We start from the raw sequence: 54885 nt of genomic DNA, 5'->3' as shown, positions 1-54885 counted from the left end.
CAAGTTATTGGCGAGGATCTTGACCTCGTCCGCCTCGGTGGCATCCAGTTCGATGATGGCGCCGCGGGAAAGTCGCATCACCTGGTGGATGGGCATGGTCGTGGTGCCGAGCACCACCATGAGATCGACGCTGACTTTATCGAGGGTGGCCACTTCTGAACCGCCAAAAGGGACTAAATTGGTGTGGTTCCCACCTGAACACGTTATGGTTAGCCAATGGTTAATGACCGCCAAAGCCTTGATTTGACGACCTTCGCCCAGGGCGGCGGCGGGGTCGAATGGCGGATTTCGGCGGAACCGGTCCCCTATCCCGAGGCCGTGGCTGCAATGGAGGCCCGCGCGGCCGAGATCGCCGAGCGAAAGGCGACCGAACTGGTCTGGCTCCTGGAGCACCCCCCGCTTTATACCTCCGGCACCAGCGGCAGGCAGGACGACCTGCTCGAGCCGCGCTTCCCGTTGTTTACCACCGGCCGCGGCGGACAGCTCACCTATCACGGTCCCGGCCAGCGGGTGGCCTATGTGATGCTCAACCTGAAGCGGCGGCGGCCGGACGTGCGTGCCTATGTTGCCGGCCTCGAAGAATGGATCATCCGCACGCTGGATGCCTTCAACGTGCGCGGCGAGCGCCGCGAGGATCGTGTCGGGGTCTGGGTCAGGCGGCCGGACAAGGGTGTCGGCCACGAAGACAAGATCGCTGCAATCGGCGTGCGGTTGCGGCGTTGGGTGTCGTTCCACGGCATCGCCATCAATGTCGAGCCGGAGCTTTCGCATTTTTCCGCGATCGTCCCCTGCGGCGTTGCCGATCCGCGTTACGGGGTAACCTCACTGGTCGACCTCGGCCTGCCCGTCACGATGGAAGACGTCGACATCGCGCTCCGGCGGGCGTTTACGGACGTGTTCGGCGCAACGAGTGCACAGCTGCCGGAAGCGACGGTCTAACTACGGTCTCGCAGCGCAGGGCTTGGTTCTGGAGACGGACGGCATCACGAACCGATGATCTCTACCGAAGCCTGTAGTGTAGCCGATATCAGCACTCACCCTGGCCGATCCAACCCTAGAAATTCCCGAATGTGGCGATTCACGATCGTTGGATGCTCGTCAAGTATCCAATGACTTCCGCCAACGATTTCGCGAAGCGTAAGGTCAGGAACATAAGTCTCCAGGCCGTCATAGTTTTCGTTCACGAGAAACTTGTCCTCATTGCCGAATATCACAAGGGTCGGAACGGCGATGGTAAGCGGAGATATCTCGTGAACATAGTTTCCGTATGCGGGCGATGATCCTTCCGCCGGTCCCCAGCCCTCCGCCTGATACCAAGCGACCATTCCCTCAATCGCGCCGGGCTGACGCCAGGCAGTGAGATATGCCTCCAGATCTTCCTTGCTAAAGAAGTCGTGCTCTTCAAACGTTCGTTTCAGCGCGGCGAAATCATTTTCGGCAAGTTTCTTTGCACTATCGGGCCGCCGAAGGCGCAGCCAATGCTTGCCGCCCCTGATTTGCTTCTCGTTGTAGTGAAGCTCACGGTCAAATGTCGCCGGATGCGAGCCGGATAGAATTACCAACCGATCAAGCATTTCGCGATGATGGAGCGCAAATGAGTAGCCAACTGCGGCGCCCCAGTCATGACCGACCATCGTGCATTTGGAGAAGCCCAGTTGCTGGATCAAGGATTTCATGTCGTCCGCCGCAACCCAGACGCCATTATCTCTCAGCTTTGCTGGCCTCGAGGACAGATTTACTCCGCGCAGATCGACCGCCACCACGGTATGATCTACAGAAAATTCCTTGAGCTGATGCCGGAATGCGTACCAGTGTTGGGGAAATCCGTGGACAAACAGCATAAGCGGTCCTGAACCGGCTATTACGTAATGCAGGTGCGCTCCACCCACGTCGGCATATTCGTGCCGAAGCTCGGCCGCATTCGGTGCACTCATTTCATGATCCTCAATTCTCCAGGGAAATCTGCGTCTGCGCTATTGGATGACAAAACCGCCGTCGATGACCAAGGAATGACCCGAGACGTATGACGCACCATCCCCTGAAAGAAACAGCACCGCTTTCGCGACTTCCTCAGGCTCTGCGATTCGTCCCGCCGGCATCGCGCCCGTCACGCGCTCCTCTACTCCGGGCATTGCAAACCAGCGCTTGACCATTTCCGTGCGCGTCGCGGCGGGACAGATTGCGTTCACGCGAATGCCCTGCTTGGCGTATTCGAGTGCCGCTGCTTTCGTTAAACCCAGGAGACCATGCTTGCTCGCGATATAGGCCGATTGCCCCGGGCTGGCGACTAAGCCGCTGACTGACGCAGTATTGACGATCGCGCCGCCACCATTGGCGAGCATCGCCGGGATCTCGTGCTTCATCGAGAGGAACGCACCAAGCAGATTGGTGGCCAACACGCTGACAAAGCCGGCCTCGTCCTCATCGGCAATCAGTTTGCCCGCACGTCCGACCCCGGCGTTGTTGAGCGCGATGTCAAGCCGGCCGTACAGCTCGACCGTGCGGGCGACCATCGTCCGGCAATCATCCTCCTTGGAAACATCCGCCTTCACGAACGCGGCCACGCCGCCGGCCTTCTCGATCGAATCGACCGTCGCTTCGCCTTCCTTTTCGCGCCGTCCGACAATCATCACCTTCGCACCCTCACGCGCGAACAGCAGCGCGGTTGCCTGGCCTATGCCAGTGTTGCCGCCCGTGATGAGCGCTACTTTGCCTTCGAATTTCATTTTGTCTCTCCGAGTTGAGGCGGTGACATCGCAGGTACCCGGGATATTTGCTCGCAGAATTCGGACCTCATCCTCGAAGATCCCAAATCGAGGCTAAAGGAATGGTGGAGTCCGAAAAGCGCCAGACAAAAGCAGCGCAATATGGGAGGCTGACCCGATGGATCTTGACCACGACGCTTGCTATCGCGCGATCTCGACGCGGGACGCCCGTTTTGACGGCCGGCTCTTCGTCGCCGTAAAGACGACAGGGATTTATTGTCGCCCGGTTTGCCCTGCTCGAATTCCAAAGCGGGAGAACGTCACGTTTCATCCGACAGCGGCATCGGCACACGAGGCGGGATTCCGGCCTTGCCTGCGATGCCGTCCTGAGGCGGCGCCCGATCTTGCCGCGTGGCGCGGGACCTCGAATACAGTATCCAGGGCACTCTCCCTTATTGAAATGGGTGTCATGGACGGCGGTGACGTCACCGGTCTCGCCGACCGGCTGGGCGTGGGCGAACGTCAACTGCGCCGTCTGTTTCGTCGGCACCTTGGCGCATCTCCGATAACGGTCGCTCAAACCCGCCGAGTGCTGCTCGCAAAGCAGCTCATTCACGAGACCAAGCTGCCAATGACCGAGGTGGCGCTTGCCGCCGGCTTTGGCAGCGCGCGCCGGTTTAACCAGATATTCCAGCAACTGTATGGGCGCCCGCCGAGCGCTCTGCGTCGAAGTGCGGCGGAGGATGTCTCGTCCGAATCAACCGGCGGCGTAAGGATCCTTCTCCCGTATCGGCCTCCCTATGACTGGGACGCGATGCTCGATTTCCTAAGATTTCGCGCGATCCCTAGTGTGGAGACGATTAGCGGAGATGCATATGCGCGCGCGATCGAAATCGAGGGAGCCCAGGGGATCGTGGTGGTCCGCCCCACGAATAGCCACGCGCTTGAGGCCACCATCAGATTTCCGAAGCTGTCTTCGCTTCCGGCCATCATAGCTCGGTTGCGGCGAGTGTTCGACCTGGCCGCGGATCCAGGCGCGATCGGCGCCCACCTCGCCAGGGATTCCGCGCTTGCCGCATTTGTAAAAGCGCGGCCTGGGCTAAGGGTGCCCGGAGCGTGGGACGGCTTCGAGCTCGCGGTCCGAGCCCTGTTGGGCCAGCAGATCACGGTCACTGCCGGGATCGCTCTCGCAGGAAAGCTTGTGGCCGCCCATGGAAAGGCGCTGAGGACCCGCCATCCCGACTTTCCGGCTCTGACGCACGTCTTTCCACAGCCAAGTCGGATTGCCAATGCGGATATTTCCAAGCTTGGAATGCCGAGGAGACGTGCTGCCGCACTGTCGTCGTTGGCCGCCGCGGTAGTGGCCGATCCACATATCTTCGGGGCGCGTCGAAGCCTCGACGAGGCCATCGTTCAGCTTCGGTCCCTCGCCGGGGTCGGCGAATGGACGGCGCAATACATCGCGATGCGCGAACTTCGAGAGCCCGACGCCTTTCCCGCAGCCGACATCGGACTCATGCGCGCGATGCAGGATTCCGCAGGCCGGCGTCCAAGTCCGAACGAATTGCTGGCACGCGCGGAGCGATGGCGTCCGTGGAGAGCGTATGCCGCGCAATATCTTTGGTCGGCAAAAGCGCCCGCTACGGTCACAAAGCTGCGCTCCGAGCCTGGCGATAGGCACAGGAATCGACGGAAGGCCGAGGCAGAGTGGGCGGTAGATGCGTGATTACCGGCATGACTGACGCGAAACGGGCCAATTCGAAGCAATTGCGCGCGAAGCCTTGCCGCGCCGGTATCGATCGTTTGCAGGTCGAATAGCCCGGGGGTTCCGATGGGATTGTCCACGATAGGTCGACCGTTCGTCGAGTCCAGCACGGCCAGTCATGCTTCATGCTGCGATCCTTGGCGGCGTGACCACAAGTTGCGCGCCTGCCCCGAGGCTTCGCCCTGAGATCGTCTGATCGAGCACCTGCGGCATCGCCGCGCTTCCTTGAGATCTTCCGCCGCGGCAAGCGGCGCCACATATCCACAGACAGGCGGTGTACAGGTGCACAGAGGAGGTCGCGATGAAATCGCACAGGCTTCCCTTCGAAAACCGATGGACCAACAATACCCACGCCTGGCAATGGAATTGTGAACTTGACCGTCTGGGCGTCGCGAACGTGCGAGCCATGTTCGCAGATCACGAAGCGCATCACGCCAGCCAGCGTACTGTCATATTCGATATCCCGGCCGGATTTGTCAGGGATTGGCTTGCGTTCCACGATCGGCGCGCGGCGCGCCAACAACTTCTTTGGCGCGCTTCCGTGATTGCTCTCACCCTGATCGCGGCCACTGCGGCGGTACTGGGCGCCCTAAGGGCGTGATACATGCACCCTGAAGTTCACGCCGCAGGCTTCCGCGGCGAGACCTCAAGCTGGCCGGCGATGTAGCGGCGCTCCTGGGTGAGGCCGCCGAAGCCGTAAGCATCGCCCTTCACTTCGTCGACATGGGCGTAGCTCTCCTCGTGCAGCGGCCCGAGCAGTTCGCCCATGCGCTGGAATAGCGCGGCGAGATAGGCCGCCTTCTCGTCCTTGGTGTTGGTGCCGTCGCTGACGTGAACGTCGAGCCAGAAACTGGCGAGGCTCTGCTCGGCGAGCGACTTGCCGCCGGCGAACCAGTCGGCGGCATCGATCGACTTCACGATGACGGCAGTAACCTTCGGATCCTTGCGCAGGATTCGCGCAGTGAGATCGCTGACAGCGGACGCAATCTCGGCCTGCAGCGACGGGGCCGTGTGAACGCTGGAATAGGTGACGGTGATGAGCGGCATGGTCGTTCTCCGTGAGCGGGCGCGCTGGCATTGCGCTTCCCTTTAGCTAGACCCGCGGCCATCATTTTGGTATCTTATCTTTATTCATAACAATGATAAGTCATGTTGATGATGCCGTGAGCACGCTGGATATCGATACGGTGCAGGCGTTCCTGCTGGTCGCCGAGCTGCAAGGTTTTACCCGCGCCGCCGAAGCGCTTGGCACGACCCAGGCCGCCGTCAGTATGAAGCTGCAGCGGCTGGAGAGCGTGATGGGCCGGCGGCTGGTCGAGCGCTCGCCGCGGGCGGTCGCGCTGACCGCCGAGGGCGCTGCGTTCCTACCCCACGCCCGCGCTTTGATCGAGGCGCATGACCGTGCGCTGTCGGGCGACAAGCCCACGCGCCCGCAATTGTCGCTCGGGATCTCCGATCACGCCGCAGGACCCGAACTGGTGCCGCTGCTCGAACGGCTGCATGCGGTGTCGTCACAACTGGCGCTGTCCGTGACCATCGGCTTCTCGCGCCAGATGCTCGACGCCTATGATGCCGGCGAATTCGATGCCGTGGTGGTCCGTCAGGAAGGCAGCCGCCGCGGCGGCGAGAAGCTGACTGAAGACGGCTTCGGCTGGTTTGCCGCCAAAAGCCTCGCCTGGCGCCGCGGCTCGACGCTGCCACTGGCGATGCTGGCGCCGCCCTGCGGCGTACGCGCGCTCGCCGTCCGTGCCCTCGACAAGGCCGGCATCGCCTGGAGCGAGAGCTTTGTCGGCGGCGGCGTCACCGCCGTGGCCGCCGCGGCATTGGCCGGCCTCGCGGTAGCGCCACTTGCCCACCGGATCGCGCCACCGGGCCTGGTCGATATCGGACCGGCCGAAAGACTGCCGCGGCTCGCTTCCTCGAAGGTGATGCTGCACTCGAAGGTCAGCGACCCAGCCAAGCTCGCGGCGCTGCGGACGCTGGCGGCGACATTCAAAAGCGTGGCCGCAGCGCGATAACCCACCATTTCGTTAAAAAGCCAGTAATGTTGGAACCAATCGGCAGGACAAGCGTTTGCGCCAGTTAAATGGGCAGGTCGGATGTCGAAAAAAGATCAGCAACAGCAAAGGGATCTATTCGAAAGCGAACGTAATTTCCGACTCCTGGTCGAAGGCGTTACCGACTACGCGCTTTACATGCTGGATCCGGCCGGAATCATCACGAGCTGGAACATCGGCGGCCAGCGGATCAAGGGTTACGCGCCCGCCGAAATCATCGGACAGCATTTTTCCTGCTTTTATACCGAAGTCGACCGCGCGAACGGCAAGCCGCTTCGCGCCTTGCGCATTGCCCGGGAACACGGCCGCTACGAGGAGGATGGCTGGCGCGTTCGCAAGGACGGCACGTTCTTCTGGGCCAGCGTTGTCATCGATCCCATTTACGAGAACGGCGAGCTCGTCGGCTTCGCCAAGATCACCCGGGACATGACCGAACGCCGCGAAGCCCAGCTCAAGCTCGAACGGATGCGTCAGCAGCTCGCGGAATCGCAAAAGCTCGATGCGCTCGGCCAACTGACCGGCGGCGTGGCGCACGATTTCAATAATCTTCTCATGATCGTCAGCGGCAGTCTTCACACGTTGAAGAAAGCGGTGGGCAACGATCCCAGGTGCCTGCGAGCGCTATCGGCGATCGAAGGAGCGACCAAACGCGGCGCTTCCCTCACCAGCCAGTTGCTGACATTCGCGCGGCGGCAGAGCGTCAATCCGCAGGTCGTCGACGTCGCCGAACGGATCGATGCGATGCGCGAGGTGCTCGACACCGGCGTCGGCAGCGCGGTGAGCTTGCAGCTCGACGTCGACCCGGGCGTCTGGCCGGTGATGGTCGACGTCACCGAGTTCGAGACGGCGCTGGTCAACCTCGTCATCAACGCCCGCGACGCCATGATCGGCGGCGGCGTCATCACGATATCGGCGCACAACGACACGCCAGGCGAGGCCGATACAGAATATGTCGCGATCTCGGTGAAAGATACCGGCACCGGCATCGCGCCCGATGTGCTCGGCAAGGTCTTCGATCCCTTCTTCACCACCAAGCCGATCGGCAAGGGCACGGGTCTCGGACTATCGCAGGTTCACGGCTTCGCCCACCAGGCCGGCGGAACGGTCAAGGTGGCGAGCGAGCTCGGCAAGGGCACGAAGATCACGATCCTGCTGCCGCGAAAGGAACCCGCTGACGCTACCGGGGATGTCGATGCGGTCGAAACCGGCGGAAGCGGCACCGTGCTGCTGGTGGAGGACAATCCTGATGTCGCAGCCGTTAGCACCGGGCTGCTCGAACAGCTCGGCTACATCGTGCGCAGGGTAGCGAGCGCCGAAGCTGCGTTGCGCGAAATCGAGCTCGACGGAATAGACCTCGTCTTCTCCGACATCGTGATGCCCGGCAAAATGGACGGCCTCGGTCTGGCGCGCCACTTGAAGGCGGTCAGACCCGGACTGCCGATCCTCCTGACCAGCGGCTATAGCGATTCCGCGCGGAACGTACGCGGCGACTTTCCGATTCTGCGCAAGCCCTACGAAATCCACGAACTCAGCCAGGCGATCGCGAAACTGCCGCGGTGACGGCTGGCTGGCGGGGTCTCACCTTCTCACAAAATCGCCTCGAAGGCGCTGCGCAGCGTTTCGTGCCGGAACACAAAACCGTTGCTGAGCGCCTTGTTCGGCAACACGCGCTGGCCGCCCAGCAGCAATTCATTGGCGAAATCGCCGCCGACACGGCGCAACAGCCCACCGGAAATGCGGAACACCGCGGGCCGGCGCAGACGTCGGCCAAGCTCTTCGGTGAAGTTCAGATTGGTGACCGGGATCGGCGCCGTCGCGTTGACCGGTCCCGAGATTTCCTGACGCGCGATGACATGGGCGATCAGGCGGATCAGGTCGTCGCGCTCGATCCACGACATCCACTGCCGACCCGAACCGAGCGGCCCGCCGAGGCCGAACTCGAACGGCGTCAGCATCCGCGTAATGAAGCCGCCGTCGGTGCCGATCACGAGGCCGATCCGCAAGTAGACCACCCGCACGCCGTGCTCTTCCGCCGGACGCGCTGCCTTCTCCCAGGCGTCGCAGAGTTCATGGCTGAAGCAGGCGTGCGATTTGGCTGATTCCGTCAGCACCTGGTCCTGCCAGAGCCCGTACCAGCCGATCGCCGAACCCGAGACCAGCACCGCCGGCTTGCGCTCGAGCCGCGCGATCAGGCGGACGATGTCGCCGGTCATGTTGATGCGGGAATCCAGGATCTTGCGGCGCTTGGCTTCGGTCCACAGCCCGTTGCCGATTGGCTCGCCCGCGAGATTGACGATCGCGTCGATACGGGTGTCGGCCGGAAGCTGATCGAGGCTCGTGATCAGCGTGATCGGCGGCGGCAGCATCTCGATCTTGGCGGGACTGCGCACCAGCGCGATCACCTGATGCCCTGCCCCGCTCAGGCCTGCCACCAGGCGGCTGCCGATGAATCCGGTAGCGCCGGTGACCAGCACCGTCTGCCGGTCGGGCAGTTTTTCGACCAGGCTTGCCGTCGGCGCACTCGTCATTCGCGAAAGGCGCTTTGACGCGGTGAAATCGCGCAGCCCGCACAGGGCGGCGCCGACGGCGGCAGCCGCCGCGATCAGGCTGAGCCATCCTGTGTAAGCCGATTTGACGCCGGTCGGCTGCGCCGCCCAACCAATCAGGACCGGCAGCAGCAGCACCAGAATGGCGCCGTAATTGATCGCGAGCAGCGTGTGATTGATGCGTTCGCTGGCCGGCAATTTCCGACTCATGTCCTCCTCGACGAAATCCATCAGCGTGATGACGATTTCCGCAACCAGCACCACGATGATCAGCATGGCGAACACGCCGTGCACTTCCAGCCAGCCGAGCACCAGGAACAACAGCGCGTAGAGCATGTTGCGCAACGCATGAAGCTGCAGCTCATAGCGCTGCGATGGTCGCCATGCGAGCCGCTCGGTCAGCTCATGGTGGTAGAACGTGTCGAACACGCCCATCACGACCTGAATGGCGATCAGGGTCCAGAGCAACGACGTCATGATGCGGCCTCCATGAACACGGCGGACTGACGAATGAGCCTGCCAAGGCGGGGGTGAACGATCTCGAGCGTGAAGCGGAACGTGCCGCCGCCGAGGTCGGAATGGGTCACGGTGAGATCGCCGGGCGTGAGCCGGGGCGGCAGGGGCAACCGCAACGGCCCGATCTGCAAGGAATAGCCGACGCTGCGAAACACCAGGGCTTCGTGCTCGACGGCAATGCGCAACGCCATGCTGACGCCGTAGCCGACATATTCTTCCAGCCCGGTCGGCCCAGCGAACCGTTTCGCCGAGTGAATAACCTGCGGAAAGCCGTTGCTGCGTGCGCAGATCCGGGTCCAGATCTGGCCGCCGCTCGCCGCATCTTCGGTCACCATCACGGCCATCGAGACGCCGGTCTCAGTGCACAGCGGAAACGGCCCGCCGATCACGCGCGCGAGCTGCGCCAGCCACCAGCCGGCGCGGCTGAAACGCGCCTCCTCCACCGTGCCGACATAGACGACGGTTTCGCCATCGGCAAAACGCTTTGAAAATCGCCGCCAGATCGCCAACGGCAGTCGGCCCCACTCCTCGTCGGGCAACAGATCGTGGAAGCGGTGGTCGTCGAGCAGGATGGTGTTCGAGGCAGGCGTTGCGGGAAACCTAGGTACTCTTGTGGACACCATCACACGCTCCTGCTCTGCCCCTCTGCCCTATTTGGACTTCCCCGCCGGCAAGAAGCTGACGATCTTCTCGCCAAGCTTGATCAGCGCAGCCAGCCTCGGCCGCGGTACGTTCAGCATCTGCGTGTACCAGCGGTCGACCAGCTCGGTGAAAGCCAGCATTTCCTTCAGCCGCTTGGCAGCGACCGGGCTGATGGTCGGATCGTCAGCGGCGTCGGAAACGCAGGCACGCAGCGCATCGATGGCCGGATCGATCTCGCGCTCCTTGCGGCGGGCGGCGATCCGCGCCGCCACTTCCCAGATGTCGGTTTCCGCCTCGAAATGATCGCGCCGGTCGCCGAGGATCGGCACCCGCCGGATCAAATTCCAGGCCAGCAGCTCCTTGATGGAATTGGACACGTTGGACCGCGCCATGCCGAGCGTCTCGGCGATATCCTCCGCGGTCATCGGCGCCTCGGCGAGATACAGCAGACCGTGGATCTGGCTGACCGAGCGGTTGACGCCCCACTCGTCCCCCATATCACCCCAGTGCAGGATGAACCGCTCGACCACGGCAGGGAGTTTCTTTTTGTCTGTCTTTTCTGTCATGACAGAAATATCTGACGTTACTGTGCGGCTGTCAAGGCCTCTTGCGGTTTGGAGGACCTGATCCGCGCGTCGAGCTTCCCAAGAGTCGGTCTTGGTTCCCGAAATGGAACTTGGGTTCTTAGTTCCGTGTTTTCCCGGTCAGCTCGTTAACCGCCCAGTACCAGTCGCGTCTTAGACTCCGCTCGCACGCTGCCAGCAACGAGGTCTGGCGCGGCAATCAAGGCACGGAATGCCCCATCGAAATCCCCCAGACCCCGGCGGTCCGCTGCGGCGGGTGACATCGACGGCCGTGGTCATCGTCTTTGCGCTGGTCATGACCGCCTGCATCCTCGGCGTCATGGCCTGGAAGGTGCTCGACGCCAAGAAGGCGGCGCTGGCGAGCGGCAGCTCCGAGATCCAGAACCTCGCGCATTCGCTTTCCGAGCATGCCTCGCACACCATCCAGGCGGTCGATATCGCGATGGGCGGGATGGTCGACTTGCTGAAATACAGGGATCCAGATCCGGACCGGTTCAACAGATACCTCGCTGAAACGGCGAAAACGCTGCCCCAATTGCGGAGCATCGGCGTCGCAGATGCCAAGGGCAACTGGACTTATTCGTCATTGGCGGAGACACCGCGCCATACCATCTCGGATCGCAGCTATTTCGCCTACCATCGTGACAAACCGGACAACACGCTTCGGATCAGCGAACTGATGCAATCTCGTGTGGACGAGCGATCCTCCATGATCGTTCTTTCGAAACGCATCACCAAGCTCGACGGCAGCTTTGGCGGGGTCGTCGCCGCGGCGATCGACAAGGATTACTTCAATAACTTTTACCGGACATTCCAGCTCGGCCCCGACGGCGGCATCAGCCTGATACGGAATGATGGTGCGCTCCTGATGCGCTGGCCGCAGTCGGACAAGAGCACGGACCTCTCCAAGACCGACCTGTTCAGGAAGCATCTCAAGCAAAGCTCTGTCGGATACTACAAGATCATCTCGCCGTTCGACGGCATCGTGAAGCACCTCGGCTATGAGGTGACGCCGCATTACCCGATGGTGGTCACCGTGGCCATATCGGAAGACTGGCTGCTTTCCGAATGGTGGAAGGGCTTGCGGACCGACGCCATCGTCGCCGGCGTTCTGCTATGCATGATCCTGATGCTGGCGGCGTTGGTTGCCCTGCAGTTCCGCTTCCGCAGCAAGACGGAGCGCGCGCTGCGCGAGCGCGAGGCGCATTATCGCCTGCTGGCCAACAACATCGCCGATATCATCATCCTCATCGATGCCAACAGCCTGCTCCGCTATGTTTCCCGATCGGCCGAGCCGGTGCTGGGATTGCGTCCAAAAGACCTGCTCAGCAAGTCATGCTTAGACCTGGTCCATCCGGACGACAGGGAGAGCGTCAAAGCGGCGACCACCCGGATCGACGGCGCCGATAGCGTCAGCACGGTCGTGTTTCGGCACTATCGGGGCGACGGGACGCTGGCGTGGGTGGAAAGCAAGTTCAAGATGGCCTCCGCAACCAGCGACCCGGCGCGAGCGGAATTCCTCTGCGTCATCCGCGATGTCACCGAACGCAAGCGGATGGAGGATGAGCTGACCCAGCTCAACCGCCGCCTCACCCAGCTCGCCGCGACCGACGGGCTGACTGGACTCACCAACCGCCGCACCTTCGATGGCTTCCTGCGGCGCGAATACGAAGCCTGCGAAGAGATTTCGGTGCTGCTGTTCGATATCGACAATTTCAAGGGCTACAACGACACCTACGGGCATCAGGCCGGCGACCGTTGCCTGCAGGCGGTTGCAAAAGTCATCGGCCATGCGACCGACAACACGTCAGGCCTGTCCGCGCGCTATGGCGGCGAGGAATTCGCCGTCGTGCTGCCGAACAGCTCGGAAGACGACTCAATGAAGGTGGCCGAAGCCATCCGGCTGACGGTTCGGGCGCTCGGCATTCCGAACACGGCCTCGAGCCGCGGCTACATCACCATCAGCGCAGGCGTTGCCGCAAAAACCCGTTCGACGATAGACGAGGCCGCGCTGGTGGGTGAAGCCGACACCGCCCTCTACGAGGCAAAGCGCCTCGGCCGCAATCGCAGCATTGTGTCTTCCTCAGTCGACTTGCAATATGTCGCCAGCGCCTCCCTCCAGCACGATGGCGAATTCGCGCCGGACGAACGGACGCATTAGCTAGGGCGCGTACCTGCTATCCAATTGCGCAAGAAGCGGCTCGATATCCGGCTTTGCTAGACGCGAAAAGCCAGCCAACACCGGACCTACTCCACGATTTTCCAATAGGAGTCCTTGCGGATCACCTTCCCGTTGCGAAACGTGTAGAAGTCACAACCTCGGACCTCCTTTCTCGTGCCCTCGCGTGTGGTGCCTGTGAGGGTCCATTTTGAGATGCCGGTCTCGGCAGTCGGATCCACAAAATGCTCATCGTTGCCGTAGTGGACGTCAGGCAGGCCTTCGAAGCGTGTTGCCAGCGCTTCCCGTACGTTCCGTTTGCCCTCGAAACGAGTCCCCCAAGGCTCACTTCCCCGCGGCACCTCCAGGACGCAATCGTCAGAAAAGAACGCCATGATGAGATCAAGATCGTGCGCGTTGAAGGCATCACATAGGTCCGTCAGCGTCGATCGAATGTCCATCGCCCGTCTCCGCCCAGTCAGACAGTTGATATTTGCTCTGCGCGTTCGATCTCCGAATAGGCCATTGGCGACTGGGTCGGTCAAGGTCGGAGGCCCCGCGAACGGGCCCTGGTTCAAACAGGCACCGACGTTATATCGTCGGCAGCACCGAGAACCGCTCGCCTGCCCGCCGCAGCTTCAGCATCTCGGGATTGCCGGCGTCGTCGTGTACCGCCTCGACCCGGGCCGATGACGGCCCTCGCCGGCAGGCCGAGATCATCGCGGTCACCGGCTCCGCGGGACCTGCGAACACCGCCTCGACACGGCCGTCCCTTCGGTTGCGCACCCAGCCTTCGAGATCGCGCGCCCGCGCGGTGTCGTCGACCCAGGCGCGATAGCCGACGCCCTGCACCCGGCCGCTTATCGTGACATGACGAATTGCATCGCTCATTTATTCTTCAACCCGAGAAATGCGCCGGCACGCGCCTTTACTTCGGCATCGCGCATGGCCCGGCTGGTCAACTCGGCAGACGCAAGGCCGTTCAAATTTTTCGGCGAGGTTCCCACACGCAACGCCTTCAGCGTCTGGTAGACGGCCTGCGTTGCGGCGGCGAATGGCGCGTGGCCCTGCAGCGCGATCCGCACGCGCTGACCGGCGAGATAATCCAGCGCCGTCATGTCTTCGGACGCACCACCGAGCACGATCGGCAATCTCGTCGCGGCGGAAATCGTTTCCAGCTCGCCCCGGCTCTTGATGCCCGTGAAGAACAGCGCATCGACGCCGGTGGCCTCATACGCCCTCGCACGTTCAATGGCGTCGTCAAGGCCGGTGACGGACACGGCGCCGGTGCGGCCCATGATGACCAGCGAGGGATCGCTGCGGCCATCAAGCGCGGCCTTCATCTTGCCGACGCCCTCCTCCAGCGGAATCAATTGCGTTCCGGCCTGCCCGAACGCTTGCGGCAAGAGCGTATCCTCGACCGTGAGGCCGGCGGCGCCGGCGGCCTCGAGTTCCTGCACGGTACGCCGGACATTGAGCGCGTTGCCATAGCCGTGGTCGGCGTCGACCAATACCGGCAGTGTCGAGGCGCGCGACATCCGCCGCATCTGCTCGGCCAGCTCCGTCAGTGTGATCAGCGCAATATCGGGATCGCCGAGAACGGCAAGCGAGGCCACCGACCCGCCGAACATGCCGAGCTCGAAGCCGAGGTCTTCGGCAATGCGGATCGAGGTCGCATCATAGACCGACCCCGGCCGGGTGCAGGCGGGGCCGGCGAGGATGGAGCGGAGGGCTTCGCGGCGTTTGCGGAAAGACATCAGGAGGCTCCTCATTCGTCATTGCGAGGAGCGCAGCGACGAAGCAATCCATACTTTCCTTTGCCGCACGATGGATTGCTTCGCTGCGCTCGCAATGACGGGGGTTGCGTCTACGCAAACTCCAAAATCAACGCGTCCACCGCCAGTGTGGCGCCGGCGGCGGCATGGATCTTCTTCACGGTGCCGTCGCGCTCAGCGCGCAGCACGTTCTGCATCTTCATCGCCTCGACCACGGCCAATGTCTCGCCGGACTTGACCTCCTGCCCTTCGGCGACCGCAATCGACACCACGAGCCCTGGCATCGGGCACAGCAGCTTCTTGCCGGTGTCGGCGGCTGACGTCACCGGCATCAGCCGCGCGGCGGCAGCCTCGCTTTCAGTGAAGACGTTGACTGCAACTTCAAAGCCCTGATGCGCGAGGCGGAAGCCGTTCGGGATCGCGCGCGCCTGCATCGCCACAAAATGGCCGTCGATCGTGCCCTGCCAGACCGGCTCGCCCGGCGTCCAGGTCGAGATCAGATTGTGCGGATTGCCGGGCAGACCATCGGCGCCGATGAAACGCACCGCGATGCCGTCGGCCTCGCGTGCCACATCGAGCGCAATCTCCTCGCGCTCGAGCCACACCGCGCGGCGGCGTTCACGCTGCACCAGGCGGTCGGTCAACTGACCGGAAATCCGGCGCTTGCGCTCGCCGAGCACGTGATCGATCGCCGCACCCACGGCGGCCAGCCGCCGCGCGATCTCGCCTTCCGGCGGACGCGCCGAAAACCCTTTTGGAAATTCCTCTGATATGAAGCCGGTGGAAAGCTTGCCTTCCCGCCAGCGCGGATGGTTCATCAGCGCCGACAGAAACGGAATGTTGTGCCTGATGCCGTCGACGTAGAATGCGTCGAGCGCAGTGGCCTGTGCCTCGATGGCTGCCGCCCGTGACGGCGCATGCGTCACGAGCTTGGCAATCATCGGATCGTAATGGATCGAGATCTCGCCGCCCTCCTGCACGCCGGTGTCGTTGCGGATGGTGACGCCGTCCTGGCTCGCTTCCGCCGGCGGCCGGTATTTCACCAGCCGGCCGATCGACGGCAGGAAGTTGCGGAACGGATCCTCGGCATAGACGCGCGATTCCACGGCCCAGCCGGTCAACGTGACGTCCTTCTGAACGATGGAAAGCTTCTCGCCGGCCGCGACCCTGATCATCTGCTCGACCAGGTCGATGCCCGTGACCAGTTCGGTGACGGGATGCTCGACCTGCAGACGGGTGTTCATCTCCAGGAAGTAAAAGCTCTTGTCCTGGCCGGCGACGAATTCGACGGTGCCGGCGGAATCGTAATTCACCGCCTTCGCCAGTGCCACCGCCTGCTCACCCATCTTGCGGCGGGTGGTCTCATCGAGCAGCGGCGACGGCGCTTCCTCGATGACCTTCTGGTTACGGCGCTGGATCGAACATTCGCGCTCGCCGAGATGGATCACATTGCCATGCTTGTCGCCTAGCACCTGTATCTCGATGTGGCGGGGATCGACGATGAACTTTTCGATGAAGACGCGGTCGTCGCCAAACGAGGATTTGGCCTCCGCCTTGGCGAGGTTGAAGCCCTCGGCGACTTCCTTCTTCGAATGTGCGATCCGCATGCCCTTGCCGCCGCCGCCGGCGGAGGCCTTGATCATCACGGGATAGCCGATCTCGTCGGCGATCTTCACCGCGTGCTTTTCGTCGTCGATGACGCCGAGATGTCCCGGCACGGTCGAGACTTTTGCCTTCGCGGCGGCCTTCTTGGATTCGATCTTGTCGCCCATCGCGGCAATGGCGCTCGCGTTGGGGCCGATGAAGACGATACCCGCCTTGGCGAGCTCGCGCGGAAACGCCTCGCGCTCGGAAAGAAAGCCATAACCGGGATGCACCGCCTCCGCGCCGGTCTTGCGGCAGGCCTCGATAATCCGGTCGATCAACAGATAGCTCTCGGCCGCCGCCGGCGGGCCGATCAGCACGGCCTTATCCGCCATTTCGACATGGAGCGCATCGCGGTCCGCTTCGGAATACACCGCGACCGTCTCGATCCCCATTCGGCGTGCAGTCTTGATGACCCGGCAGGCGATCTCGCCGCGATTTGCGATCAGAATTCTCTTGAACATGTTCTTCTTGCTTGAGCTTTGGGCGGGATCCTCCCCCGCAATGAGACATGCGGGACGCGGGTAACACACCCGTCGTACAGCAAAAATCGATGGAGGCAACGGTCTCGTACCGGCTTCGCGGTGCCGCCCGGCGGTAATTCAGCCGGAATAGGAGTTGAAGCGACCCCGCGCATAGGCGTGGGATACCGCTTTCATCAGCTCGCCGACCTCGGATTCCAGATATTCGTTGGCCACGATCAACGCGCGGATCGTCGCCCTCATATCCCCATCACAGGCAGAAATCGCCTGATCTACAGCGGCTTCCAGCTCGTCGTTCTCTTCGGACTTCGGCTGTGAAGAGGACGACATGGCAATATTCCGTGTTGAGCGAGCTGGTCTATGTTCTTCTTTTGTTCTTGTGAAGTCAATGGGCCGCCGCCGTCTGGTCGCAACAGCGCTCACGGCTTTCCCCAACCTGTTTTGCTTGCACCATTAGCGCGGGCATCTTGGTTCAATCACGTCAGCTTATGCTAGAAGGCGCTCGCGGGTGTGGAATTGATTTGAAATGAATCAGATGCAGTTACGAATTTTTCTGGTTGCGGCGTTCCTGTCGATCGTCCTTCCAGCCAGCCAGAGTTTTGCTGCCACTGCCGCCATCCGCGATGGCAGCACGCTTCAGCTTGGCAATGTCACCTACCGCCTCGACGGCATCGATGTCCCGGCCGCCGATCAGCTCTGCATCGACGAACACGCCGATAGCTGGACCTGCGGGATAGAGGCGCGCGATCAACTGACCAAGTTGATCGGCGGCAAACAGGTTCGCTGCGACGATCTGGGTCCCGATCCTACTTACAAGAAACGGCGCATCGGCGTGTGCAAGATCGAGGGCGACACCACAAGTCTCAGCCAATTGCTGGTCCGCAAGGGACTTGCCCTGAATGTCGAAGCCTCCGCCAGCGGGCGCTTCACGGTGGACGAAGCCCGCGCCAAGGATGACCGCCAGGGACTCTGGAAAGGCTGCTTCGTCGCGCCGCGCGAGTTCCGCGCTGGGAAGAAAGATAGCCCCCTGCTCGGCGCCGCGTGCCGCGCCGATCGCGACCGTGAAATCCGTGAGGCGCTGTTCCCCGAGGATCTCGTGATGCCGGCGAGTTGCAACATCAAGGGCAAGTACGCAGTGCGCGCGCGCGTCACCGGGAACCTTGGCATCTACCATCTGCAGGCATGCCGCTCCTATCCGGGACTGACCAAGCCGGATCGCTGGTTCTGTTCCGAGGAAGATGCGCAGGCCGCCGGGTTCCGCAGGGCCTATAACTGCCGGTCAACCACCAAGAGCAAATGAGGCTGGCTAACGCGCCGGCTCTTGTGTGAAAGTGCCGCCAGAGGTTGCCGGCACGCATGACACCTTCCGACACGACGAACCTCCTGCCTGAAGCTGCCGCCGCCGAGCGCTTGCGGCAATATCTGCAGGAAATCGCAAGCGAGCGCGACAGTGCCCATCGTGCTTTGCAGGAGCGCGAAGCGGAGCTGGCGCGGATCCAGCGCATCGCCGGCGTCGGCGGCCTCGAAATCGATTTCCGTGACGGCGTCAAGAACCGCCGCTCCCCCGAATATCTTCTCGTTCACGGGTTGCCGCCCGAGGCAGCCAACGAGACCTACGAGGAATGGGTCAGTCGAATCCATCCCGAGGATCGCGAGCGAACGGTCCAGCACCTGTTCGGCGTATTGAAAAGCCAGAGCGAGGACTATTCGGCCGAATACCGCATCGTGCGGCCGAACGACGGTGCGGTCCGCTGGATCCGCGTCGTCGGCAAGATCGAGCGCGAGGCCGACGGCCGCGCGCTGCGCCTCGTCGGCGCCGACTGCGACGTCACCGCCCAAATGCTGGCGCAGGCCACCTTGCGCGAAAGCGAGGAGCGCTTCCGCCTGATCGCCAACAGCGCGCCGGTGCCGATCTGGGTCACCAAGCTCGACCGCACGCGTTCCTTCGCCAACCAGGCCTATGTCGATTTCCTTGGACTGCCGTTCGAGGAAGCCATCGTGTTCGACTGGCGCAAAAGGCTGCATCCGGACGACGCAGCGCGCGTCGTCCAGGAATCCGTCGCAGGCGAAGCATCGCTCAAGCCGTTCGTGCTGGAGGCCCGCTACCAGCGCGCCGACGGCGAATGGCGGTGGCTGCGCTCGGAATCCCAGCCGCGCTGGGGTCCGACCGGCAAGCACATCGGCTTCATCGGCGTTGCCCACGACGTCACCTCGGCCAAGCAGGCCGAGCACGATCTGCGCCGGCTGAACGAAATTCTCGAACTGCGGATCACGGAGCGGACGGCGCAGCTCGAATCCAGCGAAGCCCAGATGCGGGCGATCTTCGAGACCAGCCATCAATATCAGGCGTTGCTCAACCAGCATGGCGACGTGCTCTATGCCAACAAGACGGCGTTGGCCGGCATCCTCGCCGACGCCGGCGCGGTGGCAGGCCAGCCGTTCTGGGAAACGCCATGGTTTGCCGCGACCCCCGGCATGCGCGACGCCGTCCGCGATGCCTTCATCACGGTCATGCAGGGCGAAGAGGTCAGGATTGAAATGCTGCTGCACCTGCCGATCGGCGACCGCTATTTCGATTTCGCGATGCGCCCGCTGCACGACCGGCACGGCACCGTCATCGGCGCGGTGCCGGAGGCCATCGACGTCACCGAGCGCCGCCAGGGCGAGGAAGCGCTGCGCCAGTCGCAGAAGATGGAAGCGGTCGGACAGTTGACCGGCGGCGTGGCGCACGATTTCAACAACCTGTTGACCATCATCCGCTCCGCGACCGATTTCCTGCGCCGCCGCGAGTTGCCGGAAGAGCGGCGCCGGCGCTACATCGACGCTATCGCCGAGACCGTGGAGCGCGCCTCCAAGCTGACCGGACAATTGCTGGCGTTCGCCCGCAGGCAGCCGCTCAAGCCGCAGGTGTTCAACGTCGGCACCCAGGTCGAGTCCGTCGCGCAATTGATCCGTCCCCTCGTCGGCGCCCGGATCAGGATCGACGTCGAAATCGCCGATCTCAATTGTTTTGCAATCGCCGACGTCGCGCAATTCGAAACCGCGCTGATGAATCTCGCCGTCAACAGCCGCGATGCCATGGACAGCGAGGGCCAGCTGACCATTCAGGTCCGCAAGGTGGATGCGATTCCGCCGCTGCGTGCCCAGCCCGCCCGCAGCGGCGACTTCGTCGCCATCACCGTGACCGACACCGGCTGCGGCATTGCCCCTGCCCTGCTCGAGACGATCTTCGAGCCGTTCTTCACCACCAAGGAAGTCGGCAAGGGCACCGGCCTCGGGCTGAGCCAGGCATTCGGTTTTGCCAAGCAATCCGACGGCGATATCGCAGTTGCAAGCGAGCCCGGCCAGGGCGCGACGTTCACGATCTACCTGCCGCAGGCCGCAGTGCCGGCCGATACGAGCGAAGCCGCCGCAACCGCCAGCGAGCCCGCAGCCCGCGGCCGCGGCTACCGCGTCCTCGTCGTTGAGGACAATGACGACGTCGGCCAGTTCTCCACCGAATTGTTGGAAGATCTCGGCTACACCGTGCGCCGTGTCGCCAGCGCGGACGCCGCGCTCGCAATCCTGGCCGAGGACGAGTTTTCCGCCGACCTGGTGTTTTCCGACGTCATCATGCCCGGGATGAACGGCGTCGAGCTCGCCGGCATCGTGCGCGAACGCTATCCCGGCCTGCCTGTGGTCCTGACCAGCGGCTACAGCAACGTGCTGGCGGAAAGCGCCCACCGCGGCTTCGAGCTGATCCAGAAACCCTATTCGGTGGAACTGCTGTCGCGAATTCTCAGGAAGGCGATTTCCGAGGCGCGCCGCTAGCGAAGCTCACGCCGCGGCCTCGACGCCGGCCTCCCCCGATACCAGGAGCGCGCGGATTTCCTGCGCAGGGCGCGCGGCGCTGAACAGATAGCCCTGCATCTGCGTGCATCCGAGACTCTGCACGGTCTCGCGCTGCTGCAACGTCTCGACGCCTTCGGCCGTCGTGATCATGTTGCGGTCGGCGGCGATGCTGACCACCGCGCGGATGATCGAGGCCGACGAGGAGTTGCGCGTCACTTCCTTGACGAAGGAGCGGTCGATCTTGATCTTGTCGAACGGGAAGCGCTGCAGATATTGCAGCGAGGAATAGCCGGTGCCGAAATCGTCGAGCGCGATGTGAATGCCGAGCGCGCGGAGCTGGTTCAGCGCCGCGAGCGCGGCGTCGTCGTCCGCCATCAGAACAGCTTCCGTGATCTCCAGCTCCAGCCGGCGCGGATCGAGACCCGTCTCGGCAAGGACAGCGGCAACTTTCACGGACAGCGTTTCAGACCGGAACTGGATCGGCGAGACGTTGACGGCGATGCGGATATGGGCCGGCCAGGTTGCGGCTTCGGCACAGGCGGTACGCAACACCCACTGCCCGATCTCCTCGATCAGGCCGGTCTCCTCGGCGACCGGCACGAAATCGGCGGGCGAGATCATGCCGCGCACCGGATGCCGCCAGCGCAATAACGCCTCGCAGCCGGTGACGCAATCGCCGCGCAGATCGACCTGCGGCTGATAGTGCAGTTCGAACCCGCCCTGCACCAGCGCCTCGCGCAAATCCGCCTCCAGCTCGCGGCGGTGATTGGCCTGCTGCTCCATCTCCGGATCGAAGAAGCGATAGGTCCTGCGGCCGGCGGCTTTCGCCGCATACATGGCGAGATCGGCGTTCTTCAGCAGATCGAGCAGGTCCGAGCCGTCGCGCGGGGCAATCGCGATGCCGATGCTGGCATCGCTGGAAAGCTGATGGCCATGGCAGTCGAACGGGGTACGCAGCGCCTGATAGATCCGCGCGACCAGCGCGTGAACGTCCTCGGCGCTCTCGATGCCGTGCTGAAGGATAGCGAATTCGTCCCCGCCGAGGCGGGCGATGAAATCCTCAGCGCCGACCGACTGGCGCAACCGCTCCGCCACGCCCTTCAGGAACTCGTCGCCGATCAGATGTCCCAGCGTGTCATTGATGCGCTTGAACTCGTCGATGTCGATATAGAGGATCGCGAACTCGCGTCCCTCGGTTTCCAGCAGCAGTCCCTCCGCGTGACGCTGGAACAGGGTCCGGTTCGGCAGATTGGTCAGCGCGTCGTAGTGGGCGAGATGTTCGATCCTGGCCTGGTCGCGCCGCCCTTCGGTGACGTCTTCCAGCGTCGCGGCCCAGCCGCCGTCCGCCGACCGCTTGAAGATCAGCCGGATCGTGCGCCCGTCCGGTGTCGAGGTCACGGTGTCCTGAACCAGGCTGCCGTTGGGATCGAGGAAGCGGTCGCAATAGGCGTCGCCGTCGCCGAGAAAGGAGCCGCGTTCCTGGCGGTGCCGGATCAGGTCGCGCAGATGACAGCCGGGTTTGACGACTTCCGGCGAGAGCCCGAACATATCGATATAGCGCCTGTTGCAGATCACGAGACGGCCCGAGGAATCGAACAGCAGCAGGCCCTGCGTCATGTTGTTGATGGCGGTGTCGAGATGCTGGCTCTTCTCCGAAAGCTTGCGCTGCGCGGCGGCATGCTGGCGGCCGAGCTGACGCACGATCAGGAAGACCATGCCGATCACGACGATGATCGCCAGCGCCGCCGCGAAAAATTGCAGCCTCGTCTGCGCCCGCCAGTCGGCCAACGCAGCCTCCGTTCGGGTAGTCGCCACGATCAGGATCGGGAAGTGCATGAGCGACTTGACCGCGCCGACCTTGTCCTCCGCCAGCCTTGCGCTGGTGAAGCGCCCGGATATGTTGCCATCGACGGCCAGCGCGCGTCGAAAGGCTTCGCTTCCGGCGACATTGAAGCCGATCAAGCTGTCGTCCTTCGGATAGCGGGCTATGATGGTTCCGTTGCGGTGAATCATCGAGATCGCGGTATCTCTGTTGAGCTCCAGCGATCCGACAAAGGCCTCGAAATGCGAAGGTTCGACGCCGCGGCTGGCAAATCCGATGATCTCGCCATTGCGGCCGACGATCTTGCGCGCAAATAGCGTAGTCCAGTTTCTCGTCACCTTGCTGACGACCGGCTCGACGATCACATCGGCGGTCGGTTTTCCCGACGTGAACTCCTTGAAGTACTGACGGTCCGCGATGCTGAGATCGGGAACCGGCCACATCTCGGAGGAATTGATCAGCCATCCCTTGACGTTCCACAGGTTCAGCGCGCCGACATGGGGCAGCGCCGAAAGCTTTGTGCGCAGCATTTCGTGCGCACTTAAGGTCGACATCCTCTGTTCGAATTTTTCCGACGTATCGACCCCGTCGGCCCGCATGCCGGATACGACGTCCTCATGCACGTGCTGGAGATCGTTCAGTTGCTGGTCGAAATGCCGTGACAGCAAGAGCGCGCTGTTGTTGAGTTCGCGCTCGGCGACTTCCAGCGCCCGCTCGCGGTACTGCATGGCGAAATAGCCGGTGCCGAGCATGATCGCGATGACGAGCCCTGCGGCACTCAGGATCAGCCACTGAATCGCGCCCAGCCTGATCCGCCACGGCATGCCGCGACCGAACAGCGGCTGGCTCTCCGCGATGACGTCGTCCGATGGATCATTCAGCATTTTCGCTGCCCCCAACAGGCGCGTGTTGTAGGGACCACAAGCCAAGGGGGCGTTAGCAAAATGAGTTATCGGGAGGTTAAAGCGACCGCAGAATCAGGCGGATTCCGCCATCTCGTCTTCCTTGAGACTGCACTCGATCAGCGCGCCGTCGATCGTGAATTTCGAAAACAGCGAGCCCGGCGTCGACGCCTGCAGCGCCGCAAAAAACTGCGAGTCTCCGGGACTGCGCAGGAAAAACCGGATGTGGTTCGCCGACATCGTATCCCTCGACAGCCATACGATGCCCGAGAACAGCGCCACCATCGTCTGGGCGTACTGCCCGGCATCGGCGATGCCGAGCTCGTAAACCGGCGACACCAGGATAAAGCGCGCACGGAGGATGGGATCCGGAAATTTGCTCATCATCAAGCGGCTGACCTGGCAGGCCGCATGGATGCGCTCGCCGTCGGACAGGCAGTACAGGCTGGGGTGATCGCCTTCCTTGGTCAACCCGTCATAGGCCGCATAGCTTCCCGTCGAAAAGGTCGAAAAGTCCTCGCCGACGCTTTCGGCGTCCTTCTTCCACTGGCCCTTGATCGACCGCCAGGACCTGTCCGGCTCTTTCATCGGCAGAAGGCGCATGACTAACCAGAGGTTACTGCAGAAGTTGATGCCGGCATTTTACGGGCTACGGCTAAACGTTTGCTTACGCCGGCGCCCGGCGCACAAAAAATTTGTTTGACCCGCGAAACTACTACGAAACTACTACCTCGGCGATCGTTTTGCTGCCGTGTCTCCTTACGGTCTCGAACTCCGGCGGGAGCTATGAGGCTCCGGTCCGGAAGTCGAGACAGATTGCCAAGGTGCTAACCTGGGCGCCGACGGCTCTATGCCGCGGCCTCGTAATTGACTTCGGTCTCCGCGATCTTGGTCAGGGTTTCGTCGGTCTTCTTCTCTTCGGCGAGCGTCTGATCGATCAGCTTCACGGCTTGCGGATTGTTGAGCTTTTGTGCCCAGGCTTTCAGGGTGCCGTAACGAGAAATCTCGTAATGCTCGACCGACTGAGCGGCGGCCAACAGGCCGGCATCGAGCGCGGGCGTGTCGGCATACTGCTCCATAATGTCCTTGCCTTCGTCGATGATGCCCTCGATCGCTTCGCACTTCTTGCCGCGCGCTGGCTTGCCGAGAAGCTCAAATATCTCTTCCAGCCTTTCGACCTGCTCCTCGGTCTCTTCGTGGTGCTTTTCGAAGGCGGCCCGCAGCTTGTCCGAGGTGGCAGCCTTCGCCATTTTCGGCAGCGCCTTCAGGATCTGCTTCTCGGCGTAGTATATGTCCTTCAGCGTATCCAGGAACAATTCATTCAGGTCTTTGTCAGGCATGGCTTCCTCCATTGATGGGTGCGCTGACAACATGGGACCGAATGAATTGGTTCCTAAAGGCGTTCGTCGGAGGCGCTACCCGCTCCCGGCCGCAAGATCGATCAGGGCAATGCCGAGGTCGGGCCTCTTCTTGCGTCGAAGCGCTGCCGGCGCTTCGGTCAAGATCACTTCGAGCGTCGGCCTGACGGTTGCTGCCAACAGATGACCGCCGCGCGTCGAGCCGTCGGCAAGGCCGAGCACGACGTGAACGTGCAGGCTGGGCTTGCCGTCATCGCCGGCGGCCACGTCGCCGATCGCGCTGAGGACTTCGCACTGCTCGTCGACCTCGATCTTCCGGTAGTTCTTCGCGGCGACGTCGAACCAGCCGACCGTCGCCCGTTCGAAGGCACCGATCGCAGTCAGCGAGGCCGCGAAAATCCCGGATTCGGCTGCGAACCGGGTGAGCGCGGTAAACGCCTCCTCGCCGGTGTCCAGAATGACGACGTGAACCCGCGCCTCATCATCGGCGCCGATACGTTTGCTCTTCATGACGACCTCGGCCTGAGAGTGAGCTTCCCCCGGTCAATCGGCTCTACGGGGCATCGTTCCCGAAGAGCCGAATCTGGAACTGAAACCTCACATCCGTTTGAAGCGTATCGATCACGATATCGGAACGGTCGCAGGCGCCCCCGGTTGGCCCTCTGTTGGTACAACGGAGGCAACTCATGAACTTGAAGCTCCTAGCCGCAGCGGCGGTTTTTTCGACTGCGGTCGCAGCGCCTGCACTGGCGCAGGATGCTCACGGACGGTCGGATGCGATCCGTAAGCCGCAGACCCAGGACCGGGTTTATCATGGACACAGCGGATTCTGGCCGGGCGAAGTAGCCGCCGGCGTGGTTGGCGGCGCGATCGGAACGGCCGGCGCGATTGCGACGGCGCCGTTCCGAAACGACGTCTACGCCTACAATTATGGCTACGGGCCGCGCTACTACAATAGCGGCTTCGTCTGTCAACCCGGCACGACATTCATCGGTGCGGACGGCCGGCGCCATATCTGTCAGTAGCGAACAACGAGCATTGAAGAAGAGGCGGTCCAACACCGCCTCTTCTCTTGTTTGGCGATTGCCTTGTTTAGCGATCGCCTGAAGTCTTCTTGCCGGGCGGATCGCCGCCGCGATCGACCCGGCTCACGCGCTGGGCGCGTTCCTTGTCCTTGGGTTGCTCCTGTCCCCGTTGATCACGGATGATGCCCTGATCATCGCTGCCATTGGATGATCCGGGATCAGTCGGTTCGGGCTCTGTCGCCTGCCGATGTTGCTCCTTGCCTTCCCGAACCAGCAGTTCGTCGCCGAGCATTTGCCCGATGATCTGTTTGGTCTGGGCCTCGACCTTCTCATGAAACTTGCTCATGGCGGGCCTCCTTCCATCGGAGAACGACATCAGGCTGCAATGTTTCCATGTGTTTCCAAGCAGGTTTTTGCCAGGCTCGCCGGTGCTTCCTGCCCTTGAGACCGGTTCCGCGCAAAGTAACAATCCTGTCGCAGAGCAAAACCAAACGGGAGGCGACGGCGGATCGTTCAGCCGGGCGATAGCTTGAATTTCATGGCGGGGATCGGGCCCGACTTCAAATCAGGCTATGTCGACCCCCTCCCCGTCAGCAACGCCGACGTCGGCGCCACGGCGGCCAAGCGGGTTTTCCCGGCCGTACGTTTGGGCTGGAAGTGAACGGCGGAAAACAGAAAACGGCGGGGAAATAACCCTGCCGCATTCATCTGACTATCCGATGAGCCATAGCCCCTTGTGGATGTCGAATTTCACCAGACCTTCGTCGCGCATCTTCAGAAGCAGGGATTGGCAGGCCTCCTCATTCGGAAGATTGGCACGCCTCATGAGTTGGTAGGCCTTGAGCGGCTTCTCGCGAAGCGCATTGAGGATATTCTCGCGATCTTTCAGCATGACTGCTCCTGCAATCCAAAATTGGCGTTGATAGTGAGCTGCTCAGGCCGCCATGACGAGTTTGATCTGGCCGTCTTCAAGACTTCCGGCCGCGAGCGCGTCGCGCGCCATCTTTTCGATAACAGGCCAATTTGCGAGAAGAAATTTTTGGGCCAGAGCCTTGGTCGGCAGCCCGGTTTGCAGAACGCAGCGCTGCCGCGCGTTCCCGTTCGCGATCTGAAAGGATACCGATTGCGGCCCCTCGGTGATCTCTTGTTCGGTGGGCTTGGCAGCTATCCGCATCCGCTATCCTTTGTGAACGTCTGATTGGACCAAGCTGTCGGGATCGGCATCAACCGCCGCGCCTTGGTTCGTTTCTTAAAGCTTGCGAATGAGCGGCGAGCCGCTGGCGGCCAGCTAGGGCTGATCGTCGTCGGCCTTTGGGGAGCCTTTCGGCCCGTGATCCGCAATCGGCTGCGTGTTGCGGACCGCCTCGGCCAGCATCAGGCGCAACTCATCCTTCGTCATCGGTGGTTGCCGGGTGGTCGATGATTTCCATTGTGCCATGAGAGGCTATATGGGGATGCCGGGGTGAGATTTAACCCCCTGACTCGCCCTATCAGTGTCCCAGCACCCCTTTTAGTCACCTCGGGCGCAATGCGTGGCGAGATCGCGAACGCATACTCACCTGTCATCGCCCGGCTTGACCGGGCGACCAGTATCCCAGCGACGCTAATGATTGAACCGAGAAGCAGCAGCGTACTGGATAGCCGAGATATGACCTACAGCAGCCCCATATCCAGCATGCCCGGCAGTTGTGCGAGCGGCAGCGCGGCGGCGCCGACCAGGGTGGCGACCAGCGCGGCAAGGCGATGATTGCTGTGGCGCTTGCCGCGCATCTCGCTGGCGATCCATTCCAGCACCTTCGTGTCGATGTTGGCGGCCTTCACCGGCGCCCAGCTCTCGATCGGCGTATCCGGCGACAGCGCCACCGTGCGCGGCGGCACCGGCAGGCCGGACTCGGAGGCGGCATGGTGGGCGACCGCCTTGGCCAGCAAATCGTCGAAACGTCCGTCGTCGGTGCGTTCCGCAGCCGCATCGCTGATTTCGAACAACGCTTCGATTTCGGCGCGGCTCACCGGCTCATGATCAACCGCGCTTACGGTGAGGATGCGCGCGCACCACGCGGCGTCATCGGCATCAAGCGCGCGGGAGAAATGGATGCGACCCCTGGTCGTGGGACCTTCGCCGGTGATGACGCCATCGCGAACGATGGTGAGCGCATCAGCGGCGGTCTTGCGGCAGGATGGTTGGAGAGATATTTCAGCGGGCACGGCAGTCGCGGCAGACATAGTTGCACTTCTCGATTTCAATTCCAGTTCAGCATTTCCATACGGGCCATGAACGAGCGGTTAACGATTCGAAACCCGCATTCCCTGATTTTTACATGGTTGCCAATTGGTCGCTGTGAGGTCGGTCACGGTTCAGACCAATGCATTCCCGGGTGCAAAAAGCGGCCCGGCGTGATGCGGGCGATAAAAGGCAATATCGGGGCAGCGACGGCAAAAGAGTGGAACGGTTGTGAAAACAAAAGGATGGCTCCCAAATCTGGCTTCCGCCATCGAATGCAGGCCCGCCGGTTCTTTTCGTCGCAGAGGCGCGGACCAAAAGAAGATGCTAGGAGTTCCGGGCTCGCGGAGAAGGATCTCACCTTTTGCGCTAACCGGTTCACTTAACCGCTTCAGAATCGTATAATGTTAAAGGCAAATTTCCCTGTAACTTTAATAACATGAGGTAAAACCATGGCACTCCAGATTGGCGCAACCGCCCCCGATTTCGAAGCTGAGACCACGGAAGGGAAAATCAAATTCCACGACTGGATCGGCAACAACTGGGCGCTTTTGTTCTCGCACCCGAAGGATTTCACGCCGGTTTGCACCACCGAACTCGGCGCTCTCGCGAAGTTGAAGCCGGAATTCGACAAGCGCGGCGTCAAGCTGATGGGCTTGAGCGTCGATCCCGTCGACCGGCATTCGAAATGGTCCGAGGACATCAAGGAGACGCAGGGCGCGGCGCCGAATTATCCGATGATCGGCGACATCGATTTCAACGTCTCCAAGCTCTACGACATGCTGCCGGCCTCAACGTCGGGCGATCCGCTCACGCGCACGCCCGCCGACAACCAGACCGTCCGCAACGTCTTCATCATCGGTCCCGACAAGAAGATCAAGCTGGTGCTGGTGTATCCGATGACCACGGGCCGCAATTTCGCGGAAATCCTGCGCGCCATCGATTCCCTGCAGATGACGGCCAAGCATCGCGTCGCGACGCCGGCCGACTGGAAACAGGGCGAGGACGTCATCATCGCGGGCTCCGTCAGCGACGACGAGGCGAAGACGATCTATCCGGCCGGCTGGAAGGCGCCGAAGCCCTATATCCGGATCGTGCCGCAACCGAAGTGACGGTGGCGATTGCGAAGCAATCGAAACCGTCATCCCGGGATGGTGCGCAAGCACCAGACCTCAGATGCGCAATTGCGCATCGGGGGATCTCGAGATTCCGGGTCTGGTCCTTCGGACCATCCCGGAATGACGGTGATCCGCCGTGACGCTTCCGTCAGGCGGCGCGGACGCGGTCGAGGAATCTTTCCACCTCGGCCTTCAGGTGCAGGCTTTCGCTCGACAGATTCTGCGCAGAGGCAAACATCCGGCTCGAGGTCTCGCCGGTCTCGTCGGCGCCCTGCGCGGCGTTGCGGATGTTGGCCGCAACATCGGCCGTGCCGCTCGCCGCCGCGCGCACGCTCTGCGCAATGTTCTGGGTCGCGCTGCGCTGCTGCTCGACCGCCGCCGAGATCGAGGTGGCGATATCGCTGATGCGCTCGATGGTCTGGCCGATCGCCTTGATCGCGCTGACCGACTCTTCGGTCGCAAGCTGCATGCTGCCGATCTGGCTGGATATCTCTTCCGTCGCCTTGGCCGTCTGACCGGCGAGGCTCTTGACCTCCTGCGCCACCACGGCAAAGCCGCGGCCGGCATCGCCTGCCCGCGCCGCCTCGATGGTGGCGTTAAGCGCCAAGAGGTTGGTCTGCTCGGCGATCGAGGTGATCAGCTTCACCACGTCGCCGATCCGGGCGCCGGCTTCCGACAATTCGTTGATGCGCTGGTCGGTGGCGGCGGCCTGCTTGACGGCGTCTGCTGCGATGCCGTTCGATTCCTGGACGCGGCGGGTGATTTCGGCGATCGAGCTGGAGAGCTCGTCGGAGGCGGCCGCCGCGGTGCGGACATGCTCGGAGGCGGTTTCGGAAGCGCCGGCCGACTTGCCGGACAGGCTTGCAGTAGTCCGCGCGGTGTCGGTGAGCTGCCGCGCGACACGCTCGAATTCACCGGAGGAGCTCAGCACCTTGTCGAGGATGCCGCCAACGCCGGTCTGGAACTCGTCGACGAAGCCGCGCAATTCCGACTTGCGCTGCTCGGCAGCGGCAGCGGCAGCCGCGGTCTGCTCGTCGCGCAAGCGCCGGCGTTCGACCGAATTGTTCTTGAACACCGCAAGCGTACGCGCAATCTCGCCGATCTCGTCCGTCCGGTCGTCGCAGTCGATTTCGACTTCGGCGTTGCCGTTGGCAATGGCAGTAAGCGAGGCCGTGACCGACGTCAGCGGCTTGGTCACCTGGCGCACGAGCAGCAAGGTCAGCAACATCACCAGCAGCGCGGCAATGCCGGCTGCGATAGCCATGTTCTGAATGGCATGCGACAGCATGCTCTCGTAGTGAGCCATGGGAATGCCGACATACAGCAGACCGATCACCTTGCCGGCCGAATTCACGATCGGGTAGTAGGCGGTCATGAACGTCTTGCCGAACAGCGTTGCCGGGCCGCGGTAGGCTTCTCCGCGGCGCACCACTGCCTGCCCGGGGTGATCGGCCGCGAGCTGAGTGCCGACGGCGCGGTCGCCGTTCTCCTTCTTCACATTGGTGGTGCGGCGGACGAACTGGTTGCTGGCGTCGTCATAGACGAAAAGCGTCGCGTTGCCGCCGGCATAGCCCACCGCGCGATCGACGATCGCGTGGTCCTTGAACTCGGGCATCTTCGGAATTTCGGCCCGGGCGACCGCCCCGTCCTTGAGTGTGATCTTGGCGTCGCTATAGGTCTCGGCAAAAGCCAGACCCAGCGTGCGCAGGTTGACCTCGATGTCCCGCAGCGCCCGGTCACCGAATTCGGAAGTCAGCGACCAATGGGCCGCCCCGACCACCAGCGCGGTATTCACCGCGATCAGGAGGATCGCACAGATGACAGCCTTGGTACCGAGGCGCAGCTTGAGCGCCGGCAAGAACTTTCCAATGGATTGCGTGGTCATAACGAGAATTCCCCCAAAATCCCGCCCAATCTGACCCGTTTTGCTTACGATCGCCTTAATGGGCACAACTCAGGGAAAATACTGATAAGCTTCATGAAATTTATGCGTGCAGGAAGCCCGAACGCTCTACTTCAAACTGAGCGGCGGTTGACCACCAGCACGGCCGCCGCGCAGGCGGCCATGCCGGCAATCGAGACCACGTCCAGCCGCTCGCCGAACAGCACATAGGCCATCAGCGACGTCACCGCGGGCACCAGATAGAACAGGCTCGCTACCGACGTCGCGGCCGAGCGCCGGATCAGCCAATAGAGCAGCCCGATCGATCCGATCGACAGCACGACCGCAAGCCAGGCCAGCGCCAGGATGAACTCGGTGGTCCAATGCACCTCGTTGGTCTCGAACAGCCATGCGCCGAGACTGAACAAGATCGTCACCGCGACGTATTGCACGAGATTGCCGGACCGCCAGTCGATCGCGCTGCAGTAGCGGCGCTGGTACAGCGTGCCGAGCGTGATGCTGACCAGCGAAACGGCCGAGGCGAGCCATCCCCAGCCCGCCTCTCCGCCCACCGGCCTGTCGTGCAGGATCAGCACGACGCCGGCGAGCCCGAGCAGCAATCCGCTCCATTGCAGCGGCGTCACGCGCTCGCCGAGCCAGCGGCTCGCAAGCGTCGAGGTGAGAATCGGCTGCAGGCCCGGAATCAAAGCCGAGAGCCCCGCCGGGATCGAGTGCGCAATCGCGATCGCCGTGCCGCCGAGATAGATGCCGTGCACGAGAATGCCGGCGACGGCGCTGTGCGCGATGCCGACGCGGTCCGGCCAGCGCGGCCGCGCGACTACGACGATGATCGCCATCAGTCCCACCACGAACGCCATTCGGATCGCGAGATAGGTCAGCGGCTCGGCGCTGTTCAGCACATATTTGGTGCCGATGAAGCCCGTGCTCCAGAGCACGACAAAGATCGCGGGCGCTGCGCGCGCGGCAATTTTTTCGAAGTCGCCAGTCATTTGCCGTCCCTGTTGCCCGATCGCATGTTGTGCGGCAAGGGTCGGTCACGCGAACCGTCGCCGCGATTTCACATATCGAAGAACGATTTGATGAAGCGCGGCGAACCTATCGTGGCGAAGTTACGTTCTGGGGCTTGCGCGAAAGGTAACGGCGATTACCACTCTTCCGGACAGGGATCGACGATCCTCCAGAGCTCGCGGCCGTTCTTGATCTTCTTCATCTCGGTGGTGAGCCCGCCGTTGCGGCGAATCCAGTCCTTCACCGTTTCCGGATAATAGGACATCAGGTCCGACGTCCCTTCAGCACTCGTGACCTTGATGCCGAAAGTGAAGGCCTTGTCGTAATAGGCCTGGTGGAAACCAACGCTCGCCTTCGGCGTGACGCAGATCTTGTTCATCGGCACGATGCCGAACACCAGCGTGCAGGCCGAGTTGCAGATGCCGTCGATGATGACCCGCTCCTTGCGGTCGCGGATGCGCTTGTACTTGGCCTTGTACTCCTCGACATAACCGCCGTGGTCGCGCGTGATATGCAAGTCGGCGCGCGCCGGGCTCGCGACCAGGACCGAGAGGGACAGCAAGGCAAGAGACGTGATGCGCATAGGTCGATCGGGAACCGGGTAACCTTTGTCAGACGGGGATAGGTCGGCCCTTGAAGTCAGATCGGACAGAACTCTGGCCGGACTGTGTTAGGAATTCGTTAAGCATCCCTTGAGGCCAAAAATGGGCGCGTTAGGATGGTTTTCCGCAGCATTTCTGCCCGCTTCTCCTAGAATGGGAAATTGGACCAGCCAAAGTAGCAGCGGTTGCGGGCTTCGATCGATTCGCAGCTTAGGCTTCTAACTTGTTGTTTTAACACACTTTCTTCGCACGAATTTCTGTCCATTCAGATCGAATCACTAGAGCTTCAGTGGGACTTCCGGAGAATCGAAATGACCAAAGCAAAGTTTTTCGCTGCCGCCGCCCTCCTCTCCACCGCGGCCCTCGCCCCAAACCTGGCGGACGCCCGCCATAATCGGCACCTGCATAATTGGGGCCTGCCCTACCCCATCAGCTTCCTGCACAATTACGGGCCTGGCCTGCAGCCCGGCACCTTCGCCTATTACGACGGCCCCTCCACCGTCCTCTGCCGCCAGGGCGCGGCCGCCTATATCGGCCAGGACCGCCGCCGGCATCCCTGCTACTAGCCTCCGCTACTGGCTCTATCAGGCCAAGTCTGGTACGAGCCACCGCAGGCGCTCGTAGCTCAGCTGGATAGAGCATCGGATTTCGATTCCGAGGGTCGGGAGTTCGAATCTCTCCGAGCGCGCCACTTCTGTCATTTCCACCACGCCAACACCGAGAATTACCGCCAATCGCCGCCGGAACTACGGCTGAGTGAAGCGCGAGAAATATCCTGCGCGCGAAAGGCGTAGTAACGGCGGCGACAGCAGCTTCCAGACGGGCGCGAGGTGTTCGTGGACGGCGGATTGCATAGCTTTGAGCCTGCGGCGGGAGGACCGCAATCGCCTCGGTGCTGCTCTCCAGCTCGCGCTGTTTCGCCATCCCGCCATGACAATGGCGCAGGTCCTCAACCGCTCCGCAGCTCTCCCAGAAGAATTGGTGACCTTCATCGCCGAGCAGCTCGAACTTCCGGCTGAGGCGCTCGCCGATTATGCAAGCCGGGACCAGACCATGACGGATCATGCCCGTGAACTCGCGGCGGCGCTTGGGCTTCGCAGCGCAACCAGAACCGACATACCCTTCATGATCGATGCGGCCGCTCGTTCGGGGCCGCTGCTCATGCGAGTGTCAGCGACGTCATGGATGCGATCCGTGTCAGCTTCTCTGGGTTTCGAACGTAGTAAAGACCGGTGATGCGCGCGTCCTCGACCCGGACCGCAAGGACGCCGTCGATTTTCCCATCAAGGCGCATGAGGAGCGCCGGGTTGCCGTTGACGACAGTGTGCTCGCCAGTGAGCGCACCTTCGATCTTCGGGAGGCCGTGGACGAACATCCCGACAACCCTTTGTGCCCCGATGATCGGGCGCAGCGCAGCCTGCTTTACGCCGCCGCCGTCGCTCACGAGGACGACGTCAGGCGCAAGCACGTTGATGAGGTCCTGGGGATTCCCGGATTCGAGTGCACGGCGAAATAACTCCAGTGCCCTCCTCGCCTCGGCCGGAGAGACCACTTGGCGAGGGCGGCGCGCATCGACGTGCAGACGGGCCCGATGCGCTATTTGGCGGACGGCCGTGGGAGTCTTGTCGACGACGGCGGCGATCTCCTCATAAGTTACATCAAAGGCGTCGCGAAGAATGAAGACAGCGCGCTCGACCGGTGACAGCGTCTCAAGGACGATCATGAGCGCCATGGAAACACTTTCGGCGAGTTCGACGTCTTCCGTCACATCCGGCGCAGTGATCAACGGCTCAGGCAGCCACGGCCCGACATATTCCTCCCTGCGCCGTTTTATCGTGCGGAGCCGATTCAGCGCCTGCCTAGTTGCAATTCGGACAAGATAGGCGCGTTTGTTGCGTACCTGTCCCAAGTCGACCTTCACCCAACGCAGCCAGGTCTCCTGAAGGACGTCTTCGGCATCAGATGCCGATCCAAGCATCTCGTATGCGACCGTGAAGAGCAGATCACGGTGCTCTGTGAAAGCCTCCGTCGCCACATCAATGGCATGGTCGTTAATGGCATGGTCGTTCAAATCTCGATCCCTCTCATTCAGCGCCATCGCTTCGCCAAACAGCTCGGAACGCGTCGAATTCTCAATAAAGGGAGAGCGCACTAAATGGCCTCGCCTGTGCCGCAAGACTACCACCAGAACGCCACCGCCTCACGCATGCCGTCTGTATTCGGGCATGGTTGATGCACTCGTCTCAGATCTCGAAAGCTCACGCCGAAGGGGTCACCGATCTCTTGATTGGGCTTGCCCGTGAGCCTCCACCGAGAGGTTCTGCCAGTCGGCCCAGGACTTGAGCCTGTCGGCGTAGACCTGCTGGAGCATTTGGTAGAAGCCCCGGCCGAAAAGCACCCTCAGGGGCGGGGTATCGGAATCGACGATCTTGAGGAGTGCCTGGGCCGCAGCGGCCGGGTCGCCGGCGGGCTGCTTTCCCACGAGCACGGCAAGGCGCTGGCGGAGTCCGTCGTAGACCGGGTTAGCCTCGGCCATGTGACCGTTGGCTAATGGATTCGGATTCTTGCCGGACCTAGTGGCGAAGCCGACGGGCTCGACCACGGTCACCTTGATGCCGAAATCGGCGACTTCTTGGACAAGGGTGTCATTCAGAGCTTCGAGGGACCATTTGGAGGCTTGGTATGCGCCGCCGAGCGGCATCGCGATGAGCCCGCCGATCGAGGACATTTGGACGATGTGCCCTGCGCCCTGCTCGCGCAGGTAAGGCAGCGCGGCCTTAATGACCCAAACCGCGCCGAACACGTTGGTCTCGAACTGGTCGCGCAGTTGTTGCTCCGTCAGTTCCTCGATTGCGCCGATCTGCGCGTAGCCGGCATTGTTCACGATGACGTCGAGACGGCCGAAATGTTCTTTGGCCCGCTTTACGCTTTCGAAGACCGCGACCTTGTCGGTCACGTCCAGCTCGAGCGGAAGCACGGCGTCGCCATAGGCATCGGCCAGTTCATCAAGACTCGCGGTGTTTCGGGCGCTCGCGGCCACCCTGTCGCCGCGAGACAGGGCGGCCTCGACGAAGCAGCGGCCCAAACCGCGCGACGAACCGGTGACGAACCAAGTCTTACTCATGATGTCTCCTTCTTTCTTTGATCTCCGCTGAACATTCGATTTGCATCGTCGAATATGGGTTCGGGTACCCTTGTCATATGCGCCAGTTGTCACTCGTCGCGCTGCGTAGGTGGTTACCGTTCGCGAGCCACGTCAGAACTGCCAGCTCACTATTGAAGAGTACGCGGCGAGCGCACAGCTTTGCGTAAGCCGGTTGCTGGACCTTGGCGATCACCTCGGTCGCCCCAAACCTGGCGACCAAGCCGCAGACAGCGGGGTGCATTCGCCGGATCGCTCGCCCCCTTAGGCAAGCTCGGCCTTGTCCAGACCGAATTCCTTATCGTACTTGCCGGGCGGAGTGCGGAAGGCCACATTGACGCGGTTCGCCGCATTGATGCCGATCACGCGGAAGGTCAGCGTCGAGAGTTCCTTTTCGCTGAACTGCTCACGCAGCTCGGCATAGAGGTCATCGGAGACGCCGGTCCGCGCGAGTTGGGTCAGCGCCTCGGTCCAGGCCAGCGCCGCGCGCTCCTTGGGGGAAAACAGCGGCGACTCGCGCCAGATCGCGATGTGATACAAGCGCAACTCTCGCTCGCCGCTTAGCTTTGCCTGCTTGACGTGCATGTCCAGGCAGGCGGCGCAGCCGTTTATCTGCGAGGCACGGATGTCCACCAATTGGCCCAGCCCCGGCTCGATATCGCTGCTTTTGACGATCGCAATTCCGAGTTCCTGGAGTTTCTTGAACAGATCGGGCGATTGCTCCATGAAGTTCAGGCGCGATTGGGCATTGGGGTGGCTCATAATCACTCTCCTTCGCGTGAGCGTTTGGGTTGATCACATCTTTAAGACACCCCGGTCTTGCGCCTTGTGACATCGCCGCTGACAAAACTTAGTTCGCTTGCCCCGAATCTCAGAAAATCGAAGGCTCGGCGGTATTCGGCGCACCCTTCAAGGATTGGATCCTTCTGGCCGCACTGGACCGGGCGCGTCGGAAGCTCTCGGGAGTGCAGGGCGGCGACCGGCAGATGGTCGATATCCTGGCCAGTGCTGAGCGACGGTCTGCCGGCGGTCGAAACCGCCTGCGCTACGGCACTTAAGGAAGGCGTCCACTCGGCCGACGTCATTCTTATCCTCGCCCGACGCCGCGAGCCGGCCGCTACGATCACGATCACGACGCCCGTACGCTGCGCCTGCACGATGAACCTGCCGATTGTTGGGCACGCACGAGAGTTCGTCACCTGCTGCAGCTGCTGCTCGGGTCGTCGTCCTAATGTCGGCGAAGAGCGCCACAGGCGGGCCTTAGAGGCCTATGGAGTAGACATAGTTCTCATCATCACCCGTGCGGCGCGCCACTCCGGTACACGCTATCGCCGCCAACTTCGGCCGAGTCATCGATTGACGTAGTCAAGTTGTCGAGTTGATGCACTGTCACCGCAACACCACCATCGACGCCGATCAACCGCTTGTTCTGCGCAGGACGATGCCGACAACGGCGCCGACGAACAGCAAGGCGCATGCGGTCGATTGGATGAAGAACCCGGGCAGACGCTTCTCCACCGCTTTGATGTAGCCGGTGAAGTACAATACACGTCCGCCAATCCAGACGAGTCCGAGCGTCGCGGCCGCGATGTCGTTCAGATAAATCGCGCAAAGCCACAGCGGCACTAGAAAGATCGGCATCCATTCGAGCGTGTTCATGTGCACGCGAAACACGCGCTCGAAGTCTGCATTACCGGTCGTTGCCGGAAGCTTCACGTTGAACTTTCCATGTGCCGCCGCGACGCGCGTGGCCAGGAAGAAATGGAACGCCACAGTGAGCAACGAGACGATCGCAGCGTAGTATGGCATAGCAAATCCTATGCTGAACCAACCTGACCAGCTCCGCCCGACGACCACTCGCCGTCTTAGGGCCGATTCACAGTCCCCGCTCCGAGCCGGTTGACATGCGGCCGTCAGGCCTTGCGGGCCAACAGGTCGGCATACCGCTTGAGGTACAGCGGCCAACCCTGATCGCCGGCAACTCCGTCGCGCTCGCTTTCCCAGCCTTCGCCATGGCGCTCCAGATTCCGGTGCTCGATCTCGACGCGGGTGCGGTCTGCCGTCTCGGCGGTGAAGCGCACTTCCCACTCGCTGGTCCTGTCCGGATCGGTCTCGATCTGCCATCGCGGGCTGATGTCCCAGCTCAGAAGCACCCGGTCGGGCGGCTCGTAGGCCAGCACGCGCGCCCAGCGGCACTCGCTGCCGTCGACGCCACGATCATAGAGGTAGCCGCCGACCCGAGGCTCGAACACCGTCTCGGCAATCGGGACAGCGAGCATGTTGTGCTCGGGCGGTTTGAAACTGCCGAAGTCCTCGGTGAAGACCTTGAATGCGCGCTCGATCGGCGCCTCGACCACGATGGACTGCTTCACGGACGCAACTGATATATGAGCGTTCATTGTGACTCCTCTGGTGGTTGCTCGACGGCGACCTTGTAGGCCGCCAGCGTTTTGCTCCAGAACCGGTCGAGCCAAGCGCGCATCTGGCCAAGCCCGTGTGGATCGATGTGGTAGACGTTGCTTGCACCCTTCGGCTCGGAACGAACCAGGCGCGATTCGCGCAGCACCTTGAGGTGCTGGGAAACAGCCGACTGCGAGACCGAAACCTGCCGGGTAATCTCCGCGACTGAGCGCGGGTGCTCAGCGATCAGCTCGAATATCGCGCGGCGCGTCGGGTCGCCAAGGGAGGCCAACTGGGCGTTATCAACAGTCATAACTTATGATTAGTATAAACTAATGATATTGTCAATCGGAGCCGCTCGCAGCTTGCCGGGGCGCGACGCGACGTACTGGAGCGAACCGCCTCTTGGCGCGGCGTTGTCGGCTAAGGACTGGTTTCGCAGCCGTGTGTCGACTTGCGCTGGATCAGGTCCCAACGGTTGCCACAGAGATCCTCGAAAACCGCGACGATGCCGTAGGCCTCATGCCGTGGCTCCTCAACGAACCGCACACCGGCTGCGATCATGCGCGCATGATCGCGATCGAAATCATCCGTCTCCAGGAACAAGAAGACCCGCCCTCCGGTCTGGTCACCAATGCGCGCCACTTGGGCCGGACCGTCAGCCCGCGCCAATAGCAGGCCGGAGCCGGCACCGCCCGGTGGGCGCACGACCACCCAACGCTTGCCGCCGCCGAGCGGCGTGTCTTCACACAGCTTGAAATCCAGGGCGCCGGTGAAGAAGGCGATCGCCTCGTCATAGTCCGCGACCACGAGGCTGACGAGGGAAAGATGCTGATTCATCGCCCAGCCAAGCGAGCTGCGAGAAGCCGGCTCTCAAGAAGGCGAGGATAGCATTGTACCGGCTCAGTTGTTGCAACGTCTAAACCGAGACGGGCGGCGAACCGATACTGGTATTCGCGAGGCACAACCGCACCCGAAAGCCCAAGTTGGTGGACCGATTCCGCGTGTGAAGCGTGCGCCCACTCCCGGCCCGTCGCGTCACCTTTGGGATTGACCGGCCCCATGATCATCGAGGGAAAGCGGACGGCCTGGCGAGATCGGGCACTTCCTAAGGCGTAGTGCGAAATTGCAGGCCATCGCAGTCTGACCGATTGGAGCGCGCGGCAGGCTCCCACATCATAGGGGCAGCGCGAGGCAGTAGTGCCTGTCTTCATCGACCGTGGCGCGCCACTTCGAGCCTGACGGGGCACGCCGAGCCCCGCATGGACCTCGAAGACAAGCGACATGCCGCGATCAGGAACAAATCCAGATGATCGCAACCGCGATCGGAATACCCAAACCAAGTGCGCCGAAAATCGCCGGGACGAAATCGGACAGCAGGCGTACGCCAGATGATGACATGACGTTACTCCTTGGAGCCCCCCGAGCCTCTTGCTCGTCCCCAAGATGAACGGTCAATCGCGCCTTCGGATTACGGTCCTTGGCGACTCTCTGTGAAGCGACAATGCTGGGGGCGTTATGGTTAACAGGTGGTTAACAGACAAGAAGAAGTTTGCAGACCGCGCCTTGAAGACGCGCCGCTCGATGGTGAATCGCGTGCCGGCGCTACCCACGTCCCTTTGGCCAAACTCCGAAAGAGCGCCTCGCCGGCATCGTCGGCCGCTCCCGTCTGGTCCCGCCGCCGTCAGGGAATGGCGCCTATCCGGCGCCATTCCTCTTCAGCGGCGCAGGCGCCGATCAGAACGAGCAGCCATAGGCCGTGAGCGATGCCTTCGTCGCGTCCAGGGTCTGCTTGCAGGTCGCGTCCATGGTTGCTTTCGTCGACGGATTCTTGGCCATGTCGACCCACGCCTTGCGCGTCTGGTCGATCTGCGTCTTGTACATCGCGCGCTGTGCCTCAGGGACCTTGGAGACGACGCAGGCGTCGTACTTGGTCAGGAAGTCGTCGCAGGAGGCGATGCCCGTGCTCTGCGCGTGAGCCGTCGTGACGCCCGCGAGCAAGGCGACGCCCGCCGCGAGTGATAGCACCTGTCGATGGTTCGCGCTCGAACCTGCCCCGGCATTCGATGTTGCTTGACGCATGATTTTTATTTCCTCTGTAACAACTGAACAATTGGATCGCCGGCAAAGCCCGCTGTCGCCAAGGTCTCCCCGATAGATTCGCAAAGCATCGCGCGCCGACAACCGGTCGGCGTTGCGGACGTTGAGCAATTCAAGCGTTGAGCAGTTCGAGGCAAGACCGGGCACCACCGTGCCGGCCACGAATAATTGTTCCGTCAATTTGGCGAGATTATGGGTGACGACACCGTGACGTTGTGGTGACCCTTTGCCGGCGATGGACGGGCGCCATCATGTTATGTTGCCGTGCGATGCCGTCGCGCTGAAGGCGAACTCACGCGGCCGAGGTATCGATCGAGCGGCGTATCACCTTCCGTACCTCGGCATTGGATAGAAACAGATCGTGGTTGATGATGCCCCAGCCAGAATCGGACGCATCGATGACGCGCACGCCGAGCTGCTCGATAGTGGCCTTCTCGGCGGCGCCGACCCGAGTCATCCCGCCGGCCAATCGTCCCGACAACGCAAGCGCGCGATCATTCGTCGAGGCGACGACGGTAATCTTGCGGGTGAGTGGTCCGATATTCTGGGTCGCCGAAGTGAACACATCCATATCGATGTCCGGTGAGGCGAATACCACGGCCCCGATCTTGCCGGCGACGCTGTCGCCATATCGCGCATAGAGCTGACGTAGCCCTTCGAGGGTCAGCATGGTCCCCATGCTGTGCGCGACGATATGAACGCGGCCGACGCTCGGGGCGGTGGCGAGGGAATGCAGCACGCGCTCGAAGGCATCGCGGGAGTACATCGCACTGTCGCGGTCATATGCATAGTCGAACAGTCCGGCCTTGGACGGCCAAGAGAAGACCATTGTCTGGCCGCGGAATCGAACGCCATCAGCGAGGTGCGCGGCATCGAGCGCCGCCGTCTCGAACGTCTGTTTGAAGCCGTGCACGTAGATCAGCACGTCCGAGCCGCCGCTGGTTTGCCCGAGAAGATCACCGACCTCTCCCGATACCGGCTCGACCGTATCGAGACGCCAATCGCCAAGTCCGGCTGCGGCGAGGGAGAAACGATTCTCGCCGGGCGGCACCAGCTTTGCCCGTGCCACGATCATCTTCGAAGCCCGCTCCGGCCCGAACCACGGTTTCGCACGCCCGCCGCTCACCGGCTTGCGCGTGGTTGCGACCAGCAACGTCGGCTCCACCGAGAGCGACGAAGCGTCGTAACGCGCGCCCGTTGCGCCAAGGCTGGCGCAGCCGCCGAGCGCAAGCGCGCTGGCCGAAGACACAATTCCGCGCAGGAACGCGCGGCGCGACCTAAAAGTCTCGTTTTGCTGCAAATGTCGGATGATCACGTAGGACCTTTGGGAACATTGCCCCGTAGCACCGCCCCGCACGTCTCCTGAATTAGGATGGCGAGAAAAGGGCGGGCCGATCGCCGACGCGGTTTGTTTTGGGTGGTTCCGGTTCCGTCGCGATTCTGTGATCGCGAGCCGGCGCGACGAAACCATTCTACTCCGCCGCGAAGCGCTCCGGAAACAAAGAGCCGCTAGGGTCCCACCATCAAACAAGGGGTTAGATCATGTTGGTATCGGTCCTCAACCTCATCTACCGCGAATTTCTGAAGCGCGCCCTTATGGGCATGGCAATTCAGGGAGGACGGCCATGACCGAGGTCGTGACGGCGTTCCTCGTCTTCGTCAGCATCGGCATATTCCTGGCCCACGCATTTGACGCCTATCGCCTGCGCTAGGTCTGCGCCTGACCCCGCTGATGAGATTGTTCGCACGTTCTCAAGAATGCACAGCGCGTGCGCACTTCAAGGGGGCCCATCCTTTGCGGCGATAGCCACGTTGCGGCCGGGGAATTTTCCGAATAGTTCCGCCGGCTGGCCGAAATTTGTGGCGAGGACATCCTTGGGACTTGCCGCGATCCATAGCGACCGTTCCATGGTCTCGTAGATGGCTGCATTGAATCCGATCAGGATGCGCGCAGGTCCGCTGCCATTCTCGATCGAATGGCCACAGCGTTGCGCAATGTGGCCGACGTAGCCCTTCTGCAATCGCTCGGTTCGGTAGCGGCCGCCTCGCCATGGACGACGCCAATGCAGCGTCCGTAGCGCACCTGCAACGGGCGTCAGGGTTTGGCTGCCCCCTCCGAACTGTCGTAGGCTCAATTGAATGGCTATTAAATCAACGGGTTAGACAGACGCTCGGGGATGATGCTAGAGAACGCAGGCGCCCGGCGGGATTTTCGATTCCGAGGGTCGGGAGTTGTGGTCTCCCAGCGGCGCTGGTTCAGCTTACGGCTATTCGGAATTTCGATATGAGAAAGATCATCCTGACGCTGGCGATCCTGTATCCGGCGGCGGCGCTGGCTCAGGGGACGAGTACCCCGGCCGCCCCGGCCAACCCTCCCACCATCGGCGGCAAACCGCTGGTTGTGGTCGGGGAGAAGAATCCGACGGCGGGCAAGAAAGAAAAACCTTTGTCGGTCGCCCAAAAGTTGCAGGCCTGCCAGGACATCGACGACGCGACCAAGGAACGCCTGAATTGCTACGACGCCATTTATGCGCCGCAGCCCAAAGCGAAGGCGGCGGCAGCGAAGGGCGTCAATGACTGCCGGTTCGTCAAGGAGGAAGACGAGCGGTTGACCTGCTATAATGGTTTTGCGGACAAGATTCCGAAGCTACCGCGCTAGTCAGGTGGGGCGCTTACCAGGTGTTCCAACTCGGACCACCGAAGAAGCCAAATTGTGACTGCTGCGCGACCCGCATTTGTGGCGGCTGCGCGAACTGCGTCGGCGGACGGGTTCTTGCCACCTTGCGCTTGCGCTGGACCGGCGGCTCCGGCTTCTTCGCCTCCGCCGGGACGTACTGGGCAAACGTCTCCCGCGTACGGGCCTGAGCGGCGTCAGCCGAGGCAGGGGCTGCGGCGGGCGCTGGCGGCGCAGCGGCTTGGGCGGTCATGGCCGGCGGCGGAACAACGGTCGGAAGGCTGGTGTCAAAGACCACCCGCTCCGGCAGCTTCTGGTCGGAACGAATGCGCACTACGGTCTTGTCGACCGAAGAATCGGCCTGGGAAACGCCCTGGCTGGCCACGACCGCCTGTTCTGGGACAAACGCATCGATCGCCACCAACAGCGCGAGCAGCACTCCGCCGACAAACAGGAAATAACGCGCCACAGGCATTGGTCTTGCTCCCCCGCGCGAACGGCGCACGGTTTAATCGCCCAACGGGCCATATAGCGTTTAGTTCCTGCTCAACTTGCAAGGTTCAAAGGCGCAGGTCACATTTTGGAGATGAAAGGCGAGTTCGGCCGCACAGGGTTAAACGCGGCTGGCCGTCACCAGTGTACATTTCGCCTTATTCGCGTTGACGTTGACGAACCCGACCAGCATGCGTGCGTATCGTTTCCGGCTCTTCATGTTCACGGTATCGGGAATGATCCGCCTGCGGGCGGTCAGATGGCTGCCGTCCCGTCGGATGAAATTGCAGGCGATCTCGATATCCCTCACCGCGTAGTCATTGGTATTGCGAAGCGTGAAGGTCACCAGCGCTTTCGAGCCAAGCCCGCCCCTTCGCCATGACTGCGAGATGATTTTCAGGCCGTCGAGCGGCGACGTGGCAGGGACAATCGTCTCTGGCGGCGCGATGTCGAGAGGCACCGCAGCGCCAACCGCCTGGTTGGGATCGGTGGAAGCTAACGGCCCCGGGCTCGGCATGGTCGCCTGAGTCGCGGCCGGATCATCCGTGCCTTGCGTGACGCCGGCAACTTCAGACGGCATCGCCGCTGAACGGCTTTCGGCATCGCTCGCTTGCGGGAGCATCAACCATACGACGCATCCAACGACAGCGATGGCCGGCAGCACGGCAAGCCGCGCTTCGAACTTTCCGAACGACCAGCCGGCGATTCTCATACCCTCGCCCTCACCCGGCAGCGTCGGCGATTGCCGTGCCGCGCATGAAAAAAGCCATACGGGCGTTTTCCCGTACGGCTTCTGTCACGACCGCCGCTATACGGATCCCGCCGCCCGTCAACAATCATCCAGCGCAGAAATGGTTTCATGCCACCTCGACAATATTGCGGCGGCGGTGCAAGGCTTGCAGGATAGGGCTGTGGATTGACTGGCGGCTTCATCGGCCGCCGCGTCGCAACCACCCTTCAGCGCCGCAACAACAATAGTGGGGAGACCGATCGAGATGCCGACCGTTACCTGGGACCATGTGCATTTGCGCAGCCCCGATCCCGAAGCGACTGCCGCCTGGCTGGAAGACATTCTGGGCGGCGAGATCGTCCGTGCACCGGGGCGGATCGACGTCAAACTCGGCGGCGCCAATGTGTTCATCGCTCCCGTTGCCGCCAGCGACAGCGTCAACCCGCCGCCGGTGACGCCCTATCAGGGGCTCGACCATTTCGGCCTGACGGTGAAAGACATCGACGCGGTCGCCGCCGAGATCAAGGCCAAGGGCGTCGAGTTCACGAAGGAACCGACCACCATACGTCCTGGCGTTCGCATCTGCTTCATCCGTGGGCCGCAGGGCATCTCGATCGAACTGCTCGAACGCGACAAGAAGTACGCCTGACGCGCCGGCGAGCATGTCTTTGAAACTGTCGTCACCCGCTACCGGGTATCGCCTTCGGCGAGCCCGATGACAGGCTCCAGAGGCACCAGACAAAACCAAGAGGCCACGGCGTACTGGATACTCCGCTTTCGCGGAGTACGACAGTCGTGGTCGGGCCGGTGCTCGCGCGTTACGTCATCGATCCCGGCATGAAGCAGCGAATGCTCAATCCCTGATAGCCGCGGATCGGCCAGACCATGGTTCGCCCTGCCCGGTTCGGCTCGGTGATGACGGCATCTTCAGGCACGTCGTACCAATCGCCGTCGATGCGAACGCGGTAGTGCCCGCCTTTTGATTCCCAATCCACGTCGCTGACCGCGCTGCCGTCTGCGTCGGAACAGCACGGTCCCTTTCCGCTCCTTAGGCTGTCGAACCACTGCTTCAGCGGTGAGTTGGCATAACGGCCGTCCGGATCGCGGGCTTCGCCGGGAGCCGAGGCCAGCGGCAACATCAGCAACACGCTGCCGATCATCAGCGGCTTTTTCCAGCGGCCCACGCGATGACGGGCCGTAGTTTCACGGAAGTTTTTTTCTGTGTGTCGGCGCGCAACGTGGCCGCCGGAATTGATCCAGTTGGTCACCCTGTTTCTCTGCTCCTGCACCCACCGGCCGGTGCCGAAGAACACTATGCATTTCACGGGCCAACTTGATTCGGTTCAGCGCCCGTCACCCTCGCGTCACGCCGGGGCGGTACGCTGCGGGTTTGCTTCCTGTACGGGAATTGGCAGACAACCTGACGCGTTGACGCTGTGGGCCACGCTTTGGCATAATTAATTGCCGGCTTCCGTGGGCGCGGCGGCCGGCATTTGGGACGCCATGAAGAACGGGCTCTATTCGATCCACGTCACCCTGCTGGATGGGCGCGTCGGCAAGGGCAGCGGCGTTATTCTGTTCCGGGACGGCCAGATTCTCGGCGGCGACGCTTATCTGTTTTATACCGGCAGCTACACCGTGAAGGGCGACACCTTCAAGGGCGAGGTCCTGGTGCAGCGTCACACCACCCCGCGCGACAACGACAATCCGCTGTTCGGCGGCCCCGCCCCGGTCGGCATCGGCGTATCCGGAACCTTTACCGACACCCGCGGCAGCATGAATGGAACCGCGCTCGTCGGCAAAGCGAGCCAGATCTTCGGCGCCACATTGCACAAATTGGCTGATATCAATTAGCGCCTATTCAGCCGCCTGCTCCAGCGGCGCCGTGCGCGGCAGGATCATTTGAATGCGCGTGCCGCCGCCCGGCTCGGAATCGAGGTCGAGCCGGCCGCCGAGCCGGGTCGTCACGATGCTGTAGACGATGTGCAGGCCGAGCCCGGTGCCGCCCTGATCGCGCCGCGTGGTGAAGAACGGATCGAAGGCGCGGCGGCGAACATCGAGGCTCATGCCGATGCCGTTATCTGAAAAGATGATCTCGACATTGTCCTTGCCGGACTCCCGCACCTGGATATCGACCGTGCCCGGTTTGCCGTCCGGGAAGGCATGCGCCACCGAATTGAGGAACAGGTTGGTAAGCACCTGTCCGTACGGCCCCGGATAGCTGTTCATCATCAGGTTGGGCTGGCACTCGACGTTGAGCGTCAGATTGTGCTTACGCAGGCCGGGCCGCAACGACATCACCACCTGCTCGGTGAGATCGCCGAGATCGAAGGTACGCTGGTCCGAATAATTGCGATCGGCGGCCACCTGCTTGAACGACTGGATCAACTCGGCGGCGCGGTTGAGATTGGCGACCAGTTGCGAGGAGGCACTGCGGCTGGTGTCGAGAAAATCGTTCAGGCTGGAACGCCGCAACTCGCCGCGGGCGACCTCCGCTGCAAAGTTCGACGTCTTTCGCTCCAGCGCGGACGCCACCGTCAGGCTGATACCGACGGGATTGTTGACCTCGTGGGCTACGCCGGCCACCAGCCGTCCCAACGCGGCTAGCTTTTCCGCCTCGATCAGCGAATTCTGCGTCTCACGCAGGTTCCGTAGCGCTCCCTCCGCCGCATCCTTGGCCTTGCGCATCTCGGATTCGACGCGCTTGCGCTCCCCGATGTCGAGCGCAACCGTCACGATGTTCTCGATCTCGCCGGCCGCATCCAGGATCGGCAGCTTGTTGACCAGCCATTGCCGCATATGGCCGGACGCGTCCTTGTATTCTTCCTCGTAGAAGCCGAGTTCCTTGCCGACCGCCAGCACCCGCTTGTCGGGCTCGTCGGTCTTTTCCGCGCCGTAGCGCGACATCAACTCGGCGGTGGTGCGGCCGATCGCATACCCCGGCTCGACCCCGAAAATGCCGGCCATATAGCGGTTCATCAGGACGTAGCGGAGCTGCTTGTCCTTGACGTTGATGACCGCAGGCACGGTGTCGATCACCATTTGCAGCAGGCGGCGGCCTTCGGCGATCGCATCCTCGGCCCGCTTCTGGTCGGTGATGTCGCGCACCGTTCCTTCGTAGCGGACGACAATGCCGGCCTCGTTGTGCACGGCGCTCGCGCTGTCGGACAGCCACAGCACCGAGCCATTGCACGTGCGAACCTGGTACTCGTATTCACGCACCATGCCGTCGCGCTGCATCAGCCGCTCGTATTCCGCCCGCGCCTCGGGATGGACGTAAACGGTATCCGCGATGTCGCCGATGCCCTTAATCAGATCCTGCGGCGTGGCATAGCCCATCATCCGCGCCAGCGCCGGGTTGGCGTTCAGCAGCGCGCCGCCGGGCGTCGTGACGTAAATTCCGTCGACCGAGGACTCGAACAGCTTGCGGTAGCTTTCCTCCGCAAGCCGCTGTTCGGCGAGCGCACGCACCGCCGCCTCGCGTGCGGTGTCGGCATCGACCAGCGTTTGCCGGAATACTTCGGCCGCGCGGGCGATGTCGCCGATCTCGTTGTCCACGTCGGTCGCCGGGATCGAGGCGTTCTTCTCGCCGCCGGCCACCGCGCGGATCGAGCCTGCGATTGCGGCAAGCGGACGCACGGTGCGCCGAACCACCAGCAGCGACGCAAACAGTCCGATCAGGACGCCGGCAGTGCCGAGAACGATGCTCTGCCATTTCGCCTCCGTCAGGGTCCTCGCAAAATCGCGTGAGAGGACGCGCCCCCGCCGCTCGCTGACGTCGCGCAACAATTCGGTGACGCGCTGGATCAGCCGGCCCTCCGCACCGAGCACTTCCCTGTCGATGTCGGATATCTGCCGTTCCCGGATCGATATGTTGACGATCGCCAGCGCATAATCGTCGACGATCGCGCGCAGCTTTGAGTCCGCGATCGTCATCGAGCGCATGCTTTCCGCAGCCTGTTCAGCCGCCGAAGGGTTATGCGCCAGCAACGCCGAAGCGATCCGGCTCTGGGTCTGAGCCAGGGCCATCGCAAGGTGGGGATCTGATGCCTCGGAGATCGCCGTATCGAATTGCTCGCGCAAGGGCGGCAACGTGACGATCATCTCGGCGCGGCGGTTGATCAGCGCGGAAATCCGCTCGATGCCGGTGCGGTAGGTCGCCAGGCGCTCGGTGACGCCGTCGATCATGTCCTGCTGTTCTGGCGCGAGCTCCAGCCGCGTCTTCTTCAGGATCTCGCCGAGCGCGTTGGCGGCTTCGCCAACCTGGAGCGACTGGTTGCCGCGATCGGTGACGAAATCCCGCGCCGCAAGCCGCAATTCGTTCATGCGGCGGTCGATATCCTCGGCCAGGTCGCCGACGCTCTGCAGCCGCTGCAACTCGGCAAAGGTCGAATCGATGTGGCGGATGGCGATGACGCTGGCGGTCGAGGTGATGATGATCACCGCCAGCACCAGCATGAAGCTGCCGAATGTCAGTTGGCCGATCGAAAGCGAGAACGATCGCGGCGGCGAATTCGGCGGCGTTTCAGCGGTCATGTGGGTCGGGGCCGGGCTCCAATCGGGCGCAATATACGATGTATTTCGGGCCGTAGGGAACATGCCGGAATCGGCCGGATTCGCCATCCGGACCCTAAAGAGGCGGCGCCAGCCGAGGCGAATGGCCGTTAACCTTTCCCGATGGGGACGGCCGTCAGGACCGCCCACGGATACCGAGGCGATTTGGGACCGTCAGCCGACGGAGCCGACCTCGAACACGTCGCCGTCATAGCCGGCTTCGAGCGGGATGCGGAGCTGGCGGCCGCCATTGTTCCTGGTCATCACCGGTGTCACGGTGACGACCGATTTGCCGCGGCTGTCGTCGAGCGCCGCCTTCACGCCAGCCTGCTTGCCGAGCTTGATCAGGTTGCGGGTGGTCGGGAACGGCAGCTTGAAGCGCCCGCTCTCGCCGCCCTCCAGCGCCTCGCGCGGCGACACCCAGATCGAGTCCGTGGATTCTTTGCCGTCATGGGCGCCGACCTGTTCCGGTGGCGCGGCGGCAAGGAAGAACCAGGTGTCGAACCGCTTGGGCATGCCCTCCGGCGTGATCCAGTGCGCGTAAGGGACGAGCTCGTCGAGCGCCAGCACCATGCCGTTGTCGGCCAGCACCTGGAGGAAGCTGATCTTGCTGTCGCAGAGGTCGGCGCGATGTGCCGCCTCGATCTCGCTGGCGCGCTTGGCATCCACCAGCGCCGTCGCCCCCTTCGGCCGCGCCAGCAGGATGCCGCTTTCCTCAAACGTTTCGCGGATCGCGGCAATCCGGAAGCTCAAGGTCGCCTCATCGAACCCCTCGCCGCCCGAATAGAGTTCGGGCCGCGCGATGATTTCCTTGTCGTCCTTGTCGACACTGCCGCCTGGAAATACCAGCGCACCGGAATTGAAATCGATCTCATAATGGCGAACCATCATGAAGACCTCGATTTCCTCACGCTCCGCGCTGTCGCGCAGCAGCAGGATGGTGGACGCAGGACGCGGGGCGACGGCCTCTGCCATGTGACTAACCCGCGGCGCTGGATTGCGGTTGCAGGTTGGCGCGGCGGTCGACGCGCGCCACCCGCGACAGCAGATAGTCGACTTCGGCCTTTGCCGTCACCGTAATCGTCGCGCCGGGCTTGCGTTGCGCGCTGGAGGAGATGATACCGCGCTTCTGCAGGACGTATTTGCGCACCGACAGGCCCGCGCCGGGCTGCTGCTCGTAGCGGATCAGCGGCAGGTGCGCATCGAACAGATCGTGCGCGGCGTCGCGCTTGCCGGCTTTGGACAGCTTCACGACGTCGATCAACAGTTCCGGGAAAGCGTAGCCGGTCATGGCGCCGTCGGCGCCGCGCTCCATTTCGAAGTCGAGGAACAGTCCGCCATTGCCGACCAGGATCGACAGCGGCCGCAGCGAGCCGTCCTTCTGGAAATTACGGAGCGTGGAGATCTTCTCCAGGCCCGGCCAGTCCTCGTGCTTGAGCATCACGCAGGACGGGCTATCCATCACGATTTTGCGGATCACGGCGGGCGTGAAGATGACGTTGAGCGTCAGCGGATAGTCCTGCAGCACCCAGGGAATGTCGTCGCCGATCGCTTCCTGCGCCTGCTTGAAATAGCCCGTGATCTGATCGTCGGTGCGCAAATGCGGCGGCGGCGCGATCATCACGCCGGCAGCGCCGGCATCCATCGACGCCTTCGCCAGCGAACGCATCGAGGCAAAACCCGGCGCCGAGACGCCGACAATGATCTGCATGTTCTTGGCGCGCTTGACGAAGCGGATCGCCACCTGCTCGGCTTCGGCCGCATCGAGCTTTGGCGCCTCACCCAAAATGCCGAGCACGGTGACGCCGTCGCAGCCGACTTCGGCGTAGAAGTCGGTCAGGCCGTCGATGGATTTCTCGTCGATCCGGCCGTCATCGTGGAACGGCGTCGGCGCGATTGCAAAGGTGCCGGCGGCCTGGGCGGTGAGTTTTGTCATCGAGTGCCTCTATCCTCTCTATCGTCATTCCGGGGCGATGCGCAGCATCGAACCCGGAATCTCGAGATTCCGGGTCTGGTCCTTCGGACCATCCCGGAATGACGTTCTAGCTCAAAACCTTCGTGCGCCCATCTTGATCTGCTCCTCGGAGAAGAAGATCTCCTTGGCGTGGGTCACGATGTCCTCGGCCTTCCAGCCCGTGAACGGCGGCTTCCAGCCTTCCATTTCCATCATCCGCATCTCGCGAACCCCGCGCGGGCCGGAGACGCCGAGCACCTTGCCGGTCTGGTCGCCCGACAAATCGCTGACCATGTATAGCACGGCCGGCGCGATGCCGTCCGGGCCGAGCGCGGCGCCGGGGTTCTCCTTATAGCGCGGCAGGTCTGCGGTCATGCGGGTCAGCGCGCCCGGGGCCAAGGTCCAGATCCGGATGTTGTACTTGCGGCCTTCGATCGCCAGCACGTTTGACAGTCCCCAGATACCGCCCTTGGCGGCGCCGTAATTGGTCTGGCCGAAATTCCCGATCAGGCCCGAGGTCGAGGAGGTGTTGACGATGACGCCGCCACCGTTCTCGCGCATCCATTTGAACACCGGCTGGGTGCAGCAGAAGGTGCCCTTGAGGTGCACCCTGATCACCTTGTCCCAATTGGCCTCCTTGGCCTTGGCAAAGGTCTCATCGAGCAGGATGCCGGCATTGTTGACCAGGATGTCGGCGCGGCCGAAATTCCTGATGGCGTCGTCGAACACCGATTGCCCGCCGGCCATGGTCGAGATGTCGGCGCCATTGGCGACGGCGCGGCCGCCCTCTTCCTTGATGGCGTTGACGACCTTCTGCGCCATGGAGACGTCGGCGCCGGAACCGTCGCGGGGACCGCCGAGGTCGTTGACCACGATCGCCGCACCCTCGCGTGCGAACAGTCTGGCGTAGGCCTCACCGAGCCCGCCGCCTGCACCGGTGATGATGGCAACTTTGCCGTCGAGCAATCCCATGGTGTTTTTCTCCCTTGCGTTCTTCCGTCATTCCGGGATGGTCCGAAGGACCAGACCCGGAATCTCGAGATTCCGGGTTCGATGCTAACGCATCGCCCCGGAATGACGATTGACCTAACCCAGCACCGTCTTGCCGCTCTTGATCACGGTGACGCCCCTCGCCTTCACCTTGGCTTCGAACGAGATGATGTTGCCGTCCTTCCACATCTCCATCGTTACGGTCTCGCCGGGATAGACCGGCGAGGAAAAGCGCGCGACGTGCTGCTTGAAGGCGGACGGATCGTAATCGGCGTAGGTCTGCAGCACGCCCCGGCAGGTGATGCCGTAGGTGCACATGCCGTGCAGGATCGGCCGCGGAAAACCGGCCTTCTTCGCAAACTCGGGATCTGAGTGCAGCGGATTGCGGTCGCCGCAGAGGCGGTAGACCAGCGCCTGGTCCGGCCGCGTCGTGATATCGACGATCTTGTCGGGCGCGCGGTTCGGAACCTGGTGCGGCTCGGGCTGGCCTTCGGACGGGCCGCCAAAACCGCCGTCGCCGCGGGCGAAACGCGAAGCGACGAGCGTCGCCAGCTTGTCACCGTTCTCGTCCTTCAGCACGGTCTGGTGCCGGATGACCGCGCCCTTGTCCTTGCCCTTGTCGAAGACGTCGAGCACGGTGGAGTCGGCCGTGATCTTGGCGGCGCTCGGCAGCGGCTTGTGGAAGGTGATGTCGCGCTCGCCGTCGACCACCATGACGCGGTTGAGATTCATTTCGCCGGGGCTTGAGCCCCAGGCCGCCACCGAGGCGAAGGTCGGCACGACCTTCAAGGGGCGCGGCGTAAGCGTGCCCTCGTTGACGAAGGCGAGTTCGCTCTCATCCATCGGATCGGCGCCCATGCCGATGCCGTAGGCGTAGAGCATCACCTCGCGATCGGTATAGGCGTATTTCTGGCCAAGATTTTTCAGGGCCATGAGCTGTTCATAGTTGATCGGCATGTTTGAATGCTCTCCCCATTCGCTTCTTCTGCGGCGCCCATTGTTGTGCCCTCTCCCCTTGTGGGAGAGGGCTACACCGGCAGCGCCTCAAACCCGTTTGGGTGAGGGGTTCGTGCCGCAGACACTGTTCTCCGCGGGTAGAACCCCTCATCCGGCGCTTCGCGCCACCTTCTCCCACAAGGGGAGAAGGTAAGATGGACCAGCGCCCGTTGTTGTGCCCTCTCCCCTTGCGGGAGAGGGCTGCACCGGCGTCGACACGAACTCGCTTGGGAGAGGGGTTGCCTCCGCAGACACATCTCTCGCGCGGAGAGATACCCCTCTTCCGGCAGCTTCGCTGCCACCTTCCCCCGCAAGGGGGGAAGGTACTTCTTAGGTTAAGCCGCGGTGAAGAACGGCAGCGGGGCGCCGTCGGTCGGCTTCCACACCAGCTTCACCTTCTGGCCGATCTTGAGGCTCGTTAGATCGCAGTCGACGATGTTGGTCTGCAGCGACGGACCTTCCTTCAGCGTCACATAAGCGATCGCATATGGACCGGTCGGCGACTTCCGCATCAGGCTATAGGTGTAGACCGTTGCCTCGCCGGAAGCTTCCTCCCACTCCGTTTTGTCGGAAAAACAGAACGGGCAGATCGAGCGTGGGAAGTAATGCGCCTCGCCGCAAGCGGTGCAGCGCTTGATCATGAACTTGCCGGCCTTGGCCGCTTCCCAGAACGGCGCGGTCTCGGGGTTGGTCACCGGCGCCGGGTATTTCTTTGCTTCAGCCATCACACGCGCTCCAGAATGCAGGTTGAGGCGGCGTGACGCACGCCGAGAAGACCGCCGGTGCCATGGGCGATCGCGAGGTCGCAATTCGGCACTTGCACCTTCGGATGGGCTTCGCCGCGCAATTGGCGAACGGCTTCCAGAATTTTCGTCATGCCGCCGCGGTTGACCGGGTGATTGCTGCAGAGGCCACCGCCATCGGTGTTGAACGGCAGCTTGCCGACGCCGGAGATCAAATTGCCGTCGGCGACAAACTTGCCGCCCTCGCCCTTCTTGCAGAAGCCGAGGTCTTCGAGCTGCATCAGCACCGTGATGGTGAAGCTGTCATAGATCGAGGCGTATTTGATATCCTTTGGCGTCACGCCCGCTTCCTCGAAGGCGCGCGGGCCGGACCAGACACCGGCGGAATACGTAAGATCGAGATCCTTGCCGCCGCGCGGACCCTTCATCGCCTCGCCATGGCCGATCAGGCGCACCAGCGGCTTCTTCAGGCTTTTGGCGATTTCCGGCGTGGTCACGATCATCGCGCCGCCGCCATCGGTGACCACGCAGCAATCCATACGATGCAGCGGGTCCGAAATCATCGGCGAGTTGATGACGTCCTCGACGGTGACGACCTCCTTCAGCATCGCGTGCGGATTGTACTGGGCGTGGTGGGAGGCCGCGACCTTGATCCAGGCGAGTTGCTCGCTGGTGGTGCCGTAGTCGTGCATGTGGCGCATGGCACACATGCCATAGGCATTGTGGGTGGTGGCGCCATAGGCCGCCTCGAAATCAGCCTCAGCGCCCGCTGCGCGCGGCGGCATCGGGCCGGTGCGCGGCTTGCCGGCGAGCGTGACCAACGCGATCGAGCATTTGCCCGCCGCGATCGCTTCGGCCGCGTGGCCGAGATGGATCAAATAGGAACAGCCGCCGGTCTCGGTGGAATCGACGTGACGCACCTTCAATCCGAGATAATCGACCATCGGCCAGGCGCCGCCGGGCGCGTCACCGGCGCAGAAATAGCCGTCGATATCGGCTTTGGTGAGCCCGGCATCCTCGATCGCGCCCTTGGCGACCTCGGCGTGCAACTGTGCCGTTGATTTATCGGGTGCGTGCCGGGTGGGATGCTCGTAGATCCCGGCAATGTAGGCTTTGCCTTTGATGGTCAAATCGTTCTCCGTTGGCGTTTCTTCTTTCCGAAAGTTTTTCTGGCCTGTCGGGCGGACCTTGGCAAGCGCGGAAATATTCCGCCGGGCGAGAGGGTAGCGACTAGACTCAAGTTCGGCGGCACGCTGAAAGCGTCAAATACACGACTGTCATCCCCGCGCAGGCGGGGATCCAGTACGCCGCGGCATATCGGTTCAATCACTGCTGTCTCTGGAATACTTGTATGGGGCTTGGTCAATGGTCGTCGTTGCTAGGTCATTGCGTTGATCTCCGAGGGAGGCCGACATCTCCGCGGGCCGACGTCAAGACGGCTGTCCG

Annotated in this window: 58 protein-coding genes, 1 tRNA gene and 1 pseudogene (1 of these 60 only partly in view); 17 read left to right on the top strand and 43 right to left on the bottom strand. The window is 62.5% G+C overall.

What is annotated here, in order from left to right; all coding sequences use genetic code 11:
* Positions 1-153, bottom strand: partial view of a FliM/FliN family flagellar motor switch protein gene (locus LMTR3_RS16115; RefSeq protein ID WP_027583831.1) — the 5' portion only. The gene continues 90 nt to the left of window position 1, outside the view; the window shows 153 of its 243 coding nt (coding positions 1-153); its start codon is at positions 151-153; the stop codon falls past the left edge of the window.
* 63 nt (positions 154-216) lie between these two features.
* Here LMTR3_RS16115 and lipB point away from each other — a divergent pair, with 63 nt between their 5' ends.
* Positions 217-939 carry a lipoyl(octanoyl) transferase LipB gene (lipB, locus tag LMTR3_RS16110; protein WP_065746067.1) on the top strand — a complete coding sequence of 241 codons (723 nt, stop codon included), beginning with the start codon at positions 217-219 and terminating at the stop codon, positions 937-939.
* A gap of 95 nt (positions 940-1034) precedes the next feature.
* Here lipB and LMTR3_RS16105 read toward each other — a convergent pair whose 3' ends face one another.
* Together LMTR3_RS16105 and LMTR3_RS16100 are read right to left on the bottom strand one after the other, a co-directional pair.
* Positions 1035-1934, bottom strand: a complete 900-nt coding sequence (locus tag LMTR3_RS16105; protein WP_065746066.1) for an alpha/beta fold hydrolase — start codon at positions 1932-1934, stop codon at positions 1035-1037.
* A 39-nt stretch (positions 1935-1973) separates the two neighbouring features.
* Entirely contained in the window at positions 1974-2726 is a 753-nt protein-coding gene (locus tag LMTR3_RS16100) for a glucose 1-dehydrogenase (protein WP_065746065.1), read from the bottom strand.
* 157 nt (positions 2727-2883) lie between these two features.
* Here LMTR3_RS16100 and LMTR3_RS40010 point away from each other — a divergent pair, with 157 nt between their 5' ends.
* Both LMTR3_RS40010 and LMTR3_RS16090 read left to right on the top strand, forming a co-directional pair.
* Complete coding sequence (locus tag LMTR3_RS40010) at positions 2884-4431, top strand: DNA-3-methyladenine glycosylase 2 family protein (RefSeq protein ID WP_065746064.1); 1548 nt, start codon at positions 2884-2886, stop codon at positions 4429-4431.
* A gap of 340 nt (positions 4432-4771) precedes the next feature.
* Positions 4772-5071 (top strand): hypothetical protein, encoded by a 300-nt coding sequence (locus tag LMTR3_RS16090; RefSeq protein WP_065746090.1) that lies wholly within the window; start codon positions 4772-4774, stop codon positions 5069-5071.
* A gap of 17 nt (positions 5072-5088) precedes the next feature.
* Here LMTR3_RS16090 and LMTR3_RS16085 read toward each other — a convergent pair whose 3' ends face one another.
* Positions 5089-5517 carry a tautomerase family protein gene (locus tag LMTR3_RS16085; protein ID WP_065746063.1) on the bottom strand — a complete coding sequence of 143 codons (429 nt, stop codon included), beginning with the start codon at positions 5515-5517 and terminating at the stop codon, positions 5089-5091.
* A gap of 116 nt (positions 5518-5633) precedes the next feature.
* Here LMTR3_RS16085 and LMTR3_RS16080 point away from each other — a divergent pair, with 116 nt between their 5' ends.
* Entirely contained in the window at positions 5634-6488 is an 855-nt protein-coding gene (locus LMTR3_RS16080) for a LysR family transcriptional regulator (RefSeq protein WP_065746089.1), read from the top strand.
* Between the two features lie 81 nt (positions 6489-6569).
* Positions 6570-8087: a PAS domain-containing hybrid sensor histidine kinase/response regulator family protein gene (locus LMTR3_RS16075; RefSeq protein WP_065746062.1), complete on the top strand. Its 1518-nt coding sequence runs from the start codon at positions 6570-6572 to the stop codon at positions 8085-8087.
* Positions 8088-8113: 26 nt separating this feature from the next.
* Here the strand turns inward: LMTR3_RS16075 and LMTR3_RS16070 are convergent, their stop codons facing one another.
* Genes LMTR3_RS16070 through LMTR3_RS16060 form a run of 3 tightly spaced genes read right to left on the bottom strand, consistent with a single transcriptional unit; the run spans position 8114 to position 10797 of the window.
* Positions 8114-9550 (bottom strand): TIGR01777 family oxidoreductase, encoded by a 1437-nt coding sequence (locus LMTR3_RS16070; RefSeq protein ID WP_065746061.1) that lies wholly within the window; start codon positions 9548-9550, stop codon positions 8114-8116.
* Positions 9547-10212: a DUF4166 domain-containing protein gene (locus tag LMTR3_RS16065; RefSeq protein WP_065746060.1), complete on the bottom strand. Its 666-nt coding sequence runs from the start codon at positions 10210-10212 to the stop codon at positions 9547-9549. Before LMTR3_RS16065 ends, LMTR3_RS16070 begins: the two co-directional genes overlap by 4 nt.
* 27 nt (positions 10213-10239) lie before the next feature.
* Complete coding sequence (locus LMTR3_RS16060; protein ID WP_065746059.1) at positions 10240-10797, bottom strand: GbsR/MarR family transcriptional regulator; 558 nt, start codon at positions 10795-10797, stop codon at positions 10240-10242.
* Between the two features lie 229 nt (positions 10798-11026).
* Between LMTR3_RS16060 and LMTR3_RS16055 the strand changes: the two genes are divergently transcribed.
* A complete protein-coding gene (locus tag LMTR3_RS16055; RefSeq protein ID WP_065746058.1) occupies positions 11027-12976 on the top strand; it encodes a diguanylate cyclase domain-containing protein in 1950 nt (649 codons plus the stop codon).
* An 86-nt stretch (positions 12977-13062) separates the two neighbouring features.
* Here the strand turns inward: LMTR3_RS16055 and LMTR3_RS16050 are convergent, their stop codons facing one another.
* From LMTR3_RS16050 to LMTR3_RS16030, 5 genes are all read right to left on the bottom strand, one after another.
* On the bottom strand, positions 13063-13434 hold the full coding sequence (locus LMTR3_RS16050) for a nuclear transport factor 2 family protein (RefSeq protein ID WP_065746057.1): 372 nt from the start codon (positions 13432-13434) through the stop codon (positions 13063-13065).
* 130 nt (positions 13435-13564) lie between these two features.
* Positions 13565-13864 (bottom strand): acylphosphatase, encoded by a 300-nt coding sequence (locus tag LMTR3_RS16045; RefSeq protein WP_065746056.1) that lies wholly within the window; start codon positions 13862-13864, stop codon positions 13565-13567.
* On the bottom strand, positions 13861-14730 hold the full coding sequence (locus LMTR3_RS16040; RefSeq protein WP_065746055.1) for an isocitrate lyase/PEP mutase family protein: 870 nt from the start codon (positions 14728-14730) through the stop codon (positions 13861-13863). Before LMTR3_RS16040 ends, LMTR3_RS16045 begins: the two co-directional genes overlap by 4 nt.
* Positions 14731-14840: 110 nt before the next feature.
* Entirely contained in the window at positions 14841-16856 is a 2016-nt protein-coding gene (locus LMTR3_RS16035; RefSeq protein WP_065746054.1) for an acetyl-CoA carboxylase biotin carboxylase subunit, read from the bottom strand.
* Positions 16857-16994: 138 nt separating this feature from the next.
* Positions 16995-17204: a hypothetical protein gene (locus LMTR3_RS16030; protein ID WP_065746053.1), complete on the bottom strand. Its 210-nt coding sequence runs from the start codon at positions 17202-17204 to the stop codon at positions 16995-16997.
* A 196-nt stretch (positions 17205-17400) separates the two neighbouring features.
* On the opposite strand from LMTR3_RS16030, the gene LMTR3_RS16025 reads away from it, so the two are divergent.
* Positions 17401-18174 (top strand): thermonuclease family protein, encoded by a 774-nt coding sequence (locus LMTR3_RS16025; protein WP_502686641.1) that lies wholly within the window; start codon positions 17401-17403, stop codon positions 18172-18174.
* Positions 18175-18230: 56 nt separating this feature from the next.
* Positions 18231-20684, top strand: a complete 2454-nt coding sequence (locus tag LMTR3_RS16020; RefSeq protein WP_065746052.1) for a PAS domain-containing protein — start codon at positions 18231-18233, stop codon at positions 20682-20684.
* Positions 20685-20690: 6 nt separating this feature from the next.
* Here the strand turns inward: LMTR3_RS16020 and LMTR3_RS16015 are convergent, their stop codons facing one another.
* The 4 genes from LMTR3_RS16015 to LMTR3_RS16000 form a co-directional block, all read right to left on the bottom strand.
* Positions 20691-23411 carry a bifunctional diguanylate cyclase/phosphodiesterase gene (locus LMTR3_RS16015; protein ID WP_084029654.1) on the bottom strand — a complete coding sequence of 907 codons (2721 nt, stop codon included), beginning with the start codon at positions 23409-23411 and terminating at the stop codon, positions 20691-20693.
* A 93-nt stretch (positions 23412-23504) separates the two neighbouring features.
* Positions 23505-24032, bottom strand: coding sequence for a hypothetical protein (locus tag LMTR3_RS16010; protein ID WP_065746051.1), 528 nt, complete (start codon positions 24030-24032; stop codon positions 23505-23507).
* Between the two features lie 245 nt (positions 24033-24277).
* Positions 24278-24769 carry a YciE/YciF ferroxidase family protein gene (locus LMTR3_RS16005; RefSeq protein ID WP_065732758.1) on the bottom strand — a complete coding sequence of 164 codons (492 nt, stop codon included), beginning with the start codon at positions 24767-24769 and terminating at the stop codon, positions 24278-24280.
* A gap of 75 nt (positions 24770-24844) precedes the next feature.
* Complete coding sequence (locus tag LMTR3_RS16000) at positions 24845-25297, bottom strand: PPC domain-containing DNA-binding protein (RefSeq protein WP_065746050.1); 453 nt, start codon at positions 25295-25297, stop codon at positions 24845-24847.
* Between the two features lie 176 nt (positions 25298-25473).
* Between LMTR3_RS16000 and LMTR3_RS15995 the strand changes: the two genes are divergently transcribed.
* Positions 25474-25812, top strand: a complete 339-nt coding sequence (locus LMTR3_RS15995) for a hypothetical protein (RefSeq protein WP_065746049.1) — start codon at positions 25474-25476, stop codon at positions 25810-25812.
* A gap of 67 nt (positions 25813-25879) precedes the next feature.
* Here the strand turns inward: LMTR3_RS15995 and LMTR3_RS15990 are convergent, their stop codons facing one another.
* The 4 genes from LMTR3_RS15990 to LMTR3_RS15975 all read right to left on the bottom strand — a co-directional run bounded on the left by LMTR3_RS15990 (position 25880) and on the right by LMTR3_RS15975 (position 28035).
* Positions 25880-26158: a hypothetical protein gene (locus tag LMTR3_RS15990; protein ID WP_084029653.1), complete on the bottom strand. Its 279-nt coding sequence runs from the start codon at positions 26156-26158 to the stop codon at positions 25880-25882.
* A gap of 366 nt (positions 26159-26524) precedes the next feature.
* On the bottom strand, positions 26525-26704 hold the full coding sequence (locus tag LMTR3_RS15985) for a hypothetical protein (protein ID WP_057855515.1): 180 nt from the start codon (positions 26702-26704) through the stop codon (positions 26525-26527).
* A 42-nt stretch (positions 26705-26746) separates the two neighbouring features.
* Entirely contained in the window at positions 26747-26986 is a 240-nt protein-coding gene (locus LMTR3_RS15980; protein WP_065746047.1) for a hypothetical protein, read from the bottom strand.
* A gap of 479 nt (positions 26987-27465) precedes the next feature.
* Complete coding sequence (locus LMTR3_RS15975; protein WP_065746046.1) at positions 27466-28035, bottom strand: hypothetical protein; 570 nt, start codon at positions 28033-28035, stop codon at positions 27466-27468.
* Between the two features lie 450 nt (positions 28036-28485).
* Here LMTR3_RS15975 and LMTR3_RS15970 point away from each other — a divergent pair, with 450 nt between their 5' ends.
* Positions 28486-29145, top strand: coding sequence for a peroxiredoxin (locus LMTR3_RS15970; protein WP_065746045.1), 660 nt, complete (start codon positions 28486-28488; stop codon positions 29143-29145).
* A 154-nt stretch (positions 29146-29299) separates the two neighbouring features.
* On the opposite strand, the gene LMTR3_RS15965 is transcribed toward LMTR3_RS15970, so the two are convergent.
* From LMTR3_RS15965 to LMTR3_RS15955, 3 genes are all read right to left on the bottom strand, one after another.
* The gene (locus tag LMTR3_RS15965) at positions 29300-31036 is read right to left on the bottom strand and encodes a methyl-accepting chemotaxis protein (RefSeq protein WP_065746044.1); all 1737 of its coding nucleotides are present in this window, start codon (positions 31034-31036) and stop codon (positions 29300-29302) included.
* Between the two features lie 131 nt (positions 31037-31167).
* The gene (locus tag LMTR3_RS15960; RefSeq protein WP_065746043.1) at positions 31168-32043 is read right to left on the bottom strand and encodes a DMT family transporter; all 876 of its coding nucleotides are present in this window, start codon (positions 32041-32043) and stop codon (positions 31168-31170) included.
* Between the two features lie 155 nt (positions 32044-32198).
* Entirely contained in the window at positions 32199-32645 is a 447-nt protein-coding gene (locus tag LMTR3_RS15955) for a hypothetical protein (protein ID WP_065746042.1), read from the bottom strand.
* A gap of 330 nt (positions 32646-32975) precedes the next feature.
* Here LMTR3_RS15955 and LMTR3_RS15950 point away from each other — a divergent pair, with 330 nt between their 5' ends.
* From LMTR3_RS15950 to LMTR3_RS36440, 3 genes are all read left to right on the top strand, one after another.
* Positions 32976-33230: a hypothetical protein gene (locus LMTR3_RS15950; protein ID WP_065746041.1), complete on the top strand. Its 255-nt coding sequence runs from the start codon at positions 32976-32978 to the stop codon at positions 33228-33230.
* Positions 33231-33278: 48 nt separating this feature from the next.
* Positions 33279-33355, top strand: a tRNA-Arg gene (locus tag LMTR3_RS15945).
* Positions 33356-33420: 65 nt separating this feature from the next.
* A complete protein-coding gene (locus tag LMTR3_RS36440; protein WP_084029652.1) occupies positions 33421-33900 on the top strand; it encodes a DUF4158 domain-containing protein in 480 nt (159 codons plus the stop codon).
* On the opposite strand, the gene LMTR3_RS15940 is transcribed toward LMTR3_RS36440, so the two are convergent.
* The 3 genes from LMTR3_RS15940 to LMTR3_RS15925 all read right to left on the bottom strand — a co-directional run bounded on the left by LMTR3_RS15940 (position 33824) and on the right by LMTR3_RS15925 (position 36568).
* Positions 33824-34762, bottom strand: coding sequence for an RNA polymerase sigma-70 factor (locus LMTR3_RS15940; protein ID WP_210184705.1), 939 nt, complete (start codon positions 34760-34762; stop codon positions 33824-33826). The genes LMTR3_RS36440 and LMTR3_RS15940 overlap by 77 nt on opposite strands.
* A gap of 174 nt (positions 34763-34936) precedes the next feature.
* A complete protein-coding gene (locus LMTR3_RS15935) occupies positions 34937-35788 on the bottom strand; it encodes an SDR family NAD(P)-dependent oxidoreductase (RefSeq protein WP_065746040.1) in 852 nt (283 codons plus the stop codon).
* A 282-nt stretch (positions 35789-36070) separates the two neighbouring features.
* Positions 36071-36568 carry a carboxymuconolactone decarboxylase family protein gene (locus LMTR3_RS15925; RefSeq protein ID WP_065746038.1) on the bottom strand — a complete coding sequence of 166 codons (498 nt, stop codon included), beginning with the start codon at positions 36566-36568 and terminating at the stop codon, positions 36071-36073.
* 137 nt (positions 36569-36705) lie between these two features.
* Between LMTR3_RS15925 and LMTR3_RS36435 the strand changes: the two are divergent.
* Positions 36706-37038: pseudogene (locus LMTR3_RS36435) on the top strand (IS21 family transposase); the annotation flags it as partial.
* 184 nt (positions 37039-37222) lie between these two features.
* Here LMTR3_RS36435 and LMTR3_RS15915 read toward each other — a convergent pair.
* From LMTR3_RS15915 to LMTR3_RS15885, 7 genes are all read right to left on the bottom strand, one after another.
* The gene (locus LMTR3_RS15915) at positions 37223-37588 is read right to left on the bottom strand and encodes an MAPEG family protein (RefSeq protein WP_349643804.1); all 366 of its coding nucleotides are present in this window, start codon (positions 37586-37588) and stop codon (positions 37223-37225) included.
* A 131-nt stretch (positions 37589-37719) separates the two neighbouring features.
* A complete protein-coding gene (locus tag LMTR3_RS15910; protein WP_065746035.1) occupies positions 37720-38205 on the bottom strand; it encodes an SRPBCC family protein in 486 nt (161 codons plus the stop codon).
* Positions 38202-38519 carry an ArsR/SmtB family transcription factor gene (locus LMTR3_RS15905; protein WP_065746034.1) on the bottom strand — a complete coding sequence of 106 codons (318 nt, stop codon included), beginning with the start codon at positions 38517-38519 and terminating at the stop codon, positions 38202-38204. The genes LMTR3_RS15910 and LMTR3_RS15905 overlap by 4 nt, the downstream gene beginning before the upstream one ends.
* Positions 38520-38629: 110 nt before the next feature.
* On the bottom strand, positions 38630-39046 hold the full coding sequence (locus LMTR3_RS15900) for a VOC family protein (protein ID WP_065746033.1): 417 nt from the start codon (positions 39044-39046) through the stop codon (positions 38630-38632).
* 897 nt (positions 39047-39943) lie between these two features.
* Positions 39944-40468, bottom strand: coding sequence for a hypothetical protein (locus tag LMTR3_RS15895; RefSeq protein ID WP_141686644.1), 525 nt, complete (start codon positions 40466-40468; stop codon positions 39944-39946).
* Positions 40469-40598: 130 nt separating this feature from the next.
* Positions 40599-41555, bottom strand: coding sequence for an alpha/beta hydrolase (locus tag LMTR3_RS15890; RefSeq protein WP_065746085.1), 957 nt, complete (start codon positions 41553-41555; stop codon positions 40599-40601).
* 529 nt (positions 41556-42084) lie between these two features.
* The gene (locus tag LMTR3_RS15885) at positions 42085-42327 is read right to left on the bottom strand and encodes a cupin domain-containing protein (protein ID WP_065746031.1); all 243 of its coding nucleotides are present in this window, start codon (positions 42325-42327) and stop codon (positions 42085-42087) included.
* Positions 42328-42590: 263 nt separating this feature from the next.
* Between LMTR3_RS15885 and LMTR3_RS15880 the strand changes: the two genes are divergently transcribed.
* Complete coding sequence (locus LMTR3_RS15880) at positions 42591-42965, top strand: hypothetical protein (protein ID WP_065746030.1); 375 nt, start codon at positions 42591-42593, stop codon at positions 42963-42965.
* A gap of 13 nt (positions 42966-42978) precedes the next feature.
* On the opposite strand, the gene LMTR3_RS15875 is transcribed toward LMTR3_RS15880, so the two are convergent.
* Both LMTR3_RS15875 and LMTR3_RS39265 read right to left on the bottom strand, forming a co-directional pair.
* A complete protein-coding gene (locus LMTR3_RS15875) occupies positions 42979-43455 on the bottom strand; it encodes a hypothetical protein (RefSeq protein WP_065746029.1) in 477 nt (158 codons plus the stop codon).
* Positions 43456-43593: 138 nt separating this feature from the next.
* Positions 43594-44184: a hypothetical protein gene (locus tag LMTR3_RS39265; RefSeq protein WP_065746028.1), complete on the bottom strand. Its 591-nt coding sequence runs from the start codon at positions 44182-44184 to the stop codon at positions 43594-43596.
* Between the two features lie 283 nt (positions 44185-44467).
* Between LMTR3_RS39265 and LMTR3_RS15865 the strand changes: the two genes are divergently transcribed.
* On the top strand, positions 44468-44851 hold the full coding sequence (locus LMTR3_RS15865; RefSeq protein WP_065746027.1) for a VOC family protein: 384 nt from the start codon (positions 44468-44470) through the stop codon (positions 44849-44851).
* A gap of 169 nt (positions 44852-45020) precedes the next feature.
* Here the strand turns inward: LMTR3_RS15865 and LMTR3_RS15860 are convergent, their stop codons facing one another.
* Positions 45021-45470 carry a hypothetical protein gene (locus LMTR3_RS15860; RefSeq protein ID WP_065746084.1) on the bottom strand — a complete coding sequence of 150 codons (450 nt, stop codon included), beginning with the start codon at positions 45468-45470 and terminating at the stop codon, positions 45021-45023.
* Positions 45471-45705: 235 nt separating this feature from the next.
* On the opposite strand from LMTR3_RS15860, the gene LMTR3_RS15855 reads away from it, so the two are divergent.
* Positions 45706-46056, top strand: coding sequence for a GrlR family regulatory protein (locus LMTR3_RS15855; protein WP_065746083.1), 351 nt, complete (start codon positions 45706-45708; stop codon positions 46054-46056).
* 3 nt (positions 46057-46059) lie between these two features.
* On the opposite strand, the gene LMTR3_RS15850 is transcribed toward LMTR3_RS15855, so the two are convergent.
* The 7 genes from LMTR3_RS15850 to LMTR3_RS15820 all read right to left on the bottom strand — a co-directional run bounded on the left by LMTR3_RS15850 (position 46060) and on the right by LMTR3_RS15820 (position 54569).
* Positions 46060-48738 carry a PAS domain S-box protein gene (locus LMTR3_RS15850; RefSeq protein ID WP_065746082.1) on the bottom strand — a complete coding sequence of 893 codons (2679 nt, stop codon included), beginning with the start codon at positions 48736-48738 and terminating at the stop codon, positions 46060-46062.
* 192 nt (positions 48739-48930) lie between these two features.
* On the bottom strand, positions 48931-49731 hold the full coding sequence (locus LMTR3_RS15845) for an NUDIX hydrolase (RefSeq protein ID WP_065746026.1): 801 nt from the start codon (positions 49729-49731) through the stop codon (positions 48931-48933).
* Between the two features lie 4 nt (positions 49732-49735).
* Positions 49736-50692 (bottom strand): dihydrodipicolinate synthase family protein, encoded by a 957-nt coding sequence (locus tag LMTR3_RS15840; protein WP_065746025.1) that lies wholly within the window; start codon positions 50690-50692, stop codon positions 49736-49738.
* A gap of 111 nt (positions 50693-50803) precedes the next feature.
* On the bottom strand, positions 50804-51682 hold the full coding sequence (locus LMTR3_RS15835; RefSeq protein WP_065746024.1) for an SDR family oxidoreductase: 879 nt from the start codon (positions 51680-51682) through the stop codon (positions 50804-50806).
* 114 nt (positions 51683-51796) lie between these two features.
* Positions 51797-52657 (bottom strand): MaoC/PaaZ C-terminal domain-containing protein, encoded by an 861-nt coding sequence (locus tag LMTR3_RS15830; RefSeq protein ID WP_065746023.1) that lies wholly within the window; start codon positions 52655-52657, stop codon positions 51797-51799.
* Between the two features lie 374 nt (positions 52658-53031).
* Positions 53032-53421 (bottom strand): Zn-ribbon domain-containing OB-fold protein, encoded by a 390-nt coding sequence (locus tag LMTR3_RS15825; RefSeq protein ID WP_065746022.1) that lies wholly within the window; start codon positions 53419-53421, stop codon positions 53032-53034.
* Positions 53421-54569, bottom strand: a complete 1149-nt coding sequence (locus tag LMTR3_RS15820; RefSeq protein WP_065728879.1) for a thiolase family protein — start codon at positions 54567-54569, stop codon at positions 53421-53423. The genes LMTR3_RS15825 and LMTR3_RS15820 overlap by 1 nt, the downstream gene beginning before the upstream one ends.
* Positions 54570-54885 lie beyond the last annotated feature (316 nt).

Origin of the sequence: Bradyrhizobium sp. LMTR 3, assembly GCF_001693485.1 — a bacterium.
GTDB lineage: Bacteria > Pseudomonadota > Alphaproteobacteria > Rhizobiales > Xanthobacteraceae > Bradyrhizobium.
The sequence above is the reverse complement of the archived record's forward strand: the minus strand, read 5'-3'. Positions and strand labels throughout refer to the sequence as shown.

Bases quoted from the DNA above. Each gene is read 5' to 3' on its own strand.
- LMTR3_RS15865 (WP_065746027.1), top strand. From the start codon at position 44,468: ATGCCGACCGTTACCTGGGACCATGTGCATTTGCGCAGCCCCGATCCC.
- LMTR3_RS16005 (WP_065732758.1), bottom strand. From the start codon at position 24,769: ATGCCTGACAAAGACCTGAATGAATTGTTCCTGGATACGCTGAAGGAC.
- LMTR3_RS16000 (WP_065746050.1), bottom strand. From the start codon at position 25,297: ATGAAGAGCAAACGTATCGGCGCCGATGATGAGGCGCGGGTTCACGTC.
- LMTR3_RS15845 (WP_065746026.1), bottom strand. From the start codon at position 49,731: ATGGCAGAGGCCGTCGCCCCGCGTCCTGCGTCCACCATCCTGCTGCTG.
- LMTR3_RS15830 (WP_065746023.1), bottom strand. From the start codon at position 52,657: ATGCCGATCAACTATGAACAGCTCATGGCCCTGAAAAATCTTGGCCAG.
- LMTR3_RS16100 (WP_065746065.1), bottom strand. From the start codon at position 2,726: ATGAAATTCGAAGGCAAAGTAGCGCTCATCACGGGCGGCAACACTGGC.
- LMTR3_RS16055 (WP_065746058.1), top strand. From the start codon at position 11,027: ATGCCCCATCGAAATCCCCCAGACCCCGGCGGTCCGCTGCGGCGGGTG.
- LMTR3_RS16075 (WP_065746062.1), top strand. From the start codon at position 6,570: ATGTCGAAAAAAGATCAGCAACAGCAAAGGGATCTATTCGAAAGCGAA.
- LMTR3_RS15935 (WP_065746040.1), bottom strand. From the start codon at position 35,788: ATGAGTAAGACTTGGTTCGTCACCGGTTCGTCGCGCGGTTTGGGCCGC.
- LMTR3_RS16085 (WP_065746063.1), bottom strand. From the start codon at position 5,517: ATGCCGCTCATCACCGTCACCTATTCCAGCGTTCACACGGCCCCGTCG.
- LMTR3_RS40010 (WP_065746064.1), top strand. From the start codon at position 2,884: ATGGATCTTGACCACGACGCTTGCTATCGCGCGATCTCGACGCGGGAC.
- LMTR3_RS15995 (WP_065746049.1), top strand. From the start codon at position 25,474: ATGAACTTGAAGCTCCTAGCCGCAGCGGCGGTTTTTTCGACTGCGGTC.
- LMTR3_RS16060 (WP_065746059.1), bottom strand. From the start codon at position 10,797: ATGACAGAAAAGACAGACAAAAAGAAACTCCCTGCCGTGGTCGAGCGG.
- LMTR3_RS15950 (WP_065746041.1), top strand. From the start codon at position 32,976: ATGACCAAAGCAAAGTTTTTCGCTGCCGCCGCCCTCCTCTCCACCGCG.
- LMTR3_RS16045 (WP_065746056.1), bottom strand. From the start codon at position 13,864: ATGAGCGATGCAATTCGTCATGTCACGATAAGCGGCCGGGTGCAGGGC.
- LMTR3_RS15905 (WP_065746034.1), bottom strand. From the start codon at position 38,519: ATGACTGTTGATAACGCCCAGTTGGCCTCCCTTGGCGACCCGACGCGC.
- LMTR3_RS15900 (WP_065746033.1), bottom strand. From the start codon at position 39,046: ATGAATCAGCATCTTTCCCTCGTCAGCCTCGTGGTCGCGGACTATGAC.
- LMTR3_RS16065 (WP_065746060.1), bottom strand. From the start codon at position 10,212: ATGGTGTCCACAAGAGTACCTAGGTTTCCCGCAACGCCTGCCTCGAAC.
- LMTR3_RS15840 (WP_065746025.1), bottom strand. From the start codon at position 50,692: ATGACAAAACTCACCGCCCAGGCCGCCGGCACCTTTGCAATCGCGCCG.
- lipB (WP_065746067.1), top strand. From the start codon at position 217: ATGGTTAATGACCGCCAAAGCCTTGATTTGACGACCTTCGCCCAGGGC.
- LMTR3_RS16010 (WP_065746051.1), bottom strand. From the start codon at position 24,032: ATGCGCCTTCTGCCGATGAAAGAGCCGGACAGGTCCTGGCGGTCGATC.
- LMTR3_RS15825 (WP_065746022.1), bottom strand. From the start codon at position 53,421: ATGGCTGAAGCAAAGAAATACCCGGCGCCGGTGACCAACCCCGAGACC.
- LMTR3_RS15910 (WP_065746035.1), bottom strand. From the start codon at position 38,205: ATGAACGCTCATATATCAGTTGCGTCCGTGAAGCAGTCCATCGTGGTC.
- LMTR3_RS39265 (WP_065746028.1), bottom strand. From the start codon at position 44,184: ATGAGAATCGCCGGCTGGTCGTTCGGAAAGTTCGAAGCGCGGCTTGCC.
- LMTR3_RS15835 (WP_065746024.1), bottom strand. From the start codon at position 51,682: ATGGGATTGCTCGACGGCAAAGTTGCCATCATCACCGGTGCAGGCGGC.
- LMTR3_RS16040 (WP_065746055.1), bottom strand. From the start codon at position 14,730: ATGTCTTTCCGCAAACGCCGCGAAGCCCTCCGCTCCATCCTCGCCGGC.
- LMTR3_RS16020 (WP_065746052.1), top strand. From the start codon at position 18,231: ATGACACCTTCCGACACGACGAACCTCCTGCCTGAAGCTGCCGCCGCC.
- LMTR3_RS15960 (WP_065746043.1), bottom strand. From the start codon at position 32,043: ATGACTGGCGACTTCGAAAAAATTGCCGCGCGCGCAGCGCCCGCGATC.
- LMTR3_RS15965 (WP_065746044.1), bottom strand. From the start codon at position 31,036: ATGACCACGCAATCCATTGGAAAGTTCTTGCCGGCGCTCAAGCTGCGC.
- LMTR3_RS15990 (WP_084029653.1), bottom strand. From the start codon at position 26,158: ATGAGCAAGTTTCATGAGAAGGTCGAGGCCCAGACCAAACAGATCATC.
- LMTR3_RS16105 (WP_065746066.1), bottom strand. From the start codon at position 1,934: ATGAGTGCACCGAATGCGGCCGAGCTTCGGCACGAATATGCCGACGTG.
- LMTR3_RS16070 (WP_065746061.1), bottom strand. From the start codon at position 9,550: ATGACGTCGTTGCTCTGGACCCTGATCGCCATTCAGGTCGTGATGGGC.
- LMTR3_RS15940 (WP_210184705.1), bottom strand. From the start codon at position 34,762: ATGGCGCTGAATGAGAGGGATCGAGATTTGAACGACCATGCCATTAAC.
- LMTR3_RS15850 (WP_065746082.1), bottom strand. From the start codon at position 48,738: ATGACCGCTGAAACGCCGCCGAATTCGCCGCCGCGATCGTTCTCGCTT.
- LMTR3_RS16035 (WP_065746054.1), bottom strand. From the start codon at position 16,856: ATGTTCAAGAGAATTCTGATCGCAAATCGCGGCGAGATCGCCTGCCGG.
- LMTR3_RS16015 (WP_084029654.1), bottom strand. From the start codon at position 23,411: ATGCTGAATGATCCATCGGACGACGTCATCGCGGAGAGCCAGCCGCTG.
- LMTR3_RS15880 (WP_065746030.1), top strand. From the start codon at position 42,591: ATGAGAAAGATCATCCTGACGCTGGCGATCCTGTATCCGGCGGCGGCG.
- LMTR3_RS15875 (WP_065746029.1), bottom strand. From the start codon at position 43,455: ATGCCTGTGGCGCGTTATTTCCTGTTTGTCGGCGGAGTGCTGCTCGCG.
- LMTR3_RS15980 (WP_065746047.1), bottom strand. From the start codon at position 26,986: ATGCGGATAGCTGCCAAGCCCACCGAACAAGAGATCACCGAGGGGCCG.
- LMTR3_RS15955 (WP_065746042.1), bottom strand. From the start codon at position 32,645: ATGCGCATCACGTCTCTTGCCTTGCTGTCCCTCTCGGTCCTGGTCGCG.
- LMTR3_RS16090 (WP_065746090.1), top strand. From the start codon at position 4,772: ATGAAATCGCACAGGCTTCCCTTCGAAAACCGATGGACCAACAATACC.
- LMTR3_RS16025 (WP_502686641.1), top strand. From the start codon at position 17,401: ATGAATCAGATGCAGTTACGAATTTTTCTGGTTGCGGCGTTCCTGTCG.
- LMTR3_RS15975 (WP_065746046.1), bottom strand. From the start codon at position 28,035: ATGTCTGCCGCGACTGCCGTGCCCGCTGAAATATCTCTCCAACCATCC.
- LMTR3_RS15855 (WP_065746083.1), top strand. From the start codon at position 45,706: ATGAAGAACGGGCTCTATTCGATCCACGTCACCCTGCTGGATGGGCGC.
- LMTR3_RS15985 (WP_057855515.1), bottom strand. From the start codon at position 26,704: ATGCTGAAAGATCGCGAGAATATCCTCAATGCGCTTCGCGAGAAGCCG.
- LMTR3_RS15970 (WP_065746045.1), top strand. From the start codon at position 28,486: ATGGCACTCCAGATTGGCGCAACCGCCCCCGATTTCGAAGCTGAGACC.
- LMTR3_RS15925 (WP_065746038.1), bottom strand. From the start codon at position 36,568: ATGAGCCACCCCAATGCCCAATCGCGCCTGAACTTCATGGAGCAATCG.
- LMTR3_RS16030 (WP_065746053.1), bottom strand. From the start codon at position 17,204: ATGTCGTCCTCTTCACAGCCGAAGTCCGAAGAGAACGACGAGCTGGAA.
- LMTR3_RS16050 (WP_065746057.1), bottom strand. From the start codon at position 13,434: ATGGACATTCGATCGACGCTGACGGACCTATGTGATGCCTTCAACGCG.